54 protein-coding genes and 1 tRNA gene (1 of these 55 only partly in view) are annotated in these 55728 nt (G+C 70.3%); 29 read left to right on the top strand and 26 right to left on the bottom strand.

The genetic code is table 11. The features are described from left to right. On the bottom strand, nucleotides 1-127 hold the 5' portion of the coding sequence (locus tag ACFYXF_RS26885) for a 5-formyltetrahydrofolate cyclo-ligase (protein WP_389353061.1). The gene continues 482 nt to the left of window position 1, outside the view; 127 of the gene's 609 nt are visible here — the first part of the coding sequence; the start codon lies at nucleotides 125-127; its stop codon lies beyond the left edge, outside the window. A gap of 109 nt (nucleotides 128-236) precedes the next feature. Between ACFYXF_RS26885 and galU the strand changes: the two genes are divergently transcribed. The 7 genes from galU to ACFYXF_RS26850 all read left to right on the top strand — a co-directional run bounded on the left by galU (nucleotide 237) and on the right by ACFYXF_RS26850 (nucleotide 5817). Further along, nucleotides 237-1139, top strand: a complete 903-nt coding sequence (gene galU, locus ACFYXF_RS26880; RefSeq protein WP_389353058.1) for a UTP--glucose-1-phosphate uridylyltransferase GalU — start codon at nucleotides 237-239, stop codon at nucleotides 1137-1139. 5 nt (nucleotides 1140-1144) lie between these two features. After that, nucleotides 1145-2488: a gephyrin-like molybdotransferase Glp gene (gene glp, locus ACFYXF_RS26875; RefSeq protein ID WP_389353056.1), complete on the top strand. Its 1344-nt coding sequence runs from the start codon at nucleotides 1145-1147 to the stop codon at nucleotides 2486-2488. 61 nt (nucleotides 2489-2549) lie between these two features. Further along, nucleotides 2550-3032 carry a cyclic pyranopterin monophosphate synthase MoaC gene (moaC, locus tag ACFYXF_RS26870; RefSeq protein WP_235477922.1) on the top strand — a complete coding sequence of 161 codons (483 nt, stop codon included), beginning with the start codon at nucleotides 2550-2552 and terminating at the stop codon, nucleotides 3030-3032. Next, complete coding sequence (locus tag ACFYXF_RS26865; RefSeq protein WP_389353054.1) at nucleotides 3029-3580, top strand: molybdenum cofactor biosynthesis protein B; 552 nt, start codon at nucleotides 3029-3031, stop codon at nucleotides 3578-3580. The genes moaC and ACFYXF_RS26865 overlap by 4 nt, the downstream gene beginning before the upstream one ends. Before the next feature lie 26 nt (nucleotides 3581-3606). Continuing rightward, a complete protein-coding gene (locus ACFYXF_RS26860; protein WP_389353052.1) occupies nucleotides 3607-4212 on the top strand; it encodes a GNAT family N-acetyltransferase in 606 nt (201 codons plus the stop codon). Nucleotides 4213-4378: 166 nt separating this feature from the next. Beyond that, on the top strand, nucleotides 4379-5605 hold the full coding sequence (gene glpR, locus ACFYXF_RS26855) for a gephyrin-like molybdotransferase receptor GlpR (protein WP_389353050.1): 1227 nt from the start codon (nucleotides 4379-4381) through the stop codon (nucleotides 5603-5605). Nucleotides 5606-5743: 138 nt separating this feature from the next. Next, a tRNA-Ala gene (locus ACFYXF_RS26850) sits at nucleotides 5744-5817 on the top strand. Nucleotides 5818-5912: 95 nt separating this feature from the next. On the opposite strand, the gene ACFYXF_RS26845 is transcribed toward ACFYXF_RS26850, so the two are convergent. Both ACFYXF_RS26845 and ACFYXF_RS26840 read right to left on the bottom strand, forming a co-directional pair. After that, nucleotides 5913-6731: an aminoglycoside N(3)-acetyltransferase gene (locus ACFYXF_RS26845; RefSeq protein ID WP_389353048.1), complete on the bottom strand. Its 819-nt coding sequence runs from the start codon at nucleotides 6729-6731 to the stop codon at nucleotides 5913-5915. Then, nucleotides 6728-7909, bottom strand: coding sequence for a hypothetical protein (locus ACFYXF_RS26840; protein WP_389353046.1), 1182 nt, complete (start codon nucleotides 7907-7909; stop codon nucleotides 6728-6730). The genes ACFYXF_RS26845 and ACFYXF_RS26840 overlap by 4 nt, the downstream gene beginning before the upstream one ends. Nucleotides 7910-8043: 134 nt before the next feature. On the opposite strand from ACFYXF_RS26840, the gene ACFYXF_RS26835 reads away from it, so the two are divergent. Continuing rightward, on the top strand, nucleotides 8044-8430 hold the full coding sequence (locus ACFYXF_RS26835) for a hypothetical protein (protein ID WP_389353044.1): 387 nt from the start codon (nucleotides 8044-8046) through the stop codon (nucleotides 8428-8430). Between the two features lie 363 nt (nucleotides 8431-8793). Then, on the top strand, nucleotides 8794-9696 hold the full coding sequence (locus tag ACFYXF_RS26830) for an AAA family ATPase (protein WP_389353042.1): 903 nt from the start codon (nucleotides 8794-8796) through the stop codon (nucleotides 9694-9696). A gap of 54 nt (nucleotides 9697-9750) precedes the next feature. On the opposite strand, the gene fxsT is transcribed toward ACFYXF_RS26830, so the two are convergent. The 5 genes from fxsT to fxsA form a co-directional block, all read right to left on the bottom strand. Then, the gene (gene fxsT / locus ACFYXF_RS26825) at nucleotides 9751-13740 is read right to left on the bottom strand and encodes an FxSxx-COOH system tetratricopeptide repeat protein (protein WP_389353040.1); all 3990 of its coding nucleotides are present in this window, start codon (nucleotides 13738-13740) and stop codon (nucleotides 9751-9753) included. Continuing rightward, entirely contained in the window at nucleotides 13737-14915 is a 1179-nt protein-coding gene (gene fsxC / locus ACFYXF_RS26820) for an FxsC protein (RefSeq protein ID WP_389353038.1), read from the bottom strand. Before fsxC ends, fxsT begins: the two co-directional genes overlap by 4 nt. 404 nt (nucleotides 14916-15319) lie before the next feature. Next, complete coding sequence (locus ACFYXF_RS26815) at nucleotides 15320-16408, bottom strand: aKG-HExxH-type peptide beta-hydroxylase (protein ID WP_389353036.1); 1089 nt, start codon at nucleotides 16406-16408, stop codon at nucleotides 15320-15322. Beyond that, nucleotides 16405-17556, bottom strand: coding sequence for an FxsB family cyclophane-forming radical SAM/SPASM peptide maturase (locus tag ACFYXF_RS26810; RefSeq protein WP_389353034.1), 1152 nt, complete (start codon nucleotides 17554-17556; stop codon nucleotides 16405-16407). The genes ACFYXF_RS26815 and ACFYXF_RS26810 overlap by 4 nt, the downstream gene beginning before the upstream one ends. Nucleotides 17557-17600: 44 nt before the next feature. Continuing rightward, on the bottom strand, nucleotides 17601-17780 hold the full coding sequence (gene fxsA / locus ACFYXF_RS26805) for an FxSxx-COOH cyclophane-containing RiPP peptide (RefSeq protein WP_389353032.1): 180 nt from the start codon (nucleotides 17778-17780) through the stop codon (nucleotides 17601-17603). A 407-nt stretch (nucleotides 17781-18187) separates the two neighbouring features. On the opposite strand from fxsA, the gene ACFYXF_RS26800 reads away from it, so the two are divergent. After that, complete coding sequence (locus ACFYXF_RS26800; RefSeq protein WP_389353030.1) at nucleotides 18188-19498, top strand: sensor histidine kinase; 1311 nt, start codon at nucleotides 18188-18190, stop codon at nucleotides 19496-19498. After that, on the top strand, nucleotides 19459-20130 hold the full coding sequence (locus ACFYXF_RS26795) for a response regulator (RefSeq protein ID WP_389353028.1): 672 nt from the start codon (nucleotides 19459-19461) through the stop codon (nucleotides 20128-20130). The genes ACFYXF_RS26800 and ACFYXF_RS26795 overlap by 40 nt, the downstream gene beginning before the upstream one ends. Nucleotides 20131-20230: 100 nt before the next feature. On the opposite strand, the gene ACFYXF_RS26790 is transcribed toward ACFYXF_RS26795, so the two are convergent. After that, a complete protein-coding gene (locus ACFYXF_RS26790; RefSeq protein WP_389353026.1) occupies nucleotides 20231-20710 on the bottom strand; it encodes a GNAT family N-acetyltransferase in 480 nt (159 codons plus the stop codon). A gap of 22 nt (nucleotides 20711-20732) precedes the next feature. On the opposite strand from ACFYXF_RS26790, the gene ACFYXF_RS26785 reads away from it, so the two are divergent. Further along, complete coding sequence (locus ACFYXF_RS26785) at nucleotides 20733-21584, top strand: exodeoxyribonuclease III (protein WP_389353024.1); 852 nt, start codon at nucleotides 20733-20735, stop codon at nucleotides 21582-21584. Between the two features lie 12 nt (nucleotides 21585-21596). Here ACFYXF_RS26785 and ACFYXF_RS26780 read toward each other — a convergent pair whose 3' ends face one another. Then, nucleotides 21597-22217 (bottom strand): MerR family transcriptional regulator, encoded by a 621-nt coding sequence (locus tag ACFYXF_RS26780; RefSeq protein ID WP_389353340.1) that lies wholly within the window; start codon nucleotides 22215-22217, stop codon nucleotides 21597-21599. Nucleotides 22218-22402: 185 nt separating this feature from the next. On the opposite strand from ACFYXF_RS26780, the gene ACFYXF_RS26775 reads away from it, so the two are divergent. From ACFYXF_RS26775 to ACFYXF_RS26760, 4 genes are all read left to right on the top strand, one after another. Then, a complete protein-coding gene (locus tag ACFYXF_RS26775; protein ID WP_389353022.1) occupies nucleotides 22403-23947 on the top strand; it encodes a flavin-containing monooxygenase in 1545 nt (514 codons plus the stop codon). Next, nucleotides 23944-24903, top strand: a complete 960-nt coding sequence (locus ACFYXF_RS26770; protein ID WP_389353020.1) for an alpha/beta fold hydrolase — start codon at nucleotides 23944-23946, stop codon at nucleotides 24901-24903. Before ACFYXF_RS26775 ends, ACFYXF_RS26770 begins: the two co-directional genes overlap by 4 nt. Continuing rightward, entirely contained in the window at nucleotides 24900-25796 is an 897-nt protein-coding gene (locus ACFYXF_RS26765) for an SDR family oxidoreductase (RefSeq protein WP_389353018.1), read from the top strand. Before ACFYXF_RS26770 ends, ACFYXF_RS26765 begins: the two co-directional genes overlap by 4 nt. Nucleotides 25797-25884: 88 nt before the next feature. Next, a complete protein-coding gene (locus tag ACFYXF_RS26760; protein WP_389353017.1) occupies nucleotides 25885-26151 on the top strand; it encodes a hypothetical protein in 267 nt (88 codons plus the stop codon). A gap of 182 nt (nucleotides 26152-26333) precedes the next feature. Here the strand turns inward: ACFYXF_RS26760 and ACFYXF_RS26755 are convergent, their stop codons facing one another. Then, a complete protein-coding gene (locus ACFYXF_RS26755; RefSeq protein ID WP_389353015.1) occupies nucleotides 26334-29567 on the bottom strand; it encodes a S41 family peptidase in 3234 nt (1077 codons plus the stop codon). A 202-nt stretch (nucleotides 29568-29769) separates the two neighbouring features. Here ACFYXF_RS26755 and ACFYXF_RS26750 point away from each other — a divergent pair, with 202 nt between their 5' ends. The 4 genes from ACFYXF_RS26750 (at nucleotide 29770) to ACFYXF_RS26735 (ending at nucleotide 34260) form a co-directional block, all read left to right on the top strand. After that, nucleotides 29770-30375 (top strand): TetR/AcrR family transcriptional regulator, encoded by a 606-nt coding sequence (locus ACFYXF_RS26750; protein WP_389353013.1) that lies wholly within the window; start codon nucleotides 29770-29772, stop codon nucleotides 30373-30375. 170 nt (nucleotides 30376-30545) lie between these two features. Then, the gene (locus tag ACFYXF_RS26745; protein ID WP_389353011.1) at nucleotides 30546-32774 is read left to right on the top strand and encodes an MMPL family transporter; all 2229 of its coding nucleotides are present in this window, start codon (nucleotides 30546-30548) and stop codon (nucleotides 32772-32774) included. A 155-nt stretch (nucleotides 32775-32929) separates the two neighbouring features. Then, a complete protein-coding gene (locus ACFYXF_RS26740; protein ID WP_389353009.1) occupies nucleotides 32930-33415 on the top strand; it encodes a YbaK/EbsC family protein in 486 nt (161 codons plus the stop codon). Then, a complete protein-coding gene (locus tag ACFYXF_RS26735; RefSeq protein WP_389353007.1) occupies nucleotides 33412-34260 on the top strand; it encodes an EamA family transporter in 849 nt (282 codons plus the stop codon). Before ACFYXF_RS26740 ends, ACFYXF_RS26735 begins: the two co-directional genes overlap by 4 nt. A gap of 10 nt (nucleotides 34261-34270) precedes the next feature. Here the strand turns inward: ACFYXF_RS26735 and ACFYXF_RS26730 are convergent, their stop codons facing one another. The 3 genes from ACFYXF_RS26730 to ACFYXF_RS26720 are packed head-to-tail and all read right to left on the bottom strand — an operon-like array spanning nucleotide 34271 to nucleotide 36652. Then, nucleotides 34271-34759 (bottom strand): ricin-type beta-trefoil lectin domain protein, encoded by a 489-nt coding sequence (locus ACFYXF_RS26730; protein ID WP_389353005.1) that lies wholly within the window; start codon nucleotides 34757-34759, stop codon nucleotides 34271-34273. A 37-nt stretch (nucleotides 34760-34796) separates the two neighbouring features. Then, nucleotides 34797-35174, bottom strand: a complete 378-nt coding sequence (locus ACFYXF_RS26725) for a hypothetical protein (RefSeq protein WP_389353003.1) — start codon at nucleotides 35172-35174, stop codon at nucleotides 34797-34799. Further along, a complete protein-coding gene (locus ACFYXF_RS26720; protein ID WP_389353001.1) occupies nucleotides 35171-36652 on the bottom strand; it encodes a metallophosphoesterase in 1482 nt (493 codons plus the stop codon). Before ACFYXF_RS26720 ends, ACFYXF_RS26725 begins: the two co-directional genes overlap by 4 nt. Nucleotides 36653-36906: 254 nt before the next feature. On the opposite strand from ACFYXF_RS26720, the gene ACFYXF_RS26715 reads away from it, so the two are divergent. Further along, the gene (locus ACFYXF_RS26715; RefSeq protein ID WP_389352999.1) at nucleotides 36907-37185 is read left to right on the top strand and encodes a DUF1876 domain-containing protein; all 279 of its coding nucleotides are present in this window, start codon (nucleotides 36907-36909) and stop codon (nucleotides 37183-37185) included. Nucleotides 37186-37436: 251 nt separating this feature from the next. Here the strand turns inward: ACFYXF_RS26715 and ACFYXF_RS26710 are convergent, their stop codons facing one another. The 6 genes from ACFYXF_RS26710 to ACFYXF_RS26685 form a co-directional block, all read right to left on the bottom strand. Beyond that, complete coding sequence (locus ACFYXF_RS26710; protein ID WP_389353338.1) at nucleotides 37437-38618, bottom strand: serine hydrolase domain-containing protein; 1182 nt, start codon at nucleotides 38616-38618, stop codon at nucleotides 37437-37439. Between the two features lie 41 nt (nucleotides 38619-38659). Further along, nucleotides 38660-39064 (bottom strand): organic hydroperoxide resistance protein, encoded by a 405-nt coding sequence (locus tag ACFYXF_RS26705; RefSeq protein ID WP_389353336.1) that lies wholly within the window; start codon nucleotides 39062-39064, stop codon nucleotides 38660-38662. 178 nt (nucleotides 39065-39242) lie between these two features. Then, entirely contained in the window at nucleotides 39243-39728 is a 486-nt protein-coding gene (locus tag ACFYXF_RS26700; RefSeq protein ID WP_389352997.1) for a MarR family winged helix-turn-helix transcriptional regulator, read from the bottom strand. Between the two features lie 25 nt (nucleotides 39729-39753). Next, nucleotides 39754-40524, bottom strand: coding sequence for an energy-coupling factor ABC transporter ATP-binding protein (locus tag ACFYXF_RS26695; RefSeq protein ID WP_389352995.1), 771 nt, complete (start codon nucleotides 40522-40524; stop codon nucleotides 39754-39756). Next, a complete protein-coding gene (gene cbiQ, locus ACFYXF_RS26690) occupies nucleotides 40512-41273 on the bottom strand; it encodes a cobalt ECF transporter T component CbiQ (protein ID WP_389352993.1) in 762 nt (253 codons plus the stop codon). The genes ACFYXF_RS26695 and cbiQ overlap by 13 nt, the downstream gene beginning before the upstream one ends. Nucleotide 41274: 1 nt before the next feature. Then, the gene (locus ACFYXF_RS26685; RefSeq protein WP_389352991.1) at nucleotides 41275-42339 is read right to left on the bottom strand and encodes an energy-coupling factor ABC transporter permease; all 1065 of its coding nucleotides are present in this window, start codon (nucleotides 42337-42339) and stop codon (nucleotides 41275-41277) included. A gap of 144 nt (nucleotides 42340-42483) precedes the next feature. Between ACFYXF_RS26685 and ACFYXF_RS26680 the strand changes: the two genes are divergently transcribed. Beyond that, nucleotides 42484-42834, top strand: coding sequence for an SsgA family sporulation/cell division regulator (locus ACFYXF_RS26680; RefSeq protein ID WP_389352990.1), 351 nt, complete (start codon nucleotides 42484-42486; stop codon nucleotides 42832-42834). Between the two features lie 236 nt (nucleotides 42835-43070). Here ACFYXF_RS26680 and ACFYXF_RS26675 read toward each other — a convergent pair whose 3' ends face one another. The 3 genes from ACFYXF_RS26675 to ACFYXF_RS26665 form a co-directional block, all read right to left on the bottom strand. Next, on the bottom strand, nucleotides 43071-44690 hold the full coding sequence (locus ACFYXF_RS26675) for a penicillin-binding transpeptidase domain-containing protein (RefSeq protein ID WP_389353334.1): 1620 nt from the start codon (nucleotides 44688-44690) through the stop codon (nucleotides 43071-43073). 175 nt (nucleotides 44691-44865) lie between these two features. Next, nucleotides 44866-46494, bottom strand: coding sequence for a penicillin-binding transpeptidase domain-containing protein (locus ACFYXF_RS26670; protein WP_389352988.1), 1629 nt, complete (start codon nucleotides 46492-46494; stop codon nucleotides 44866-44868). 100 nt (nucleotides 46495-46594) lie between these two features. Next, the gene (locus tag ACFYXF_RS26665) at nucleotides 46595-48337 is read right to left on the bottom strand and encodes a dolichyl-phosphate-mannose--protein mannosyltransferase (protein ID WP_389352986.1); all 1743 of its coding nucleotides are present in this window, start codon (nucleotides 48335-48337) and stop codon (nucleotides 46595-46597) included. 72 nt (nucleotides 48338-48409) lie between these two features. Here ACFYXF_RS26665 and rsmI point away from each other — a divergent pair, with 72 nt between their 5' ends. From rsmI to ACFYXF_RS26645, 4 genes are all read left to right on the top strand, one after another. Next, nucleotides 48410-49264: a 16S rRNA (cytidine(1402)-2'-O)-methyltransferase gene (gene rsmI, locus ACFYXF_RS26660; RefSeq protein WP_389352985.1), complete on the top strand. Its 855-nt coding sequence runs from the start codon at nucleotides 48410-48412 to the stop codon at nucleotides 49262-49264. A gap of 218 nt (nucleotides 49265-49482) precedes the next feature. After that, nucleotides 49483-49899, top strand: a complete 417-nt coding sequence (locus tag ACFYXF_RS26655) for a hypothetical protein (RefSeq protein WP_389352983.1) — start codon at nucleotides 49483-49485, stop codon at nucleotides 49897-49899. Nucleotides 49900-50007: 108 nt separating this feature from the next. Then, complete coding sequence (locus tag ACFYXF_RS26650; RefSeq protein WP_389352981.1) at nucleotides 50008-50877, top strand: TatD family hydrolase; 870 nt, start codon at nucleotides 50008-50010, stop codon at nucleotides 50875-50877. 104 nt (nucleotides 50878-50981) lie between these two features. After that, nucleotides 50982-52355, top strand: coding sequence for a ubiquitin-like domain-containing protein (locus tag ACFYXF_RS26645; RefSeq protein WP_389352979.1), 1374 nt, complete (start codon nucleotides 50982-50984; stop codon nucleotides 52353-52355). Between the two features lie 27 nt (nucleotides 52356-52382). Here ACFYXF_RS26645 and ACFYXF_RS26640 read toward each other — a convergent pair whose 3' ends face one another. After that, nucleotides 52383-52808, bottom strand: coding sequence for an ATP-binding protein (locus tag ACFYXF_RS26640; protein WP_389352977.1), 426 nt, complete (start codon nucleotides 52806-52808; stop codon nucleotides 52383-52385). Between the two features lie 174 nt (nucleotides 52809-52982). On the opposite strand from ACFYXF_RS26640, the gene ACFYXF_RS26635 reads away from it, so the two are divergent. Continuing rightward, on the top strand, nucleotides 52983-53834 hold the full coding sequence (locus ACFYXF_RS26635) for a helix-turn-helix domain-containing protein (RefSeq protein WP_389352976.1): 852 nt from the start codon (nucleotides 52983-52985) through the stop codon (nucleotides 53832-53834). Nucleotides 53835-53838: 4 nt separating this feature from the next. Continuing rightward, the gene (locus ACFYXF_RS26630) at nucleotides 53839-54048 is read left to right on the top strand and encodes a DUF397 domain-containing protein (RefSeq protein ID WP_389352974.1); all 210 of its coding nucleotides are present in this window, start codon (nucleotides 53839-53841) and stop codon (nucleotides 54046-54048) included. Between the two features lie 21 nt (nucleotides 54049-54069). Here the strand turns inward: ACFYXF_RS26630 and ACFYXF_RS26625 are convergent, their stop codons facing one another. Further along, nucleotides 54070-54312 (bottom strand): hypothetical protein, encoded by a 243-nt coding sequence (locus tag ACFYXF_RS26625; RefSeq protein WP_389352972.1) that lies wholly within the window; start codon nucleotides 54310-54312, stop codon nucleotides 54070-54072. A 334-nt stretch (nucleotides 54313-54646) separates the two neighbouring features. On the opposite strand from ACFYXF_RS26625, the gene ACFYXF_RS26620 reads away from it, so the two are divergent. Then, nucleotides 54647-55189 (top strand): hypothetical protein, encoded by a 543-nt coding sequence (locus tag ACFYXF_RS26620; protein ID WP_389352971.1) that lies wholly within the window; start codon nucleotides 54647-54649, stop codon nucleotides 55187-55189. Between the two features lie 68 nt (nucleotides 55190-55257). On the opposite strand, the gene ACFYXF_RS26615 is transcribed toward ACFYXF_RS26620, so the two are convergent. Continuing rightward, on the bottom strand, nucleotides 55258-55689 hold the full coding sequence (locus tag ACFYXF_RS26615) for a hypothetical protein (protein ID WP_389352969.1): 432 nt from the start codon (nucleotides 55687-55689) through the stop codon (nucleotides 55258-55260). Between the last annotated feature and the right edge of the window lie 39 nt (nucleotides 55690-55728).

The following is a 55728-nucleotide window of genomic DNA, read 5'->3' as shown; positions in this document are numbered from 1 at the left end:
GTTCGGGCAGGTCGAGTGCGCGGGCGGCCAGGGCCGTCGCCGCTGCCTGGACATCGTCGGCCGTCAACCTGTTTCTCACCGCCATGAAGTCCCGCCGCAACATTCGCTTGTCAGGCTCTGTCTCCATGGCTCTCCCGCTGTCGTTCCGGGACTCTTATATCGTTCATATATCGATATGAGAGTCAATTAATCGAAGCCTCAGAATCGACCCAAAGGCACCGGATAGGGTTGCGGCCATGACTGAGTCGCACCCCAGGATCAGCAAGGCTGTCATCCCCGCAGCAGGCCTCGGCACCCGGTTCCTGCCGGCCACCAAGGCCACTCCCAAGGAGATGCTGCCGGTCGTCGACAAGCCGGCGATCCAGTACGTGGTCGAGGAGGCCGTCTCCGCGGGCCTCGACGACGTCCTCATGATCACGGGACGCAACAAGCGCCCCCTTGAGGACCACTTCGACCGCAACTACGAGCTGGAGTCCGCCCTTCAGAAGAAGGGCGACGCCGAGCGACTCGCCAAGGTCCAGGAGTCCAGCGACCTCGCGACCATGCACTACGTCCGCCAGGGCGACCCCAAGGGCCTCGGCCACGCCGTCCTGTGCGCCGCCCCGCACGTCGGCCACGAGCCCTTCGCCGTCCTCCTCGGCGACGACCTCATCGACCCCCGCGACCCCCTCCTCCAGCGCATGGTCGAGGTCCAGGAGCAGCACGGCGGCAGCGTGATCGCCCTCATGGAGGTCGCCCCCGAGCAGATCCACCTGTACGGCTGCGCGGCCGTCGAGGCCACCGACGACGGCGACGTCGTCAAGGTCACCGGCCTGGTCGAGAAGCCCGAGCCGGCCGACGCCCCCTCGAACTACGCGATCATCGGCCGCTACGTCCTCGACCCGCACATCTTCGGCATCCTCCGCCGGACCGAGCCCGGCCGCGGCGGCGAGATCCAGCTCACCGACGCTCTCCAGCAGCTCGCCGACGACGAGAAGGTCGGCGGCCCCGTGCACGGCGTCGTCTTCAAGGGCCGCCGCTATGACACCGGGGACCGCGGCGACTACCTGCGTGCCATTGTCAGACTCGCATGCGAACGTGAAGACCTGGGCCCGGACTTCCGGACCTGGCTTCGCAGTTACGTAGCCGAGGAGATGTAGCAACGTTGAGCAGCGCCGCGCCCCGCACCACCGGCCAGGACCACCTGTGGTCGGTGGACGAGCACCTGGAGGACATCCTCGCGACCGTCCGCCCCCTCGAACCCATCGAGCTGCAACTCCTCGACGCCCAGGGCTGTGTCCTGGTCGAGGACGTCACGGTGCAGGTCTCCCTGCCGCCGTTCGACAACAGCTCCATGGACGGGTACGCGGTCCGGGTCGCGGATGTCGCGGGCGCGAGCGAGGAGTACCCGGCCGCCCTGACGGTCATCGGGGACGTCGCGGCCGGCCAGGACGGACTGCTCCACGTGGGCCCCGGCCAGGCCGCCCGCATCATGACCGGCGCCCCGCTGCCGCCCGGCGCCGAGACCGTCGTCCCCGTGGAGTGGACCGACGGCGGCCTCGGCGAGGGTCCCGTCACCGGGATGCGCCCCGGCAGCGCGGACCCCGAGGGCCCCCAGGGCCAGGTCCGCGTGCACCGCCCGGCACCGGCACGCGCGCATGTGCGCGCGCAGGGCAGCGACGTCCAGGCCGGTGACCGCGCCCTCGCCGAGGGCACCGTCCTCGGCCCGCCGCAGATCGCCCTGCTCGCCGCGATCGGCCGCGGCACCGTACGCGTGCGCCCGCGCCCGCGCGTGGTCGTCATGTCCACCGGCAGCGAGCTGATCCAGCCCGACGAGAAGCTCGCCGGCGGCCAGATCTACGACTCCAACAGCTTCGCCCTCACCGCCGCCGCCCGGGACGCCGGAGCGATCGCCTACCGCGTGGGCGCGGTCGCCGACGACGCCGAGACCCTCCGCTCCACCATCGAGGACCAGCTCGTCCGCGCCGACCTCGTCGTCACCACCGGAGGCGTCAGCGTGGGCGCCTACGACGTGGTCAAGGAGGCCCTCTCGCACGTCGCCGACGAGGACGAGCCCGGCGCCGGCGTCGACTTCCGCAAGCTCGCCATGCAGCCCGGCAAGCCCCAGGGCTTCGGCACCGTCGGCCCCGACCACACCCCGCTGCTCGCCCTGCCGGGCAACCCGGTGTCGTCGTACGTCTCCTTCGAACTGTTCGTGCGGCCCGCGATCCGTGCCCTGATGGGCCTGCCCGACGTCCACCGGCCCACGGCGAAGGCGGTCCTGGAGACGGGCAAGGCGCTGACCTCGCCCGCCGGGCGCCGTCAGTTCCTGCGCGGCACCTACACGGACGGGCGGGTGACGCCGGTCGGCGGCGCCGGCTCCCACCTGATCGCGGCCCTCGCCCACGCCGACGCGCTGATCGTCGTACCCGAGGACACGGAGTCCCTGGAGCCCGGCGCCGAGGTCGAGGTCGTACTGCTCGGCCGGCCGGTGGGCTGGGGCGGCTGAGGGGCGCGGGTTGGGAGTACCGTGTCGCGCACAACAGGCCCGACCGGGAGCGCCGCAGCACATGAGCACGCAGGACGACCGACTGACGCACATCGACGAGGCGGGCGCCGCCCGCATGGTCGACGTATCCGGGAAGGACGTGACCGCGCGGACCGCCCGTGCCAGCGGACGTGTCCTCGTCTCGCCCCGCGTGATCGAGCTGCTGCGCGGGGAGGGCGTCCCCAAGGGCGACGCCCTGGCCACCGCGCGGATCGCGGGCATCATGGGCGCCAAGCGCACCCCGGATCTGATCCCGCTCTGCCACCCGTTGTCGGTGTCGGGTGTGAAACTGGATCTGTCGGTCGCGGACGACGCCGTCGAGATCCTGGCCACCGTGAAGACGACGGACCGCACGGGCGTCGAGATGGAGGCCCTCACCGCGGTCTCGGTCGCCGCGCTCACCGTGATCGACATGGTCAAGGCTGTCGACAAGGGAGCGGTCATCACGGACGTCCGGGTGGAGGAGAAGACCGGCGGGAAGTCGGGCGACTGGAGCCGGTCATGACACCGGTGACGCTGCCTGCCGACGCCGGAGGCGCGCTGCTCGCGCCCTACGCCGCCCTGGTCGTGACCGCGTCCAACCGCGCGGCGGCCGGTGTCTACGAGGACAAGAGCGGCCCCCTGATCGTGGCGGGGCTGGAGAAGTTCGGCTTCGCCGTCGACGGACCGTGGGTCGTGCCCGACGGCGACCCGGTGGAGAGCGCCCTGCGGGCCGGCGTCCAGGCCGGGTACGACGTCGTCGTCACCACCGGCGGCACCGGCATCTCGCCCACCGACCGCACCCCGGAGGCGACCCGCGCGGTGCTCGACCGGGAGGTCCCGGGCATCGCCGAGGCCATCCGCGCGTTCGGCCGGGACAAGGTGCCGACCTCGGCGCTGTCGCGCGGGCTCGCAGGAGTCGCGGACGGCACCCTGATCGTCAATCTGCCGGGTTCCAGCGGCGGCGTGAAGGACGGACTGACGGTCCTGGAACCCCTGTTGAAGCACGCCGTCGACCAGATCCGGGGCGGAGACCACCCCAGACCCGGGGCCAGCAGTGGGGGTGCGAGCTGAACAGCCCATCCTGGCCGGTCGAGCTGGTGGACGGCGATGTCGTCCTCCGGCCCGTCAGGCTGCGCGACCAGCGGGCCTGGCGCGAGATCAACCGGCGCAACCGGGACTGGCTGCGCCCCTGGGAGGCGACGATCCCGCCGCCCACGCCCAGCGGCCCGATCGCCCACCGGCCGACCTACCGTCAGATGGTCCGCCATCTGCGCGCGGAGGCGAACGCGGGCCGGATGCTGCCGTTCGCCATCGAGTACCGGGGACAGCTGGTCGGCCAGTTGACGGTCGCCGGCATCACCTGGGGCTCGATGTGCTCGGGCCATGTCGGCTACTGGGTCGACGAGGCGGTGGCGGGCCGGGGTGTCATGCCGACGGCGGTCGCCCTCGCTGTCGACCACTGCTTCCGCACGGTCGGACTGCACCGCATCGAAGTCTGCATTCGCCCCGAGAACGGGCCAAGCCGCCGGGTCGTGGAGAAACTCGGATTCCGCGAGGAGGGACTCAGACCCCGCTATCTCCACATCGACGGGGCCTGGCGCGACCATCTCGTCTTCGCGCTCACAGCGGAAGAGGTGCCCGAGGGGTTGCTGAGCCGCTGGCAGCGGGCACGATCCCAGAACACGCCGCGGAATCCCGCGTAAATTGAATAAGTGTTCGAAAGCGATCGACTTGGGGTGCCAAATGCGCACCCTCGATGACCCGCTGATCGCACCGATCACAAAAAAAGCTCGAAATATCAGCCAGATCGTGCGACACACCGGCTCAATTGGCAGATGGCCTTACGCAAACCCCTCTACCGTGTGAGGCGTGAGCAGCAGCGGCCTCATCTACGCAGTCATTGTCGGGGCCTGGGCCGCCTACTTGGTGCCGATGTGGCTCCGTAGGCAGGACGAGCTGAACGAGGCTCGTCCGACGGAACGCTTCAGCACCGCCATCCGGCTCCTGTCCGGACGGGCGGGCATGGAGCGCCGGTACGCCAAGGACCTGCGGGCGCGCTCCACCGACGAGGGGGAGCACAGCGCCGGAGACCCGGGGGGTGTCACCGACTCGGTGGACGTCCGGGCCTTCGCCATGCCCCCGGCCCGTCCCCAGGCAAAGGCCCAGGTACAGGAACAGGTTCAACAGGAGCAGGCTCCGGCGCAGCAGAGGGCGCCGAAGCGGGAGCAGCAGGCGCCGGCCCCGGCCCCGACGAGGGAACGGGAGCGCGAGCGCGTACCGGCGGCTCGTCGGAGCGCGGGTACCTCGGCGGAAGCCGCCGCGCGCGCCCGGCGCTCGAAGGTGCTCGCGCGCCGTCGGCGTACGACGGTGATGCTGTTCTTCGCCTTCACGCTCGGCGCGATCGTCGCGGCGGTCGGCGGACTCGCGCTCCTCTGGGCCCCCGCCGTCCCGGCGGTCATGCTCAGCGGATACATCGCCTATCTGCGTACGCAGGAACGGCGCCGTTTCGCCTACCAGATGGACCGGCGCCAGGCCGAGCTGGCCGCGCAGCGACTGCGTGAGCGCCAGCCCCGGCGGCGGCCGTCCACCGACCCCGGGGCCGAGGACCAGGACGAGCACCCGGAGCCGGAGACGGACCCCGGCCTGTCGGCACTGTCCGCGCTCGCCGCGGACCGGCGTGCGCTGGTCGAGCAGACCGACCACGCGGAGTGGGTCGACCAGCAGCGCGAACGCCAGCGCCGCCCCGGCCACGGCGACAGCTGGGACCCGGTCCCGGTACCCCTGCCGACGTACGTGACCGCCCCGGTCGCCCCCCGCGCCACGTCCGACGTGGACCTCGGCGCACCGGACGCGTGGAGTTCGGCGCGGTCGAGCACGGTGGGGCGCGAGTCGGAGGAGTCGGCGACGACGGAGGACGCGGCGGAGTCGGAACCGGACCTGTCGTCGGAGCCGGACTCCGAGTCCGGCTCGGAAGACTCGGACGGCCGCACCGACGCCCGCCGCGCGGCATCCGCCCGCCGGGCCCGCGAGCGTGGCCGCACACCCCTGTTCGACCAGTACGAGGACGGCGAGCGGCCCCGGGCCGCCAACGAGTAACGAGCACCACACGCCTCCGCCCGCCCGCACTCGGCCCGAACTTCGGGCAGGTGGGGGAGTGTGCGGGGGCCTCGGCCGAGAGCGCGGAACGGATTTCCGAGCACCGGGATCGGGATGCTAGAGTTTCACTCGTTGCAAGGGCCTGTGGCGCAGTCTGGTAGCGCACCTCGTTCGCATCGAGGGGGTCTGGGGTTCAAATCCCCACAGGTCCACCGCAGCACAAACAGAGATCCCGCCCAACTCATCGAGTTGGGCGGGATCTTCTGGTTTTCAGGCTTGGTCAGGCTTGGTTCGGCAGGGGAACTGCCTAGGGCCTGTTCTCCGGCCGATGTTCGATCAGCCATTTCGACGCGTACGCCACCGTCTGTGGGAGGTCGAACAGCAGGCAGTCGGCGGTGCCCACCCGGCCCCGGGTCACCGGGCGCTCCGGCAGCGACGCGTAGGAGTCGCCCAGGGCCGGGAAGAGCGACGCGTCGAAGTCCACGTCGCGGTAGCGGTGCCAGCGTCGGCCGCCCTTGCCGTCGGCGACCGCGCAGCCGTAGAGGCGGGTGCCCTGGCCCGGTACGCGGTACTCGGCCAGGTGGAAGGCGGTGCAGGCGGAGAAGCCCACGCCCAGCAGCAGGACGCGGGCGTCCAGTTCCTCCAGGCGGGCGAGGGGGGAGTCCTCGCCCAGGTGGCAGTCCAGGGCGTGCCCGGTGGTGATCCGGGCGGCGGCCGGCCCCAGAGCGGCGAACGAACTCTGCGGGTGGCCGCTGCGCAGCGCCCCGGGGCGGGTGCGGACCTCCTCCGGCAGGACGCCGACCCCGAAGCTCGGGGTCCGCTCCGGGTCGAACGCGGGCAGCGTCGCGCGCAGCCGCGGCCACTCCCTCGCCGGTACGGCGTACCCGCGCGTGACGGGCCAGCGGGAGGGGTCGGAGTTGTCGGGAGTCTGTGTGTAGACGACGAGGGTGCCGTCCGCGCCGAGTGCCTCCAGCAGGGCGTCGGCGACGGCCCGCGCACCCCCGTGCACCGGCCCCACGGCGCCCAGGGACGCGTGCACGAGCACGGTGTCCCCGGGGCGGATTCCCAACGCGCGCAACTGGGCCACGAGTTCGTGGGGGCGGGTGGTGCCGTCGCCGTCGGTCATCGCAGGGCTTCCTGGGGGACGCCCACGACTCCGCGACCGACGGCCCGCTGTGTGTCGGTGCGCCGGAGGTCGGGCACCACGCCGGGGTCCCTCCTCGGTGTGCCGACCACGCGGCGCAGTTCCTCCTGCGGCAGCGCGGTCCACAGCAGCCGCAGATCGTGGCGGACGGCGGAGGCCACCGTCCTGCCTGGTGCGTACGTGTCGTCCAGGAACTCGCGCAGGCCGATGTCGCCGCCCCTGGCCATGGTGTACGGCGGAACCGAGTGCCGGGACAGCACGAGCGCCCCCGGACCGGCGGACCCGGCCGGCCCGGCCGCGAACAGGCGTCGTACGTCGTGGAAGTGACGCTCCTGAAGGCTGCCGATGTCGATCACCCTCGCGTTCTCCGGGACGGGGCTGCCCTGGCGCAGGGCGAGCGGGACGGCGGCACGGTCGTGCACCAGGACATGGGCGGCCGCGTACAGCAGGGTCTGTTCGTCGCCGGTGGCGCCGCCCTTGCCGCCGAGCCGGCCGAGGACGTCCGCCCGCCGGGCCGGGGTCAGCATCCGCACCAGATCTCCCAGGGCGGTCACGACCTCGGCGGACGGCAGTGTGCCGTACACCCCGTAATGGCCGGGTGAGAGAAACGACAGGAGCCGGCCCAGACAGCGGGCGAGCAGGTCCGTCTCCGCGGCGACCTGCGGCCCGTACAGGCCGTTGACCCGGCAGCCGAGGGAACCGGCCAGCACGATCTGGAGGTGGGGGGTGCGATGGCCGGCTTCGGTCAGCCGGGCGGCCATGCGTACGGCCGGGAGGACGTAACTGAGCGCCCGGAGCGGAACGGTGGTGCTGGCGCCGTAGACCACCCGCAGTACCAGCGGGGCGCGGGCGGCCTCGCCGGCGGTCCGCAGGAGCGGGACGACTCCGTGGCCGGGCAGCCCCTGGAGGTAACCCGAGCGTCTGGCCTCGGTCCCGATGACCGCGTTCAGTAAGCGGGGACGCAGCCGGTTGACCTCACCGGTCTCCTGCGCGTCGGCACACGGCGGCAGGGTGTCCAGCACCGCGCGGACGTCCGTGTCGGTCAGGAGATGGGGTTCCTTGCCAGGTCCCAGAACGGGCACCCCCCGCAGGACGGCGGTGAGCAGGTTCGCCTGCTTCTTTCCCAGAGGAGGCGGCACCTCGGCGGACACGTCGTGCATTTTACCTGACAATTCATCGATAGTGCCTGAGTAGTTGCGAGTTGACGGCCTGGAATGTGCCACGGGCGGCCACCCGGGCTCGTGCGAAACTGGAAACCAGGCAGGTACGCCAGTCACGGCCCGGACCCGACACCGTGGCCTTCCCCGGCCCCGAGGGCAGGACCTTCCTGGCGGCCCAGCACCTGGCACACGCGCCCGGCGCGGACACCGACGAGCTGCTCGGCCGGCACCCGTCCGCCGAACTCGGCGAACTTCTGGCCCAGTTGCGGGCCGCCGAGGCCAGCACCCCGCGCAGTGTCCTCGCGACAGCGGGCGGACCGCCACGCCGGCTGGGGGCCGGCAGCACTCCGCTCCGTCCCGCCGTGCGGAGGACGGGTGCACGCTCGCCCGCGGAGCTGCGCGCCCTGCTCCGGGCCGGCACCTCGGTGGCCGAACTGTGCTGCGTCGGCCCCGTGGACGGGCTGGCCGAGTCGCTGTCCCGCGGCTGCCCGAACTGCGTTTGCTGCGCTGCCCGAATCTAAGGGATCTGACGGCGCTGGAGCCTTCGACGGTCATGTTCCTCGACATCGACCCGTGGCCCGGCCTCCCGGTGTCGACCGGTCTGCGCCGGGCGCTGGGGTAGAGCATCTGGGCGCTGGGGCGCGGGAGTTGTTGCGGATGCCCGAGGTCCGGATACGGCGTTGGCTTCGCGTCTGACGGCTTCCGGGTTGGCTACTTATTCGACTTTCTATTGGTTTGCGAATCACCTGACCGCTTCGGCTTCTCCACGAGAACCACGCTGTCGGCCATATTCGGCGACCGAGTAGTGGCCGTACGCCCCATAGGGAAGAGTGCAACGGGGTGCAGTGCGCCGGAGCAGTGGGCCGACGATGGGGGACAGTGGCTTGATCAAGCTTTTCGACCCGGCCGAGGAGACCTACCGGCCCGCGAGGAACGGCCGTACGCCGGCGCGCGGCACGGCCCGCCTCGACGACCAGATCTACCTCTTCGACGACCGGACCGTCCTCGCCGTCAACGTCGCGCTGGCGTCCGGCCGTCCCCTGCTCGTGCTCGGCCCGCCCGGCTCGGGGAAGTCGGCGCTCGCGCCGAACGTGGCCCGGCTGATGCGCTTCCGCTACTACACCGAGGTGGTCACCGCCCGCACCGAACCGCACGACCTGCTCTGGCGCGAGGAGGCGTTCCGTCAGCTCAACGACGCCACCCAGGGCACGCTCCAGGACCCCGGTTCGCGTGCCTACTTCTGGCCCGGCCCCCTGTGGAAGGCGCTCGATCCGGCCGTGGACGAGGAGGGCCCGCCCGCGTTGCGCGACCGTCCCGCGGTGGTCCTCATCGACGAGATCGACAAGGCCGACCCCGATGTCCCGGACGCCCTGCTCGATCCGCTCAACAACCTCCGCTTCGTGGGCCCCGACCGCCGCACGGTGACGGCGGCCGAGGGCACGGGCGCACCCCTGGTGGTGATCACAAGCAACGAGGAACGGGAGCTGTCCGCCGCCTTCCTGCGCCGCTGCATCCTGCTGAGGCTGGAGTCCCCGGACCGCGAACACCTCCTGAAGGTCGCCCGGTTGCACATGGGGGACGACTACGACGAGACGCTCACCCCGGAGTTGGCCGACATGTTCGAGAACGAGTCGGTGGTGACCCGGCCGGCGGCGAGCACCGCCGAGTTCCTGGACACCCTGCGGGCCTGTCGTCAAATGGGCCTGACGGCCACGTCGCCCGAGTGGCGGGCGGTCGCGGGCCTGGCCATGACGAAGGGCTCCTCCACTCCGTTCTCGTACCCATGAACCGAAGCCCGGCCCGTCCGGGGATCTGCTGCGGACGGCTTGTGCACCGCCGGCTCAGGTCGGAGGCATCTCCAGGTCGAAGTCGATCCGCTTCCGCTCGCTCATCACCCGGACCGTGGGATGGTCCGGCCCGAACTCCCGCTCGGCGGCAAGCACCGTCCGGTGGATGTCGTGGAGGTCATTGCCGTCATCCATCAGGCTGCGGTCCAGGGCGATGTTGTACTCCGCGCAGAGCACCCTCGGGTGATGGTCGCGGTAGAGGACGCGATAGGCCTCGTGGGCTTCCTGGTCCTGGGCCAGAGCCTCCTCGTACCGGCCCAACGCGGCCAGCACGCCGGCCCGGTTGGCGCGGCAGGCGACGGTGGCGGGATGGGAGCCGCCCAGTCCCGCGACGAGGAGCGGGAGCGTCTCGTCGGCGAGCTCCATCGCGCGCTCGGTCTCGCCTCGGTTCCTGAGGATGGCCACCAGGTTGGTCGCCGCCGCCAGGGTGAAGGGGTGGTCGAGGCCGACACGCTCCCGGTAGCGCTCGAAGTTCTGCCTCCCGAGGTCTACCGCTTCCGAGCCCCGCATCGGGTCCACCAGCGACAGCGCGAGCAGGTCACAGGCCAGATTGGCGGTGCACGACATGGTCTCGGGGTGCCCCTCGCCGTAGCGCTCTCGGTACATGTTCAAGGTTGAGCGTGTCAGGGCCTCCGCCTCGGCGTAGTTGCCCAGGCGGCGCTGGGTCACCGCGAGGGACGCGTCCGTGCGCAGCACGTCGTTGGCCTTCTCGTTCTTCTGGAGGCTGACGAGTCGTTTGCGGATCTCGATGAGCAGATCGAGGGACCCCTGGTAGTCGCCCGTCTCACGGCGGTCCAGTGCGACACTTCCCGCGAAGGCCCAGGTGAGCACGTGTTGCAGTCCGAGCGACTGCCGAGCCCTCCTGTAGGTCTCGGTCGCGCGTTCCAGGGCCTCTGCGGCCCGGCCGGCCAGAATGAGCGAGACGCCGAGGTTGTTCGCGGCCCGGAGGGTGTCCTCGTGGTCGATGCCGAAGTGCGGGCTGTTGACGTAGAGCTCGTAGGTTCGGTGGTCCTCGTCGTGCGCGTCCTGGTAGCGGCCGAGGCCACGCAGATCGCCGCCGTAGTTGCGGGCGGTGACCAGGGTGTAGCCGTCGTCGGGGCCGAGCTGCTCGCGCTGCCGCCGCAGTGTGTCGGCATCCAGTGCGTGGGCGTCCCGGTAACGTCCCAGGGAACGCAGCGGGTTGGCCACCTGGGCGGCCAGTCGCAGCCTGAGGTGATGGTCCGCGCCGAGGGACTCCGTCCAGGCATCGAGTGCCTTCTTCCCCAGCGCGGCGGCTGCCCGGTGGTCGTCGAGCCGCCACTGGTTGCGGACCTGGCGGATGACCCACTCGCACACCCGCGCATCGGTGTTGTACAACGCTTCGGAGGGTTCCAGGTGGGGCAGCAGCTCCGCGAACCGCTGCCGGGCCGTGTCGCTGTCCTCCGCGAAGGCGGCCGAGGGCAGAGCACCCGCCAGCACGAGTTGCGCCTGGTGCCGCGTCCGTTCCTCGCGCTCGGGATCCTCCCTCAGCCATTCGCGCACCGCGGCCTGGACCAGTCGGTGGATCTGGATGGAACCGCTCTGCTGGTCCACCGTGGCCAGCGCGTAGCGGCCGAGGTCGCGGATCAGATACCCCATCACCATGGGGTCGAGCACGGACTCGTCGCCGGTCTCCTCGGCGAGCCGGTTGCGCATGGCGTCGCTGTAGAGCAGAGCGTGCGCGATCGGCTCGGGGGACAGGAAGGCACAGAGTTCGAGGAGCCGGACCGCCGCCGGCCGCTCGTTGCCGAGCCGGTCGACGGTCAGGCGCCAGACCGCCAGGAGGGACTCCTGTTGGCTGGCCCCGGCATTTCCGGAACCGTTGAGAACCATGCTGACCTGGCTGTTGACCCGGTCGAGGTAGGTGTCCAGGGGCATGGCCGTCTGGCGCAGCCAGGCCGCCGCGATCTCCATGGCCATCGGGAAGTCACCGAGGGTGTCGGCAATCCGGTCCGCGTCCTCCACCGAGAGTCCGTCCACCCTGCGGCGCAGCAGGGCGATGCTCTCGGACCTGCTGAAGGCGTCGACCTCCACGGCGTTCTGGCCGTCGTCATGAGGCGAACGCCGGGCGGTGAGGATGACGTGTCCCGGCCCCTCGGCCGGAAGGTACCGCTCCGCAGTGTCTGCCTCGTCCGGGTTCCGGGTCCAGCCGTCCGTGCCCTGGCCTGCGACGACGTTGTCGAAAACCAATAGCCAGCGCCCGTGATCGCCGTTCTTCAGCGCGGTCAGGGTCGCCCAGGCACGTTCTTCGACCGTGTTGCCCGGGACTCCCAGTTCGAGCCCCAGCTCTGCGAGGAGTTGTGGGATTCGGCTCGGCTGTTCCGCGGGGATCCAATGCACGAGGTCGTACTCGGGACCGTAACGGTGGGCGTACTCCTGCGCGATCTGGGTCTTCCCGATGCCGCCCAGGCCGTACAGGAACACCTTGCCCACCGGTGACTCCGGACGCAGCGACTCCACACTGAGGTCGGACCGCAGCTGCTCCAGCTGTACGTCGCGGCCGGTGAAGGCGTTGTTGCGGCGCGGCACGTTGAAGATCCGGGGAACCAGGCCCGGATAGGCGGGGCCTTCGCTGACCGTGGCGGCGGGTGCCTCCAGCTCTAGAAGGCCGAATACCTTGCTCAGGACCTGAGCGGCGGGCGTGTCGACCAGGGTGAATCCCGGCAGCCCACGCAGCGCCGGTTCCGGTTGGTGCTCCCGGGTGCGCAGCCCGATGATCCTGGGCCCTTCGGGGGCCGCGGCCAGAGCGCGTACCTCGTCGGCGACCGGGGTGGTGGCGAAGTCGGGCGAGAGCAGCGCGATGACCACATCGGCCCCGGCCGCGGGAGCGTTGTCCAGCCGCATGGACGGGCTGCTTCCGCGCCGCGCCACGTTGATCCCCACGGCCTGCAGCTGGGCCGCGATCCACTCCGCCCAGGCGCCGTCACGCAGTGCGTAGTCGATCCGTACCCGGGGCACGAGACGGCCGCCGGGCACCGGCATCCGCTGGAAGCGGGCGAGCAGCTGCCTGCGCACCGGCTCCTCGACCGGCCGCAGGGCCGTCACCCGGCCGTCCGTGATCACCGAGGTGAGGCGTTCGTAGGCGCCCAGCAGGGAGGCGGGCTGGCGGGGCGTGTCGGCGACGGTGGCCAGGACCTCCTCGTAGGCGAAGAAGGGCTTGTAGGGGATCTCCACCGCGCCCCAGTAGCCGTCGGGGTCGGTGGCCCGCGGGGTGTCCTTCAGGAACTCCTGGAAGCGCCGGCGGGCATGGCCGCGGCTGATCGCGAGTTTCTCCTGCTCGGCGTCCTCCACCCGCATGGGCACGGGGAGGATCCGGACGTGCGGGACGGCGTGCCGTACGTTCGCCGCAACGCTGGCGCTGCCGTCCACCGACTGGGTGTTCAGGGTGAAGCAGTCGACCAGTACGTCCGGCATGGCCATCGTGGTGATGCCGGACGTGTCGCTCCAGCCCGTCCGGCTGTCGATCAGGGCGTAGTCGTAGTTGCGCCGCATGTCCTCGCGCAGGGCGTGCAGGAAGGCCGCGCCGCCCCGGCGGTCGTAGAACCCCCGCCAGTCGTACGTGTTGATCGTTTCGGAGTACTCGGGGGTCTTGCGCCCCGGGGAGACGAAGTCGATGTAGCCGCCGCTGTCGAAGGTCCAGGTGAGGGTGGAGGCGAAGCGCTCCACCCGGGCGAACCGGCTGTAGTCGCCGTCGGCCGGCTTCGGTGCCAGGTCGAACTCGCGGACCAGTTCGATGACACCGGGCGTGGAGTCGAGTTCCGGGTCGCCGAGGAAGGGAGCGAAGTAGCGGTGCAGGCCAGGCGCTTCCAGGTCCCAGTCCATGGCCAGTACATGTTTTCCGTTGCTGGCCAGGATCCAGGCCACGTTCGCCAGGGCCATGGTGCGACCGGTGCCGCCCTTGAACGAGTAGAACGTGACGATCGTGCCGGACTCGCGGGTGCCGGCGTCACCCGAGTCGAACGTCATGAGGAATACCTTCCGAGCAGGGGAAACGTAGGGAGGCGGCCTTCGGCCGACGTGGCCGGCGACCGAACGACGTCCACGGACTTGAGCGCCTCGTTCTGGAGGCGGATGAGGACCTTGCGCAGGGAGGACGTCAGACTCTCCGCGTCCGGCAGCCCCCAGCGGTCGTACTCGCTGTGCTGCCCGCGCATCAGGGGGAGCGTGTGGTCCAGGAGTTCGTCGAGGGTGATCGCCTGTTCGGCCGACTCGCTGTCGTCACGGGACCGGGGTTCGAGCGCCGTGGTCGCCTCGGGATTCCGCTCGTCCACGGCTGCCAGGAGCCGGTGCTTCTCCCGGTGCATCGCCACCCACGCGTCCACCAGGAGCACGACGAGCTGCTCGGGGTCCTGGTCCTGGCTGATCCGGTCGACGGTGTCCTCGTCCAAGGGCAGTACCGTCGCGGTGAAGTCCAGGGCGGTGGCGGTGTTCTTCACCAGGGAGAGCAGGGCCTCGTGTTCGCCCGGTGCGAAGGGGGACCAGTCCAGGGCCGTCTTTCCGTAGTACTGGCTGGACTGTCGCCCCTCGGGCAGGTCCTCCCTGGCCGAGGCCGCCACGACGAAGCTGACCGTCTGGGCGCCGGCGGGAGCGGGCGCGCCGAGGGGGGAGTGGCTGCCGGCGGCATCGAACCCGTGCACCTCGGGAAGCCGTTCCGCGGCTACGACGATGCGGTCGGCGGTGGCCCTCAGCACCTCCTCGTACTCCGACCGGTAGCGCGCCTTCAGCCGCAGCAGATGCAGCAGCCCGTCACGCCGGTAGGCCTGGGACCGGGCGCCGAGGGGCGGGTACGGGACGACAGTGTCCAGTGTGTGAGTGGGGTCGGGCTCCCACATGACGGGGACGACCGCGTCCGCGCTGTGGCCGGTCCTGGACCGTTGCATGTTGAGCCGCCGCTGGAAGTAGGACAGCTCGGCCCGGCAATACGATTGACTGAAATGGCGTGGCGAATGGAGCACCACCAGGACGGTGGACCGGCCCAGCAGATCCACCGAGACGTCCGGCGAGTGCGGCTTCCCGCGGACGCCGACGGCCTCCGGGGAGCGTCCCGTGCGCTCGGCGACGACCCGGCAGAGGTCGTGGAAGAACGATGCGACCCACTCCTCGTCGACGGTGCGAACGTGACTCAAATAGAAGTGGCTCACGATGGCTTCATTGGCGACATGGTCCCGGGACGAGCCGGATCGGCTGATGGGCCGAGCGGTTGCGGAGCACGCGCCGCGCAACTCGTCACCACCAGCCCTACCACGTCGATGTTTGTTCCGGACATGGTGAAAATCTGCTGTCGCGTCCTGGCTGTACCACGGCGTCGTCATTTGTCAGCCCGCCCTCGGTGTCGTGTCGTCGGCCGTCTTCCCAGCACACCCGGCCGCGGCCACATCCTGCACAGAAGCGGAAACTCCGTGCCTTCGCGCCGGATTCGGCGCTTCCCGCGACGCCACCCGAACGTGTGAGGGACCCTTCTGGCGGGCGCATGCCGGGTGCAAGGAAAAGCCACAGCGCGCCGCCTCGTCCTTCATGCCCGCGACGAAACGGGCCCGCTCACCGCTCAGTTCCCGATGTCGGCGGCGCCAGAACTCCAGGAGCGCCAGGTGGGCATGGGTTCTGGTGAGCACGGACCCGACGGGGCGGGTGTCCTCCCGCCAACCGACTGGTGCAGGGTGCGGTCCTCGGGATCCGAGAGGTCGGTCAGATCCGCGAGCGCTCCGAAAGCGATGTGCGCTGTCTCGTGCACGACCGTCTCGGCCAGCCGTACCGGATCCGGGGTGAAGGAGGCCGCGATCGCCCCGTACGCCTCCCGTGCCGAGGAACTCACGCCCTGCCCGGTCCACGGTGGTCGCAGCGGCACCAGTGCCGTCCACAGGGCGGCGCAGGCGGCTGCCCGTTCCGGGACCAGGCGGGTCAGCGTCTCCCAGGCCGACGCCACCGAGGCCTGCCAGGCGCGCAGTTCCCCGGCGGTCTGCCGGGGCAGCACCGGATGACCGTGCGCGTTCCGGTAGGGGTCGGTGTCCTCCAGGACCACCGACAACGGCGGTGCGTCTCCCGGCGGCCGGGCGGTCATGCGCCGCGGCGCACACCGGGTGGTGCCATGGGCGGCCGGTTCGTCCTGCTCTCCCAGGGCCGGTAACCGCCCGTCCAGGTCCACGACGTCACCACGCAGGCGGGCCTGTTCCGCGCCCTCGGCCAACCGGACAACACCCAGCGTGGGCAGCCAGACCAAGGCCCCGGGTGCCGGAAGGGCGAGGTGTGGGCGGAGTCCGGCACGTAACGCGGCGGCGGCCGCCAGACCGACCAGCCGGGCGCATTCGGCGCTCGCGCGGACGGCGGGGCGCGGGTCGTTCAGGTCCCGCAGGCAGCGGCCCAGCCACACACCGACGTAAGGATGGAGCAGCACGTCCTCGAAGGCCCGGACGTCCGCTTCACGGGCTCGGACGCACAGCTCCCAGGCCGCCGCTCCCCAGGATTCCCAGAACTCCGGCCTGCTGTCCCGGGCCGTGTCGGCCACGTTCATCAGCGTCAGCAGGCGCCGGGAGACCTGGCCGTCCCGCAGGACACGCAGGGCGGTCGGGGACGGGTGACAGACCGCCAGGCTCGTGAAGTCCTCCGCGGTCATCCGCAGGGTCGCCGGGGCCGTCACGACGCGCTCCCCAGCAGTTCGGCGGCGTCGGCCACGACGCGGTCCCGGATCCGGGTGGTGAGTACGCGCAGGTCTGCGCAGTACACGCTGGGGTTCGCGAAGCCGGTGCGCGGGTGGAAGCGGTGGGCGCGCAGTCCGCCGCCGCACAGGCGCACGACCTCACATCCGCGGCAGACGTCGGAGAGCGCCGTCAGGCCCCCGCGGCGGGCATCGGCCACGACCGGGTGCCGCGCGGCGGTGTCGAAGTCGTGGGCGAAGATGTCGAGCCCGGTGGCCGCGCCGCCGTCCCGGGTTGCCTTGAGCGAGTCGGACAGCTCGATCGTCCCGTCGCTCTCGACCACCAGGAAGTCCGTGTCGGCCAGCCCCGTGCTCTCCGATCGCACGGCACCGCCGAGCGCGAGGTCCATGAGGTCCTCGAACAGTCGGACGCGGGTCTCCTGCCGCGGTGCGGTGTACCACCTGTCGAACACGGCCAGGAGCCAGTTCGCGTACGGAGTGCGCATCGGGTCGTGGCCGGGCGGCGGGTGTTCCCAGGTGGCGTGCGGCAGCAGGAAGTTGACGGCGGGCGGCTCGTGCGCGAGCAGGGCCTCGTAGACATCGAGCGGCGGGTTGGCGAGGTCGACCGTGCACAGCAGGCCCGCGAACAGCGCCTTGTTCTCGGGCCTCCGCAAGAGTTCCAGTCCCCTCTGGACGGCGGCATGGCTGCCTCGCCCGTTCCTGGCACGCCTGTGGCGGTCGTTGGCCTCACGACCGCCATCAAGACTGACGCCTACCGACACCCCGTGTCGGCGGAACAGGTCCATCCATGAGGGATTCAGAAGAGTCGCATTGCTCTGAAGGGAGGTATCACATTCCGCTGTGCCGCGCAGCTCCCGCTTCAGAGACTCCAACAGGCGTTCGATTCGAGACGGGCCGGCGAGCAGAGGTTCACCCCCGTGCAGAGTTACCCGGACCCGGGGCAGGGCGTGTTGCCTGGCGTGCTCGGCGATGCGGCGGCTCAGTCGATCCGCGGTCACTGCCGCCATGACGGGGGGTTTGTGCCGCCAGGTGCGATCGCGCAGTTCGTACACATAGCAGTGATCGCAGGCGAGATTGCACGGCTGTGCGACCTTGACGATCCACTCGGTAAAGGGGTTCGCATCACGCACGTGCCACCTCCTGCCACGCGGTCCCCCGCTGTCTTTGCACCCCTTCAGAGCGCCGACTGGAACATGGCCACGTCCATCGCGCGACGCTCCAGAGTGTCGCGCCGAACCCGTCGTAAGGACCTGCCCAGAGCGTTTTCGGACAACTCGTCCAGATCCAGGTTCGCGGAACCGCTGAGATTCACCACGTCGAAGTCGAACTCCATGTGAGCCGCTGACGTCTCCATGAACCCCCCGTGCTCCTCGCCCCGCGGAACCCCGGCCGTTGTCCCGAACCCCGCGGATGTCTACCTGCGTCGGGCCGCAACCGGGCCCGAGGGGCGCTGAGTTGTGGAAGAAATGGCGCTGTTCAGTTCTCGTTTCAGGGAAGCACACCGATCAACCGAGAGCCAGCACGCATCGGCCCGTCGGCTCGGGTGCGGCTCGATCTCGTCGGCACTGGTCTCAAGTCCTCCCGGGCAAGGTGCGGTTGGCGCCGTACGACTCCAAATCACCCTGAGTCTTCCCCTCTTCACGGCAGGATCACCCATCCGGCACCGGGGTCGGCCAAGGAGAGGGGGTATGGCCAGCCATACCCCCACTCACCCCCTGGGCCCATCGCCCGGACCCGGACCCGCCTCCTACGGTGATCGGCATGCATCCGAGGAACGTGTGGCAGGCCATGGCCCGGCCGGGATTTCTGCTGTCGTGGTGGCCCTGGCGGGCGGTCGTCTATCTCGGCAGTGGGGCCGTGGCCGGGGCCTTCGTCTTTGTGCTGGTCGTGCTCATGGTGGTGGCCGGGGGTGCGCTTGCCGTGGTGTTCGTCGGGCTGCCGCTGCTGGTCGCCCTCGCGCTCTCCGGGATTCCCGTCGCCCGGGTCGAGCGGCTCAGGCTGCGGATCGTTGATGCGGAGGCGGTGCCCGATCCGCATCGGGAGCCGGTCGCGCCCGGGCTGCGGCCCTGGCTGGTGGTTCGGTTGAGGGAGCGGGCCACCTGGCGGGAACTCGGGTACGCGTTGCTGTTCGCGGGGCTGTTGTGGCCCGTGGACGCTCTTGTCGTTGCCGTCGGGCTGCTCGTGCCGGTGTCCCTCGTGGCGACTCCGGTGCTGATGGCCACCGTTGGCGACGGGCAGGAGGCCAAGGTGCTCAAGGAGTGGACCGTCACCGGGTGGCCAACTGCCCTTGGGGTCTCGGTTCTTGGGCTGGTGTTGCTTGCCCTGTGTGGTTATGCGCTCGGGGTTGTCGCCGGGGCCCGGGCCGGGCTGACGCGGTTGCTCATCGCCGCCCGTGACGTCGAGTTGGGGGAGCGGGTCGTCGAACTCGCCCGTTCCCGCGTGCGGTTGGTGGACGCCTTTGAAACCGAGCGGCGGCGGATCGAGCGTGATCTGCACGACGGAGCCCAACAGCGGCTGGTCGCCCTGTCGGTGACCCTTGGAGTGGCTCGGCTGGACGCGCCGCCGGGGTCGCCGCTCGCCGCGCAACTGGCCAAGGCTCAGGGGGAGGTGGGGAGCGCGTTGGAGGAACTGCGCGAGCTGATCCACGGGATTCATCCCCAAGTGCTTACGGACTTCGGGCTTCAGGCCGCTGTGGCCGACGCCGCGGATCGTGCCGCCGTGCCCGTCGGCGTCAGCCTCGACCTGCCCGGACGTCTGCCCCGGGCCGTGGAGTCGGCCGCGTACTTCGTGGTCTGCGAGGCGCTCGCCAACGTCGACCGGCACAGTGGGGCGAGTCGGGCCGAGGTCGGGGGCGGGCATCGTGACGGGCGGCTGTTCGTCGAGGTGCGGGACGACGGGTGCGGTGGGGCCGATCCCGGGGGTGGCAGTGGGCTCGTCGGGCTCTCGGACCGGGTGTCAGTGCTCGATGGCAGACTTTCCCTGTCCAGCCCGCCGGGTGGACCGACGTCGCTGCGGGTGGAGATTCCTTGCGAGTGGAGCCAGTTGACGGATCGCGGCCGGCGCTCCGCGTAGTCCTCGCCGAGGACAGCGTGCTGCTCAGGGAAGGGCTGATCGGGCTGCTCGACCGCGTCGGCCACGAGGTCGTGGCCGCCGTCGGGGACGCGGAGGCGCTGCTCGCGGCGGTCGCCGAGCATGAGCCCGACATCGTGGTGACGGACGTACGCATGCCGCCCGGGTTCCAGGATGAGGGGCTGCGGGCGGCTGTGAAGCTGCGTGAGGTGCGGGCCGCGCTGCCCGTGCTCGTCCTCAGCCAGTACGTCCAGCGGGCCTACGCCGCCGAGCTGCTCGACTCCGGGGACGGCACCGGCGTCGGGTATCTGCTCAAGGACCGGGTCGGGCAGGTCGAGGAGTTCGTCGACGCGCTGGGGCGGGTCGCGGACGGGGGTACGGTCGTCGACCCCGAGGTCGTACGGCAGTTGCTGCGCCGGCGTCGTGACCCGCTGGAGCGGTTGACCCCGCGTGAGCGCGAGGTGCTGGCGCTGATGGCGGAGGGCCGGTCCAACGGCTCGATAGCGCGGGAACTGGTCGTCTCCGAGGCTGCCGTCGGCAAGCACATCGGTGGCATTCTCGCGAAGCTGGAGCTGCCTCCCGCCGACGAGACGCATCGGCGGGTGCTGGCGGTGCTCGCCTATTTGCGGGCGTAAGCAACTCGTCTGCGGGCGAAAGTAACCCGTCTGCGGCCGTGAGGAAGCCGTCTGCGGGTGTGAGTCGACCGGCCCGCGTATCGGCTCTCGGCTCTCGGCCCTACAGGCTCTTCGCGAAGCAGCGGCTCGACTCGAAGTGGCGGTAGTAGCCGAACTTCTCGCAGGGGGCGTAGCCGCTGGAGGTGTAGAGGGCGATGGCCTCCGGCTGTCGGTCGCCCGTCTCCAGGACCATGCGGGTGCGGCCGGCGGTGCGGGCGTCGTCCTCCAGGGCGGCGAGTATGCGGCGGGCCAGGCCGAGGCCACGGGCCTCCTCGACGACGTACATCCGCTTCAGCTCGGCGTCGCCGGGCAGATAGCCTTCCTCGGTCTCCTCGTCGTGGCCGCGCCAGCCGCCGGTGGCCAGCGGGCGGTCCTGCTCGTCGTACGCGATCAGGTACAGGCCGGACGGCGGGTCGAACATCGCCGGGTCGAGGTATGTCTGGTCGCCGTCGTCGTTGTAGCGGGCTGCGTACTCGGCCTGGACCTGGTCGTTCAGCTTGACGGCGTCGGGGTGGTCGAAGGAGACCCGGCGGATATTCATGCCGACCACCGTACATCTATGCATGCTTCTGTCGCCAGGGAGTTTTCGGTCGGGCGGGTATCGTGCCCGCGTGCTGACTGTGACCTCTGTGAATGTGAACGGACTGCGGGCCGCCGCGAAGAAGGGCTTCGTGGAGTGGCTCGCCCAGACCTCCGCCGATGTGCTGTGCCTCCAGGAGGTGCGCGCCGAGGCCCAGCAGCTGCCGGAGGAGGTCCGCGCGCCCGAGGGCTGGTACGTCACGCACGCGCCCGCCGCCGCCAAGGGCCGCGCCGGCGTCTCCCTCTACAGCCGCCGTGAGCCCGACCGCGTCCAGGTCGGCTTCGGCTCCGCCGAGTTCGACGGCAGCGGACGGTACATCGAGGCCGACCTGCCCGGTGTCACCGTCGCCAGTCTGTATCTGCCGTCCGGTGAGGTCGGCACGGATCGGCAGGACGAGAAGATCCGCTTCATGGACGAGTTCCTCGCCTATCTGAAGGACCTGCGCGAGCGGGCCGCCGCCGACGGGCGCGAGGTCGTCGTCTGCGGTGACTGGAACATCGCCCACCAGCCGGCCGACCTCAAGAACTGGCGCGCCAACCAGAAGAACTCCGGGTTCCTGCCGGAGGAGCGGGAGTGGCTCGGGCGGGTCCTCGATGCGGGGGACGGCGGGTACGTGGATGTGGTGCGGGCGCTGCATCCGGAGGTCGAGGGGCCGTACTCGTGGTGGTCGTATCGGGGGCGGGCCTTCGACAATGATTCAGGATGGCGGATCGATTATCAGATTTCTACGGCCGGGCTCGCCGCCAAGGCCGTCAAGGGGTACGTCGAGCGGGCGGCCACCCATGCCGAGCGCTGGTCCGACCATGCGCCCGTCACCGTCGTCTACGACCTCTGAGCCGCCTGACTCTCATGGGTTCTGGCGCAGTCTGCGGTCCAGCGCCAGTGACAGTTCCGCCTCCACCACCCGGCGGGCCAGTGGGCGCAGGCGGGCCGGGTCGCCCTCCGGGGCGTGGGTGAGGATCACGTCCGTGAAGATCTCGGCCAGGGCGTCCGCGTGGTCGCGTACCCGTTTGCCCGCCGCCAGGACCGCCGACAGCGGGATGCCCTCCTGGACCAGTGCCGCCGATGCCTCCAGGAGGCTGCGGCTGATGTGGACGATCTGGTCGCCGTCGATGCCCAGATAGCCGAGGTCCATCGAGGCCGCGAGGTTCTCGGGGGTGGCGTCCGGGCCGAAGCGGTCGGCGAGGTCCTCGGGGGTGAGGCGGACCGGGGTCTCCTCGGTGGGGGCGCCGAGGCCGAGCAGGTCGGCGACGTCCCGGCCGTGGTCGAAGGCCTCGGCCAGTTCCGCGATGCCGTTGAGGGTGTGGCCGCGTTCAAGGAGTGCCGAGATCGTGCGCAGCCGGGCCAGGTGGTGGTCGTCGTACCAGGCGATGCGGCCCTCGCGGCGGGGCGGTGGGATCAGTTTGCGTTCGCGGTAGAAGCGCAGGGTGCGGACGGTGATGCCGGCCAGTCCGGCCAGCTCCTCCATCCGGTACTCCGTCCGGTCCTCGTGCCCTTCGGTGTTCTCTGCCTCTGCGTCTGCCACGTCGGAACCTTAAGGCGTACCGGCGGTAACTTTCCCTCTCCCGGCCCCTACCCATCAGTACAGGGCTCCTCTACTCTCCCCATTGCGCCAGTGTTCACTGGCGCGGTCGCGCAGGGAAGGGCATCGGCATGGCCGAAGAGGAAGCCGAACGCGAAGCCGGACACGAGCATGTGCGGGTGGCGGTGATCGGGTCCGGGTTCGGGGGGCTCGGGGCCGCCGTGCGGCTGCGCCGCGAAGGGATCACCGACTTCGTCGTGCTGGAGCGCGCCGGCAGCGTCGGCGGGACCTGGCGGGACAACAGCTATCCGGGGTGCGCCTGCGACGTGCCCTCCCACCTCTACTCCTTCTCCTTCGCGCCCAACCCCGACTGGCCGCGCGCCTTCTCCGGGCAGGAGCACATCCGCGCCTACCTGGAGCACGTCACCGACGTCTTCGGGCTGCGGCCCCATCTCCGCCTCAACTCCGAGGTGAAGAACATGACTTGGGACGGGAGGCGGTTGGTGTGGGTCGTCGAGACCAGCAGCGGGACTCTCCTCGCCGATCTCGTCGTCTCCGCCACCGGGCCCCTCTCCGATCCCAAGGTGCCGGACATCCCGGGGCTCGACACCTTCCCCGGCAAGGTCTTCCACTCCGCCCGCTGGGACCACGACTACGACCTGCGCGGCAAGCGGGTCGCGATGGTCGGGACCGGGGCCTCCGCCATCCAGATCGTGCCCGCCATCCAGCCCGACGTCTCCCGTCTCACCCTCTTCCAGCGCACCCCGCCCTGGGTGATGCCCCGCGTCGACCGGGCCATCGGCGGCGCCGAGCGCGCCGTGCACCGCGCGCTGCCGTTCACGACCCGGCTGCGGCGCGGACTCCTGTGGGGCATGCGGGAGTTGCAGGTCCAGGCGTTCACCAAGCATCCGGGCGAGCTGGGTGCGGTGGAGGCGCTGGCCAAGCGGAACATGAGCCGCTCGATCAAGGACCCGGCCCTGCGCGCCAAGCTCACCCCCGACTACCGCATCGGCTGCAAGCGCATCCTGCTGTCGAGCGAGTACTACCCGGCCCTCACCCGCCCCAATGTGGACGTCGTCGCCAGTGGGTTGAGCGAGGTCCGCGGGTCCACCGTCGTCGCGGCCGACGGGAGCACCGCCGAGGTCGACGCCATCGTCTTCGGTACGGGGTTCCACGTCACCGACATGCCCATCGCCGACCGGGTCGTCGGCGCCGACGGACGTACCCTCGCCGAGGCCTGGGCGAGCAGCGGGATGCGGGCGCTGCGCGGTGCCTCCGCCGCCGGGTTCCCCAACTGGATGACGATCATCGGGCCCAACACCGGCCTCGGGAACTCCTCCATGATCCTGATGATCGAGTCCCAGCTGAACTACATGGCCGACTACGTACGGCAGTTGGACGTTCTCGGGGGGCGCGTGGCCCTGGATGCCCGGCCTGCCGCCGTCGACGCCTGGAACGGGCGGGTGCAGGAGCGGATGCTGCGTACGGTGTGGAACACGGGTGGGTGCAGCAGTTGGTACCTCGACGCCGAGGGGCGCAACACCACCGTCTGGCCCGGTACGACGTCCGAGTTCCGGCGGGCCACCCGGCGCGTGGATCTTTCCGAGTACGAGGTTCTGCGGGCGGCGGCCGTCGGCACCGGCGAGACCAACTCGGCCGTGGGGGTGGGCGCGTGAGCCGGCTCATGTCCGTGACAGGCGGTCCGTACGCCCCTCCCGTCCCCGTCCGTGAACTCACCGCCGTCTCCGCCGACGGGGCCCGGCTGCATGTCGAGGTGCACGGCGTGAACGACGGACCCGTGGTCGTCCTCTCCCACGGCTGGACCTGCTCCACCGCCTTCTGGGCCGCCCAGATACGCGAACTCGCCCCCGATCACCGGGTCGTGGCCTACGACCAGCGCGGCCACGGACGCAGCCCGGCAAGCTCCGCCTACAGCACCGACGTACTCGCCGACGACCTGGAAGCCGTACTCGCGGCCACCCTCGCGCCCGGCGAGAAGGCCGTGGTCGTCGGGCACTCCATGGGCGGGATGACGATACTGGCCGCGTCCGCGCGGGCGGGGTTCCGGGAGCACGCGGCGGCCGTACTGCTGTGCAGCACCGGCAGTTCGCGGCTGGTGGCCGAGGCGCTGGTCGTGCCGATGCGGGCCGGGCGGCTGCGGACCTGGCTGACGAGGCTGGGTCTCAGTTCGCGTGCTCCGCTCGGGCCGGTCACGCCCGTCTCCCGGCGCATCCTCAAGTACGCGACCATGGGCGCCGGTTCGTCGGCCGTCATGGTCGAGGCGTGCGCCCGGATCGTGCACGCGTGCCCGCGCAAGGTGCGGTACGCGTGGGCGCGGGTCCTGGACGGGGTCCAACTCGACGCCAGCATAGGAGAGTTGACCGTACCGGCCGCTGTCGTCGTCGGTACGGCCGATCGGCTCACGCCGCCCGTGCACGCGCGCGCCCTGGCCGCCGCGCTGCCCGACTGTCACGGTGTGACCGAGCTGGCCGGGCTCGGGCACATGACTCCCGTCGAGGCGCCCGGGGCCGTGACCGGCGTGATACGTGAACTCGTGGTGGCATACGGGCAGTTGGGCGAGCACGCGCACGGTACTGAGGTCATCGACGTACGGATCGAGGAGGGCGCATGAGCAAGGTCAGTCTGGACGGGCAGGTCGCTGTCGTGACCGGGGCCGCTCGCGGGGTCGGTGAGCTGCTCGCACGCAAGCTCTCCGCGCGCGGGGCCAAGGTCGCGCTGGTCGGTCTTGAGGCCGACGCGCTCAAGCAGGTCTCCGAGCGGCTGCACACCGAGAGTCAGGCCTGGTACGCCGACGTCACCGACCACGAGGCGATGTCCCGGGTGGCGGCTGAGGTGAAGGAGCGGTTCGGGAAGGTCGACATCGTCGTCGCCAACGCGGGTGTCGCGAGCGGCGGGCCCTTCGTCGACTCCGATCCGGAGTCGTGGCGGCGGGTCATCGAGGTCAATCTGATCGGGTCGGCGGTCACCGCGCGGGCGTTTCTGCCGGTGTTGATGGAGAGCAGGGGGTACCTGCTCCAGATCGCCTCTCTCGCTGCCATCACCCCGGCGCCGATGATGTCCGCGTACTGCGCGTCCAAGTCCGGTGTCGAGGCGTACGCGCACTGTCTGCGGGCCGAGGTCGGGTACAAGGGCGTCCGGGTGGGGGTCGGGTATCTGTCCTGGACCGACACCGACATGGTGCGCGGGGCCGACCAGGACGACGTCATGCGGGAGTTGAGGCAGCGGTTGCCGTGGCCGGCGAGCAAGACGTATCCGCTGGGGCCGGCCGTCGACCGGCTCGTGGCCGGGATCGAGCGGCGGTCCAGCCATGTGTACGGGCAGTGGTGGCTGCGCGGGATGCAGGGGGTGCGGGGGTATCTGCCGGGGCTGATCGGGGCGGTGGGGCAGCGCGAGGTCGGGCGGTTCTCGGGGCGGTTGCAGGGGATCGGGACGGGGCTTGTGGGGGCGGGCGGGGCCGCCGACGAGGAGGCTCGGGGCGTGGGGTCGGGCACTGGCAGTGACTGAACGTTACTGATCGAAATGCGTGCTTTGTGCTGGCGTGTGAGTCTGGTCGAGCCCCGATCCCCTCACCCACCTACGGGAGTGAACTCACATGGGCATGAAGGACGAGATGCAGGAGAAGGCCCGCCAGGCCAAGGAGAAGATGGAGCGGTCCCGGGAGGGTCAGCGCCAGCAGGGCCAGCAGGGCGAGCGTCAGCAGGGCGAGCGCCAGCAGGGTCAGCAGGGCGAGCGCCGGCAGGGCCAAGAGCGTAAGCAGGGGCGGGAGGAGAGTCCTGAGCGGGGGCGGCCGCGGGACGAGGAGACGGAGCGGGCGATGCGGGAGGAAGAGGATCGGTTGAACCAGGACTACGACATCTAGTCCTGGCTTGAGCCGATGATGTGGGGTGCCCTTGGTTTTGAGGGCACCCCACATCTTGCTTTGCGGGGTGCGTTGTTGGGTGCGTTGTTGGGTGCGGGTCCGGTGGGGGCTTGTCGCGCAGTTCCCCGCGCCCCTAGGCATGTGACCTTGGCGCCCGTCAAGAATGCGCCCCGAGTTTGGACCTAACGCGGCGGGAGTTTTGGACGTGCTCTGTTCGGGACTCCGTCGTACGTCGGTGGAGTCGCCGCTGGATGTGTGTCCAGGAGGGTCAGGGCCAGGCGGATTGCGTCGTCCATTTCCACGTGGCGGCCCTCTGCCCAGTCCAGGGGAGTGCGCAGGACCTCCAGGTCCGGGGGCACGCCCTGGTTTTCCACTGTCCAGCCGTATGTGTCGAACCAGGCCGCGTTCATCGGGACCGTGATCACCGTGCCGTCGCCCAGGCGGTGGCGGCCGGTCATGCCGACCACTCCGCCCCAGGTTCGTTGGCCCACCACCGGGCCCAACTCCAGCAGCTTGAAAGCCGCCGTGATCATGTCGCCGTCGGAGGACGTCGCCTCGTCCGCCAGGGCAACCACCGGGCCCCTCGGCGCATTTGAGGCGTACGACACCGGCTGGGCGTTGCGGGTCAGGTCCCAGCCCAGGATCGTGCGCGTCAGCTTCTCCACCACCAACTCGCTGATGTGACCGCCCGCGTTGCCGCGTACGTCGACGATGAGCGCGGGCCTCGACACCTCCATGCGCAGGTCGCGGTTGAACTGGGCCCAGCCCGAGCCGCCCATGTCGGGGATGTGTAGATAGCCGCACCGGCCTCCGCTCAACTCCCGTACCACTTCGCGGCGTTTGGCCACCCAGTCCTGGTAGCGCAACGGGCGCTCGTCGATCAGGGGGACCACCGCCACCCGCCTCGCCCGGCCCTCACCCTTGCCCCGAGAGTCCTCCGCCGGTGTGAACGTCAGCTCCACCGTCGTACCCCCCGCCCCCGCCAGCAACGGGAACGGGCCCGTCACCGGATCCACCGGGCGCCCGTCCACATGCGTGAGCAGCGCGCCCTCCCGGATTCCCGAACCGGCCAGCGGGGAACGGGCCTTGGAGTCCGAGGAGTCGCCGGGGAGGATGCGGTCCAGCATCCAACCGCCCTCCCGGCGGACGAAGTTGGCGCCAAGCAGGCCCTGCCTGCGCTGGTAGTGCGGTGGGCCCTCGTTGCGGCGGGCTGCCGTGACGTACGCGTGGGAGGTGCCCAGCTCGCCCAGGACCTCGCGGAGCAGATCCGCGAACTCGTCGGGGGACGCGACCCGTTCGACCAGTGGGCGGTACTGCTCCAGCACCGCGTCCCAGTCGATGCCGCACATCCCGGGTTCCCAGAAGTAGGCGCGGATCAGGCGGCCCGCCTCCTCGTACGACTGGCGCCATTCCGCCGGGGGATCGACCTCGTGCAGGACGCGGCGCAGGTCGATCCAGACGGTCGTGTCGCCGTCGCCCGGGTCGGTGGACGGCACGGCCCGTAGCTCGTCGTCGTCCACGACCACCAGCCGTGAGGCGTCGCCGCTGACCGCGAACCAGTCGAGGTGGTCGACGAGTTCGGATTTCTTGGCCTTGCTGATGTTGAAGTATTCGAGCGTCGGGCGGCCGCTCGTGTCCGCCGGGTTCGCGAAGGTCTCGCCCAGCGCGCCCGAGATCGGCCAGCGCAGCCAGACCAGTCCGCCGCCCGCGACCGGATACAGCGCCGAGTACTTGGAGGCGGTTACCGGGAAGGGGGTCACCCGGCTCTCCAGCCCTTCGACCTCGACGGTCACCGTCCCGTCCCCGCCCTCCTCTTCCGGGTCCAGGCCTCCCGCGGCCGGGCGGCCGTCCGGGGAGAGCGCGAAGGGGGAGGGGGTCGCGGAGGAGAGGGGGACCAGGTAGGGGCGGCAGCCGAGCGGGAAGGAGAGGTCGCCCGTGTGGACGTCGTACACCGGGTCGAAGCCGCGCCAGGACAGGAAGGCCAGGTAGCGGCCGTCCCTGGTGAAGACCGGGTTCTCGTCCTCGAAGCGGCCGTTCGTCACGTCGACGATCAGGCGGTCCTTTATACGGGCCATCTTGATCTGGCGGAGAGAGCGGCCGATGCCCGGGTGCGACCAGGTCAGCCAGGCGCCGTCCGGGGAGAAGGCCAGGTCGGTGACCGGTCCGTTGAGGGAGCAGATCAGCTCCGTCGCATCCCCGTTCGAGTCCTCCGTCGCGTCGATGAGCAGGAGACGGCCGTCGTGGGCCGCGATGGCCAGGCGCTCGCCCGCCGGGTCGGACACCAGTTCCAGTACCCGGCCCAGCTCGCCCGACGCCAGCCGCCTCGGCGCCCGCTCTCCGCTGGCCCTCGGGAGGTAGGCGATCTCGATCGCGTCCTCGCCCTCAGCGTCCGTGACGTACGCGACCTGCCCGCCCGAGCCGAGCATCTCGGGGAGCCGGACCCGTACGCCGGGGGTGTCCGTGATGGTCCGGGCGGGGCCGTCCCGGTGTGTCAGCCAGTAGAGACTCCCGCGTACGACGACGGCGCTCGCGCGGCCCGTCTCGTCGACCGAGATGCCGTCGACGTGCTGCGCGGCGGGCACCTGGTACGTACGCCTGCCCGCGCGGGGACCGCCGAGCCGTACGTCCAGTCGGCGGGGGAGGGAGTCGGCGGCCAGGTCGTCCACGATCCACAGGTCGCCCGCGCACTGGTAGACGACCCGGGTGCCGTCGCTGGAGGCGTGCCGGGCGTAGAAGGCGTCGTGGTCGGTGTGGCGGCGCAGGTCGGAGCCGTCGTACGCGCACGAGTACAGGTTGCCGATGCCCTCGTGGTCGGAGAGGAAGGCGATGCGGTCGCCGACGAACATGGGGGAGTGGAGGTGGCCGTCGAGGTCGGGGAGGAGGCGCTCGCCGTGCAGCCAGAGGCGGCCGGTCGCGCCACCCCGGTAGCGCTTCCAGGCGGCCGGTTCGTGCGGCGGGGTGCCCGTGAGGAGGAGGGTCTTGCGCTCGCCGCCGATGTCCGCGACCTGGATGTCGGAGACCGGGCCCCAGGGGAGCCGGCCGCCGGGGCCGCCGCCCGCCGGGACGCTGTAGGCCCAGGTGAAGTAGGAGAAGGGCTGGCCGTGGGAGGCGACGGCGAGGATGTCCCCGTCCGGGGACCAGCCGCAGACCTGGGTGTCGGCGCTGCCCCAGTAGGTGAGCCGCTGGGCGGGGCCGCCGTCGACCGGCGCGTGGTGGATCTCCGGCACGAGACTGCGCCAGCTCGTGTACGCGATGTGCCGGCCGTCCGGCGAGAAACGCGGGTGCCCGACCTTCGTACGGTCGACGGTGAGCCGCCAGGCTCGGCCGGGCCCGTCGAGGGAGGCGAGCCAGAGGTCGTCCTCGGCTACGAAGCACAGCAGGTCGCCGCTGAGGTGGGGCAGGCGCAGATAGCTCACCTCCCCATGCTTTTCCGGGAACGGGGCCCCAGCAACTTCTGAAATCACCCGCAGGACATGAATCACCCGCAGGACATGTGAACATGTGCAGGACACGTACGAAACAGTTTCGTTTCTGTCGTTCTCAGGCTATGCTCATTGACGTACGGCGGAGCTGTACGAAACGGTGTCGTCCGATACTGGAACCGGAAGGGTGAGTGGCATGACCGAGGTCGCAACGGCGCGTCGTAGTCGGATCACGCCCGAGCGGGAGGCCGAGCTGTACGGCGCCACGCTCGACCTGCTCCGGGAAGTCGGCTACGAGGCGCTCACCATGGACGCCGTCGCCGCCCGTACGAAGTCCAGCAAGGCCACGCTCTACCGCCAGTGGGGCGGCAAGGCCGAACTGGTCGTCAGGGCGATGCGGCACAGCAAGCCTGGTGCCGCCGCCATCGCCGACATCGACACCGGGTCCCTGCGTGGCGACTTCCACGCCCTGCTGGTCCGCGAGGACGACTGCGCCATGGAACAGAACTCCGCGCTGATGCGGGCTCTGGGCATGGCGGTCCACGGTAACCCCGATCTCCTCCTGGCGTTCCGGGAACTGCTCGTCGAACCGGAGATGCTGGAATTCCGCAAGGTGATCCAGCGTGCCATCGACCGCGGCGAGGTCAGTCCGGACAACCCGGCGGCCGACTATGTGCTGCACATGATGATCGGCGGCTTCGCAGCGCGCTCGCTCATCGACGAACTGCCCCCGACGCAGGCCTACTTGCGCGACTACATCGACGCCGTGGTGCTCCCCGCCCTCGGTGTGCCGGTTCCGTAGTTCCCGCAAACGGCCCTCGTCGTACAGCGCCCCGACCAACACCCCTGTGAACGACCCCACTTGCACCTGACGCGACCGCTCACGTCGTCGGGCTGATCACCCCTGCCCCCCAACAGGCCGATCAACCCTGCCCATTTGCACCTCAACGACCTGACCGGGAGTACGCCCTAGTGGCCACGTTCCTCTACAAACTCGGCCGGCTCGCCTTCAGGCGACGGCATTTCGTCGCCCTGATCTGGGTGGCGCTGCTGACGCTCGCGGGAGTCGGCGCGGCCAGCGCGCCCGCCGCCGGCACCACCTCCTTCTCCATTCCGGGTACGGAGGCCCAGAAGGCCTTCGACCTGCTGGAACAGCGTTTCCCCGGCGCCAGCGCCGACGGAGCGACCGGGCGCATAGTCTTCAAGGCGCCCGAGGGCCAGAAGATGACGGACGCCGACAACAAGGCGACCGTCGCGAAGACCGTCAAGCAACTGCGCGACGGCTCCGAAGTCGTCTCCGTCACCGACCCGTTCACGACGAACGCCGTGAGCAAGGACGGGTCGGTCGCCTACACCTCGGTGAAGTACGACCTTCCCGGTATGGAGTTGGCGGACTCGACCAAGGACGCCCTGGAGAAGGCCGGCGACGAGGCCCGGGCCACCGGGCTCACCGTCGATGTCGGTGGTGACGCGCTCCAGGCCGCGGCCGACCCGGGAGCGGTCGGCGAGATCATCGGTCTCGCGATCGCCGCGGTCGTCCTTGTCATCACCCTCGGCTCCATGGTCGCCGCGGGGCTGCCGCTGCTGACGGCGATCATCGGCGTCGGGATCGGTGTCTCGACGATCACCGCCCTCGCCAAGGCGCTCGACCTCGGCGACACCACCTCCACGCTCGCCCTGATGATCGGTCTCGCGGTCGGTATCGACTACGCGCTGTTCATCGTCTCCCGCTACCGCAGCGAGCTGGCCGAGGGCCGCGACCGCGAGGAAGCGGCGGGCCGGGCCACCGGCACCGCCGGTTCGGCGGTGGTCTTCGCGGGCCTCACGGTCGTGATCGCCCTGGCGGGCCTCGCGGTCGTCAACGTCCCGATGCTGACCAAGATGGGCCTCGCGGCGGCGGGCACGGTCGTGGTCGCCGTACTCATCGCACTGACGATGGTCCCGGCGCTGCTCGGATACGCGGGCCGGAAGGTGCAGCCGGCGGGCGAGAAGAAGAGCAAGAAGAAGAGCGAGAAGAAGGGTGACGCGTCGGAGGGACCGGCGAGGCCCAACATGGGTGCGCGCTGGGCGGGTTTCGTGATCCGTCGGCCGCTCGCGGTCCTGCTGTTCGGTGTGGTCGGCCTGGGCGCCATCGCGGTCCCGGCCACCCAGCTGGAGCTGGGCCTGCCCGACGACGGCTCGCAGCCGACGTCCACGACACAGCGCCGCGCCTACGACCTCCTCTCGGAGGGCTTCGGCCCCGGCTTCAACGGCCCGCTGATGGTCGTGTACGACGCGGCCGGCAGCGCCGACCCCAAGGCCGACGCCACCGCGCTGACCGACCGGATCAAGGGCATCGACGACGTCGTGTCGGTCAGCCCGGCCCAGTTCAACAAGGCCGGCGACACCGCGACGATCACCGTGATCCCGGACTCCAAGCCGTCCTCGACGCAGACCGAGGACCTGGTGCACGCGATCCGCGCCGAGGGCGCCGATGTCAAGGCCGACACGGGCGCGAACGTCCTGGTCACCGGCACGACCGCGATGAACATCGACTTCTCGCAGAAGCTCAACGACGCCCTGATCCCGTATCTGGGCCTGGTGGTGGGCCTGGCCTTCCTCCTCCTGATCGTGGTCTTCCGCTCGATCCTGGTCCCGCTGAAGGCGGCGCTCGGCTTCCTGCTCAGTGTGCTCGCCGCGCTCGGCGCAGTGGTGGCGGTCTTCCAGTGGGGCTGGCTGAGCGGCCTGATCGGCGTCGAGGAGACGGGCCCGATCATGTCGATGATGCCGATCTTCATGGTCGGCGTGGTCTTCGGACTCGCGATGGACTACGAGGTGTTCCTCGTGACCCGGATGCGCGAGGCGTACGTCCACGGCGAGTCGCCGACCGAGGCCGTGGTGACCGGCTTCAAGCACAGCGCCCGGGTCGTGGCCGCCGCCGCGGTCATCATGATGGCCGTCTTCGGCGGCTTCATCAGCTCCTCCGAGTCGATGATCAAGATGATCGGCTTCGGCCTGGCGATCGCGGTCTTCTTCGACGCGTTCGTGGTCCGCATGGCGATCGTCCCGGCGGTACTGGCCCTGCTGGGCAAGAAGGCCTGGTGGCTCCCGAAGTGGCTCGACCGCGCCCTGCCGAACGTCGACGTCGAGGGCGAGGGCCTGCGCACCCTGGACGAGGACAACCGCCCGAAGGACGAGGACAGGGAGCTGGTACGAGCCTGACGCACCGCGTCTCCTGACGTACCGAGCCCGAGAAAAGCCGGCCGGTGAGGGCCCCGTGGGGACGGGGAGCCCTCACCGGCTTCTTTCATGACCTGGGCGTACGGCTGACCGGAATTCGTTCGTGATGCATCTGTCCGCCCGCTAACGTGCCGGGCATGACCACGTCCCCCCGTTTCGCCGAGGCCCTCGAACAGCTGGGGCTCGGTGAACTCACCTCCCGTATCCGGCGGTTCCCCGACGAGACGCGTACCGCTGCCGAGGCCGCTGCCGCGATCGGGTGCCAGTTGAGCCAGATCTGCAAGTCGCTGATCTTCTCCGCCGACGGGGTCCCGGTGCTCGTCCTCATGGACGGGGCCTCCCGCGTCGACGTCGAGCTCGTACGGCGTGAACTCGGCGCCGCGAAGGTCACCCGCGCCAAGGTGGACGTCGTACGGGAGACCACCGGGTACGCCATCGGGGGCGTACCGCCCTTCGGGCACCGGACCAGGACGCCTGTGCTCGCCGACCGGTCGCTGCTGGAGCACGATCTCGTCTGGGCCGCCGCCGGGACCCCGTACACGGTGTTCCCCATGGAGCCGAAGGCGCTGATCGCCCACGCCGGAGCCACCCTCGTCGATGTGCGGGAGCCGACGGCTTCGTGACCCCGACCGTCACCGCCGCCGTCCTGCTCGCCGCCGTCACCCACGCCTCCTGGAACGCCCTCGCGCACCGCATCACCGACAAGCTGGTCGGGTTCACGCTCATCGCCGGTGGCGGAATGGTGATCGGGCTGGTCGCCGTGCCGTTCGTGCCCTTTCCCGCCGCCGACGCGTGGCCGTATCTCGTCGTCTCCGCCGTCATCCATCTCGTCTACTTCGTGCTGCTCATGCGGTCGTTCCGGCTCGGTGACTTCGGGCAGGCGTATCCGATCGCGCGCGGCACCGCCCCCCTCGTCGTCACCCTGCTCGCCGCCGTCTTCGCGCACGAGGTCCCCGACGGCTGGGCGGCGGCCGGAACCGCCTTGTCCTGTGCGGGACTTACCGGGGTCGCGCTGTGGGGCCTGCGCGGCCGACGGCCCAACTGGGCGGCGATCGTGGCCGCGTTGGCGACCGGGCTGTCCATCGCCGCGTACACCGTCGTCGACGGGTTGGGGGTACGGGCGTCGGGGTCCGCGCTCGGCTACATCGCCTGGCTGATGGCCCTGCACGGCATCGCCGTCCCCGGCTATGCCCTTTACCGCTGGCGGGGCCAATTCCTCACGAAGGTACGGCCGTTCGCAGCCGTCGGACTGTTCGGCGCCGCGCTCTCCGTGGCGGCGTACGGGCTTGTGCTGTGGGCCCAGACCAAAGCCGAACTGGCGCCGATCGCCGCCCTCAGGGAATCCTCGATCATCGTGGGGGCGGCCATCGGAGCCGTGTTCTTCAAGGAGCGGTTCGGGGCGCCGCGTATCGCCGCCGCCGGGCTGCTGGTCATCGGGATCGGGCTGATGCTGCACGCCGGTCAGTGAGTGGCGGGCGTCAGAAGCGGTAGTCGCTCCAGACGAACTGGTCCGGGATGATGTTGCCCGAGACGAGTTGGCTGTAGAGGGAACCGTCGTCGTCGGCGGCGAGGTAGTTGTGGTTCTGGTTCTGGACGAAGCTGCCGTCCGCCGTCCAGAACTGCCCCGAACGGCCGCCCCCGCACGGGGCCATCCAGACGCTGTTGTAGTCGTACGCGTCGTCCGTGGTGAGGCAGTCACCGGTCTGGTTGTTCACCAGGCGGCGCATCGTGTGCCCGTCCCAGGTGTTCGACTCCGAGCCCCAGTGCCATGAGTGCGACGAGCCGGAACAGTCGCCCACATAGGGGGAGAAGCCCGTGGGCGCCTTGAGGCAGCTGCCGGTGTTGTAGCTGACGAAATACCAGTTGGTCGCCGCGGCTGCCGGGGTCAGCGCGCCCGCGACGGTGAGCATGAAGGCGGCGAGCCCCAGGGGCACCGTCAGTCTCAGTCTCGCTCTCCAGGATGTCATGATCGCGAGACTCGCATCACCGTGTTGTGGTGTTCAACTACGCGCAGCCCACAGTTTGTTGAACCGTTGGTGCCGCATAACAACGGACTGTTACCTTCCGCGCCGGCCCCCACTCCTGCTCCACGTCCGCCGCCAACAGCGTCCAGCCCAGGCGCTCGTACAGGGCCGCCGCCGCGTCGCCCTCCTCGCTGCGGGACAGGACGATGTGGCCGACCACCTCCTCTCCCTCCTCCGCCACCCACACCGCGAGCAGTGAGCGCGGCGTCAGCCAAGTGGCCGGGTCCTGCGGCCAGTTGAGGGGATACCCGTTCCGCTCGTGGACCGTCGCCAGTACGCGTACGCACGCTTCCAGGTCGGCCTCCGTGCGGCGGCGGATACGGAACTGGGCTGATTTCGCTGGGCTGTTGGCTGTCACACGGGCATGTAAGCACGTACGCCGGACAGGTCGTGGAGGCGCATGCTGTTGCGGTCGGTCACCGCGCGGCCGAAGGCGTGGTGGGGCCACAGACCGCCCGCCGTGCGGCGGCTGCGTTCGACCCAGGCGCGGGCCGGGACGCTGCTGTTCTTGTAGTAGTTGAGGGCGTAGCCGCCGGTGTGGACGCGGAGCAGACAGAAGCCGCCCGGGTAGTCCTTCACCGCGCTGACCTCCTGCTGGGTCACGTGCGGCGCGCTGGTCAGGGCCGTGCGCTTGTTGCGGTGGGTGTGGCCCGCGTGGTGCAGGAAGACGCCCGGTGAGGCGGCGTACGACTCGACGATCGAGCGTGCCTGGGCGCGGTCCAGGCGCTGGCCGCGGCCCATCGGGAACACCGAGTCCCTTGTGGTGAGGGGGTGGTGGCCGAAGACGAGCGTCGGCTGGTCGGTGTCCGACCTCAACTGTGCTCTGAACCACGCCAGTTGCTCCGCGCTCAGCCCGCCCGCGTCGCCGCCGTTGCCGCTCTTCTCGTACGTGTCCAGGCCGATCAGGCGCAGGCCGCCCAGGTCGCGCGCGAAGTAGCCGAGGCCGTCGGCGTTGCCCAGGAAGCCGTCGCGGAAGGACTCGCGGAACGAGTCGTCGGGGTGCCTCGGGCGGTCGTGGTTGCCCCGTACGACGAAGTAGTCCCGTCCGTGGGTGCCGAAGCCGTCCAGGATGCGGCGGGCCTCGGCCAGGTCCCGGGGTGCGCCGGCCGCCGAGATGTCACCGGCGGCCAGGAGGACGTCCGCTCCGCGCCGGTGGGCCTCCTCGACCATCGCCCGGCTCATGATCTCCGGGTACGGGTCCAGGCCGGGCTGCTGCGAGACCCCGCGCAGCATCGGCACGCCGGCCACCAGGCCCGCCGTCGTCTCGCCGAGGTGCAGGTCGTTGCAGAGCGCGATGGAGAGGAGGTGGCGGCCGGGGGGCGGCTGGGGGGTCGTGAAGGAGTACGGGCCGCCGTGCGAGCCCAGGCCGTGGAGCGAGGTGCCGACCGCGTTGCCCCGGACCAGGTGGAGCGGGGTCGGTGTGGCCGCCCTGCCCCGCGAACGGGCCCGGTAGTAGTACGTCTGGCCCGGCTCCAGATCCGTCAGCTCGACGTAGTGGTGGGCCGTCGGGTGGTCCTCCGCCGCCGTACGGTCGAGGTGCGCGGGGTGGGTGCCGTACACCACCTCGCCCTCGGTGACCGCCGGGACCAGGTGGCCGAAGCCGTCGTCGGTGCCGGGCACGGCCGTGTACCAGGTGATGACGGCGCGGTCCTCGGTGAGCGTGACCAGCTCCAGGTTGAGGGCCGTCACGGTGTCGGGGTGGGCGAGCCGCTCCCGGCGCGCGGCGAGCGCGGAGCGGAGCACGGCGGGCGTGAGGAGCGCACCCGAGCGGGCCAGATCGCGGGGGGAGGGGAACGCCGCCAGGGCGGCCAGGGGAGCGGAGAGACAGCAGCGCATGGGTAGGTACGTGCCCGTGGCCCGTTAACGGCTGCCGTGGGGACGGGGGCGGCACGAGGTATGGGGCACGACAACTCCTTCGCGTCGGTGCGGGAGGTTCTCGGTTCGCGGGTTCTCGGGAAGCTTTCAGGAGAGCACGGCGGGAGGCCTGAGGACACAGTAAGTAGGGTCATCGCGACGAACGTCACACAACGGGCGTGCGTGCCGGGGCCGACAGGAGCACCCTGGAAGCAGCGGTACCGGAGGTGATCGTCATGACGCACACCGCAGTGGGATGGCATGTCGAGCTGGAGTTCGAGGAGGACGAGCAGCGCACACGCGCCGCGGCGCTCGTACGGCTCGCGGACGGGAGCGAGGTACGGGCCCACGGCTACGCCAGCCGTCACCGGTCCGACGAGAACCAGCCGCGCGTCGGTGAGGAGATCGCCGGGGCGCGTGCCCTCAACGAACTGGCGATGAGGCTGCTGACGAAGGCGCACGACGAGATCGACGAGGCGTCGGGGCGGACGTCGCGTTCGCTGACGGTTCGGTAGGTGGCCGGGGGCGGACTGGGGTGCCGGTTGGGTTTTCTCGCCCCCGCCGCCCCTACCCGTTCCCATCCCTGGGGGCTGCGCCCCCAGACCCCCTTTGTCCTCAAACGCCGGACGGGCTGAAAGATCAAGCCCCGGCCGGCACCATCCAGCCCCTCCGGCGTTTGAGGAGCGGGGGTTCGGGGGCGGAGCCCCCGAGGATGGGAACGGGTAGGGGCGGCGGGGGCGAGGAAGAGGGGCGGAGGCGTTCGGCCTCAAGTGCCGGGCAGGCTGGTACGCACCGCCCGGACCAACGCCTGCGCCCGCCCGTCCGCCGTCACGCTCTTGCGGAGGCCGTTCGTGACGTAGCCGAAGGCGATGCCCGACTCCGGGTCGGCGAAGCCGAGGGCGCCGCCGCGGCCGGGGTGGCCGAAGGAGCCGGGGGACAGCAGGGGCGAGGCGGTGCCGTGGAGCATGTAGCCGAGGCCGAAGCGGGTGCCGATCACCAGGACGCGGTCCGGCCCGGCGGATTCCTCGCGTCGGGCCAGTTCGACCGTCTCCGGGGCGAACAGGCGTGTCCCGCCGTCGACTTGGCCGATCAGGGAGGCGTAGAAGCGGGCGAGCCCGTCGGACGTGGCTATGCCGTTGGAGGCGGGCAGTGCCGCGGCCCGGTACGCGGGGTCGTTCTCGTCCGGGAGCGGGGTGATCGCGGCGAAGGCGCGGCTGGTGAGGGACTCCGGGTCGGCGTAGGCGGCGGCGACGGATCGCTTGGGGCGTGTCTTGAGGCCGCCCGACCCCGAGGCATCGACGGGCGTGGGGACCCGGCCGACCCTGCCCACGCGCCCCGCCTCGGCCTCCGACTCCGGCAGTCCGATCCAGAGGTCGAGCCCGGCCGGCCCCGCGATCTCCGACGCCACCCACTCGCCGATCGGGCGCCCGCTGACCCGCCGTACCAACTCCGTCGTCAGCCAGCTGTACGTCTGCGCGTGGTACCCGTGGTCGGTCCCCGGCGCCCAGACCGGTGCCTGGGCGGCCACCGCCGCCGCGCCGAGGGCGGGGTCCATGGCTTGCGCGGGCGTGAGCGGCCGGTCGAGCACGGGGACGCCGGCGCGGTGCGAGAGCAGATGCCGTACGAGGGTCCGCTCCTTGCCCGCCGACTTGAACTCCGGCCAGTACTCGCCGACGGGAGCGTCCAGGTCCAGCTCGCCGCGCTGGGCCAGCATCAGCAGTACGGCGGCGGCGACACCCTTCGTCGCCGAGCGGACGATCTGCGCGGTGCCGTGCTCCCAGGGCGCGTCGCCGTCCACGTCGCGGGTACCGGCCCACAGGTCGACGACCCGGTGCCCGTCCCGGTACACGGTGACGGCCGCGCCGCGTTCGCCGCCGGTCGCGAAGTTCCGTACGAACGCGTCCTGGACGGGTTCGAAGCCCGGCGCCACTGTGCCGTTCACGTTCAGTTCCACGCCGCTGTAACGCGCACCGGCCCGCCGGCGATTCCTCAGCCCAGGATGATCGTCACATCGATGTTGTCGCGGGTGGCGTTCGAGTACGGGCAGACCATGTGCGCCGCGTCCACCAGCTTGGCCGCGATGTCCTGGTCCAGGACCGGCAGTGAGACGCTCAGGGCGACCGCGAGGCCGTAGCCGCGCTGCTTGTTGGGGCCGATGCCGACCTTCGCGGCGACCGTGGAGCCGGTCAGGTCGTAGCCTTCGCGGCGGCCGACCAGGACCAGCGCGTTGTGGAAGCAGGAGCTGTAGCCGGCCGCGAACAGCTGCTCGGGGTTGGTGCCGTTGCCGTCGCCGCCCAGCTGCGGCGGCATGGCGACCTTCAGCGCGATCTGGCCGTCCTGGCTCGTGATCTCACCGTCCCGGCCGCCGTGGGCGGTGGCCTCGGCGACGTACATGATCTTCGTCGGACGGGTGTCGACGGCGGCACCTTCGTCGGTCACTGCGAAACCTCCCCCAAAAACAACTACGTCAATTACATCGTGCACAAGGTACCGGCCGGTAGGGATGCGCTCGCTACCCGGGGGTAGAAACCGCGGGTAACCTCAGGTCAGGGTCAGGTCAAGTCAGGTCAGGTCAGCGGCGGGCCCGGTCCGCCGCCCCCTGCGCCCGTTCCGCGAGGTCCCACAGCTCGCCCCGCAGCCGCGCGACCTCGCCCCCGCTCAGCTCCGTCGCCGCGAGCAGCGCGCCCGGTACGAGCGCCGCGCGCTCCCGGAGTTCCGCGCCGCGCCCGGTGACCCGGACCGACACCGACCGCTCGTCCAGCGCCGACCGCTCCCGGCGGACAAGACCGGCCGCCTCCAGCCGTTTGAGCAGCGGCGAGACCGTGCCGTAGTCGAGGCAGAGGGCGGTGCCCAGCTCCTTCACGGTCACCTCGCCGCGCTCCCACAGGACCAGCAGCACGAGGTACTGGGGGTAGGTGAGGCCCAGCTCGTCCAGGAGCGGACGGTAGGCGGCGGTCACCGCGCGCTGGGCCGCGTACAGCGCGAAGCACAACTGGTCGTCGAGGCGCGGCGACCCGGCGTCGTACACATCGTCGTGCGCGTCCTCTTGTTCGATCACGCGCCCATTGTCCACGCGCCCGTCGTCATGAGCTGCGGGTGGCGGAGACGGAGCGCGGGTCGAAACCGAACGGCAACTCCAGGCGGTGCGCGCTCATCAGGGCGTCGTCGGCGAGGAGTTCGCCGGTGGGGCCGTCGGCGGCGATGACGCCCTCGCTGAGGATCAGCGCGCGCGGGCACAGCTCCAGGGCGTACGGCAGATCGTGCGTGACCATGAGCACCGTGACGTCCAACGACCGCAGGATGTCGGCCAGTTCACGGCGCGAGGCGGGGTCGAGGTTGGAGGACGGCTCGTCGAGGACGAGGATCTCGGGCTCCATCGCGAGCACGGTCGCCACCGCCACCCGGCGCCGCTGCCCGAAGGAGAGATGGTGCGGCGGCCGGTCGGCGAAGTCGGCCATCCCGACGAGTTCGAGGGCCGTACGGACGCGCCCCTCCAGCTCCTCGCCCTTCATGCCTGCCGCAGCGGGCCCGAAGGCGACGTCCTCCCGGACCGTCGGCATGAAGAGCTGGTCGTCGGGGTCCTGGAAGACGATCCCGACCTTGCGCCGGATCTCGGCCATGTGCCGCTTGCCGACGGGCAGCCCGGCCACGGTGACCGACCCGGCGCCCGCGGTGAGGATGCCGTTGAGATGCAGTACGAGGGTCGTCTTGCCGGCCCCGTTCGGCCCGAGCAGCGCAACCCGCTCACCGCGCCCGACGGAGAAGTCGACGCCGAAGAGGGCCTGGTGGCCGTCGGGGTAGGCGTAGGCCAGTCCGGCCACGTCAAGGGAGAGGGGGGCTGTCACAGGGACCATCCCAACACACAGACGACGAGCGCGGCGACCGGCAGGGCGAAGGCGTACGACCACTGCGCCCGGGACGCGGTCACCTCGTCGATGACGGGCATGGACCCGGCGTACCCCCGGCTGACCATGGCCAGATACACGCGCTCACCGCGCTCGTAGGACCGGATGAACAGAGCCCCCGCGGACTTCGCGAGCACGCCCCAATGCCGCACCCCACTCGCCTCGAACCCCCTGGACTCCCGCGCGATCCGCATCCGCCGCATCTCGTCGGCGATGACATCGCCGTACCGGATCATGAAGGAGGCGATCTGCACCAGTAGCGGAGGCAGCTTGAGCCGCTGAAGCCCGAGGAGGAGTGCGCGCAGTTCGGTGGTGGAGGCGAGGAGTACGGAGGTGGCGACGCCGAGGGTGCCCTTGGCGAGGACGTTCCAGGCGCCCCACAGCCCGCTGACGCTGAGCGACATCCCCAGCACCTCGACCCGCTCGCCCTCCGCCACGAACGGCATGAGCACGGCGAAGGCGACGAAGGGCACCTCGATCAGCAGCCGCTTGAGCAGAAACCCGGCCGGTACGCGGGCGAGGCGGGCCACGACCGCCAGCAGCACGGCGTAGACGCCGAAGGCCCACACCGCCTCCCGGGGCGTGGACACGACCACGATCACGAAGGCGAAGGCGGCGGCGAGCTTGGTGTGCGGCGGCAGCGCGTGCACGGGGGAATGCGCGTGCCGGTAGAGCCGGTGGGCGTGCCCGGCGCCCATGTCAGACGCTCGCGGTGGGGGTGGCGGCGGCCGAGGGGTCCTCATCCGTACGGCGCCTGCGCACCGCCCAGAAGACACCGGTCCCGGCGACGACCGTGACGCCGACGCCGATCACCCCGGCGAGGCCACCGGACAGCCGCCCGTCGCTGATGCCCTCGACGCCGTAGTCGGCGAACGGGGAGTCGGCGGCGGCATGCTCCTCGACCTTGGCGTCGATGCCCTTGTCGGCGGCGACCTTCTCCAGGCCGTCGGGGCTGGCGGAGGCGTAGAAGCTGACGACACCGGCGAGGACGAGGGAGGCGGCGAGGCCGGTGAGCCAGACGTTGCGGGTGCGGTGGGAGGAGGCGGGTTCCGGCTGGGGGGCCGCTGCCGGGGCCACGTCGACGAGTTCGCCGCCGACCCGCAGCTGGAGCTTCCGGGTCAGGCCCTGGGCGCCGTGGACGAGATCCGGCCGTACGGCGATGACGGCGCCGACCGTGAACGCGGTGATCGCGGCCTCGCCGAGCCCGATGAGCACATGCACACCGACCATGGCGGTGAGGACCCGCCCGATGGGTACGTCCGTCGTGCCGCCGATCGCGTAGACGAGCGTGAAGGCGAGAGCGGCGGCCGGTACGGAGATCGCGGCGGCGACGAACGCGGAGACGGTGACCGAACGGCGCTTCTTGGGCAGCACCTTCACCAGTCCGCGGAAGGTGGCGTAGGCGACGACGCTCGTCACCACGGCCATGACCGTGATGTTCACGCCGAGCGCCGTCAGACCGCCGTCCGCGAAGAGGATGCCCTGCATGAGGAGTACGACGGACACGCACAGGACCCCGGTGTAGGGGCCCACGAGTATCGCGGCCAGCGCACCGCCGAGCAGGTGTCCGCTGGTCCCGGCCGCGACCGGGAAGTTCAGCATCTGCACGGCGAAGATGAACGCGGCCACCAGACCGGCGAGCGGCGCGGTCCGTTCGTCCAGCTCGCGCCGGGCGCCGCGCAGGCTCACGGCGACGGCACCGGCGGCGACGACTCCGGCCGCCACGGAGACGGGGGCGTTGATGAATCCATCAGGCACATGCACCGTTCGATAATAGTGGCTTGTTGCGAACTCCTTGCAAGAGCGAGGGGAGAGCAATCTGAGGCGCAATCGGGAAAATGTGCGACATTGGAGAGGAAGTGGATTCACAGCTTCTGCACAGGTCACGCAGCGTAAAGGGGCCGTCCGATGTCCGCAGTCGAGCAGTACGCGCGAGCCCATATCGTCACGGACACCCAGGACGACGATCGCGACGCGGTTCCCGTGGTCCTGCGCTACGACCCGGATACGGATCCGCGGGCGGTGCGGATCGGACTGCCCGGGCCGCACGAGTGGACGTTCTCGCGAGCCCTCTTGGAGGAGGGCCTGCGGGCGCCTACCGGCACTGGCGAGGTCCGGGTGTGGCCGTGCGGCCGGGTCCAGGCGGTGGTGGAGTTCCACTCGGCGGGGGGTGTCTCGGTGGTGCAGTTCGAGACGAAGACGCTGATGAGGTTTCTGCGGCGGACGTATGTGGCGGGGGGAGCGAGGGTAGCGGGCTGACTTTCTTCGCCCCCGCCGCCCCTACCCGTCCCATCCTCGGGGGCTCCGCCCCCGAACCCCCGTATCGCGCTACGCGCTCGTCCTCAAACGCCGGACGGGCTGAAGGATCAAGCCCCGGCCGGCACCACATCCAGCCCGTCCGGCGTTTGAGGACGAGGCCGTTCAGGCCGATAGCGGGGGTCTGGGGGCGGAGCCCCCAGGGATGGGACGGTTAGGGGCGGCGGGGGCGAGGAAAACTACCCCCCAGCCTTCAGCAGTGCCGCCACGATCGGCCCCGCCGTGCTCCCCCCGTGTCCGCCCTGCACCACCACACCCGCGCCCGCCAGATCCCCCCGGTACGCCGTGAACCACCCGTTCGGCTTCTCCTGGCCGTCGACCTCCGCGGACCCCGTCTTCGCCCCGTAGTCCGGGCCAAGCCCAGCCATCGCCTCAGCCGCCGTCCCGTACGCCGCCGTGTACTGCATCAGCTCCCGGAGCTGAGAGAGCGTCGACGCCGACATCGTCCGGGACGCGCTCGCCAAAGTACGGCCGTCCACGTCCGCCGACACCAGGTACGGCTGCCGGAACACCCCGGACTCCACCGTCGCCGCCACCGACGCCATGTTCAGCGGGTTCATCCGCACCCCGCCCTGCCCGATCAACGACGCCGCCATCTGCGCCTGCGACTGCACCGGCACCGACCCGTCGAAGGTCGAGACCCCGACCGCCCAGTTGTCCATGCCGAGCCCGAACACCTGCTGCGCCTGCTTGGTCAGGCTGTCGTTGTCGAGTTCCTTGGCCTGGCTGATGAAGGCCGTGTTGCAGGACCGCGCGAAACTCGCCTTGAACGTGCCGCCCTTGATCTCGAACTTGTCGTCGTTCTGGAACTTCCAGCCGCCGTACGTCGAGTACTTCGGGCAAGGGTGCACCTTGTCCGCCGACGCCAGCTCCTTCTCGATCAGCAGCGACGACGTGATCACCTTCATCGTCGAACCGGGCGCGAGCGAACCCTGGAACGCCGTGTTGAAGCCGTGGGACTGGTTCGCCACCGCCAGGATCTCGCCCGTCGAGGGGCGGATGAGGACCACGGACGACTTCGCCTTCTTCGCGACCTGCTCCTCCGCCGCCGCCTGAAGCCCCGGGCTCAGCGTCGTCTTCACCACACCGGGCGTGCCCTTGCTCAGCTCCAGCAGCGTCTTGTCGGCCGACTTCGCCGCCTTGGACGCCGTACCGCGCACGACCCGCAGCTCGATGCCCGCCTTGCCGCCGGCCTTCTTGCCGTACTTCTCCCGGAGGCTGTCCAGGACCGTGCCCAGGGACGGGTACTTGGCGAGCGTCAGTTCGCCGCCGTCCCGGTCGACCGCCTTGATCGGCGGGGTGCCCGCCTCCCCGGTGAGCAGCTTGTCGCCGTCGGCCAGGTCGGGGTGGATCACCGACGCGTGCCAGTCGACCAGCGGCTTTCCGTCGGACGTACGGCGGACCACGGTCAGGGCGCCGGTGTACGCCAGCGGCTTGCTCGTACCGCCGAACGTCACCGTGCCCTTGACCGAGAAGGGCACCTTGGCGCCCGTCGCCACGCCCGGAGTGATCGTCACGCCGGTGATGTGGGCGTCCTTGGTGTAGCCGGTGAGGAGCGTTGTGGCCGCGGTGGTCGTGTCGTTCGTTGCCGCCGCCGCCTGGGCGACCTTGCCCGTCTGCCATGCCGTCAGGAACTGCGTGGCGACCGCCTTGACCTGCGTCGCCGACACCGGGCCCGTCGGCACCTTCGGCTTCTGGTCGGCCGTGGTGGCCGTCGAGGAGCCGTCCTCGGCCGCCGCTCCGCCGCCGTACAGCGCGTAGACGCCGAGACCGGCGCCGCCGACGACCACGGCGATCATCCCGCCGATCACGGCGGGCCTGGTCTTCCGTGCGCTCTGTCGCTCGGCGACGGCCTTCTTCTTGCCCCTCTTGCCCACAGCTCCCGATCCTCCGCGGTAATCCCCAGGGTCCCCGTTGCCCTCATTCACCTCAACGACAACGACCACCCTAGAGTCCCGTCCTGTGCGGGTGAGTTCAGCCGCCGGTCCGTAGCACGGCTGCGACAATCGGACCGGCCGCGTCGCCGCCGTGTCCGCCCTCCTGGGTCATGGCCGCCGCCGCGATGTCACCCCGGAATCCGGTGAACCAGCTGTTGGACTTCGCCTGCCCGTCGACCTCGGCGGACCCGGTCTTCGCGCCGATGTCACCCTTCAGCCCGGCCATGGCCTCCTGGGCGGTGCCCTGGGTCGCCGTCATCCGCATCATCTCCTTGAGCTGCGCGGACGTACTCGCCGGGAGCCCCTTCGCCGTCGCCAGCTCACGGTCGTCCAGGTCGGGCGATACGAGATACGGCTGCCGGAACTCGCCCGTGATCGCCGTCGCCGTCACCGACGCCATGTTCAGCGGGCTCATCTGGACCTGGCCCTGCCCGATCGCGTTGGCCGCGCGGTCCGGGCCGGGGGAGGCCGGGACGCTGCCGTCGAAGGAGGTGATCCCGGTCTTCCAGTTGTCCTGCCCGAGCCCGAACCGCTCCTGGGCCTCGGTCGTCAGCGACTCGTCGGTGAGCGGGTTCGCCTCGGTGCCGTCGATCAGCTTGATGAAACCGGTGTTGCAGGAGCGCAGGAAGTCATTGGCGAGGGTGGCGCCCTCGTTCGGCTCCATGCCCTTGAGGTTGCTGAAGGTCTGGCTCTGCCAGACCGCGGTCGGTGTGCAGGGCGCCGGACTGTTCATCGTCGCGACACCGTTGTCGATCAGCATCGCCGAGGTGAGGATCTTCATCGTGGAGCCGGGCGCCAACGTGCCCTCGAAGGCCGCGTTGAACTGGTCCGTACGGTGGTTGGCGACCGCCAGCACCTCACCCGTGCTCGGCTGTACGGCGACCACGGACGACTCCGAGAACTTGAGCACCGCCTTCTCGGCGGCGGCCTGGGCGCTCGCGCTCAGGGTCGTCGGGAGCTTGCCCGGGGTGCCCTCGGAGAGGGTCAGCAGCGAGGTGTCGGCCGTCTCGGTGTCCGCGTGCCTGACCATCAGCTCGATGCCCGGCGTACCGCCCGCCTTGTCGCCGTAGCGCGCCCGCAGGGTGTCCAGGATCGGCCCCAGCGACGGGTACTTCTCCTTGGTCAGCACCTTGCCGTCCCGGTCCACGGCCTCGATCGGCGGGTTCGCGGCCTCCCCGGTGACCAGCTTGTCCCCGGAGACGGCGAGGTCGGGATGGACGACCGACGGTTTCCAGTCGACCAGCGCCTTCCCGGTCGTCGTACCCCGCACGATGGTCAGCTTGCTGCTGTACGCGAGGGGCTTCGTCTTCCCCTCGTACGACACCGTGGCCTTCACCGAGAAGGGCACGGTCGCGCCGGTGGCCGTCCCGGGGGTGATCTTCACCCCGGTGATGTGCGCGTCCGCGCTGTACCCGGTGAGCAGGTTCTTCGCGGGTATCGCGTTGTTGGTGAGATCGGCGGCGGCCTGCGCCTGCCCCTTCTCCCAGGCTGTGAAGAAGTCCTTGCTGGCCTCGGCGATCTCGTCCTCCGACGGCGGCCCGGTCTTCACGCCCGTACCGCCGTCCTCGCTGAGCGCGGACACGATGTTGAACGCGCCGTACCCGGCCCCACCGACCATCACCGTGAAGACGGTCCCGATGACGGCGGCCTTCGCTCCCTTGCGCATGTGTACTTCCCTCCCCGTTGGCCACAGCACTGTAAGTGGCCTGAGGGGCTGCTGTGAGGGGAGTTGCCGTCATCTTGCCTGCATCTTGTCTGAAGAGTGACTAGACCCAGGTGTCCAACCACATCCGCGAACGCCATGAATCGAGCGGAATCGCCGTCCCCGTGTACAGCGGCCAAAAGTAGATGAAGTTCCACGCGATCAGCAGCACCAGCACTCCCGCGCCCGCCGCCCCCGCGACCCGGCGGCGTTCGCTCGACCCCGGTGGGCCGACGATCGCGCCGATCATCATCGCCACGGCCAGGCAGAGGAAGGGCAGGAAGACGATCGCGTAGAAGAAGAAGATCGTGCGCTCCTGGTACATGAACCAGGGGAGGTAGCCCGCCGCGATGGCGCCGGCGATCGCGCCCGCCCGCCAGTCGCGCCGGAACAGCCAGCGCCACAGGACGTACAGGACCGCGAAGCAGGACGCCCACCACAGCAGGGGGGTTCCGAGCGCCAGGACCTCGCGGGCGCACTGCTCGCCGGCGTCGGTCGGGCAGCCGTCCTTGCCGGGTGCGGGGGACTCGTAGAAGAACGAGACCGGGCGGCCCAGGACCAGCCAACTCCACGGGTTGGACTGGTAGTTGTGCGGGGAGTGCAGGTTCACGTGGAACTCGTACACCGCGTGCTCGTAGTGCCAGAGGCTGCGCAACCAGTCCGGGAACAGCCAGGTCCAGCTGCCGCCCTTGCCCTCGGTGGCCGCCCAGTTGCGGTAGTAGCCGCCGGTGCCGTCGGACGGGGAGAGGATCCAGGCCGTCCAGGACAGGATGTACGTGAAGATCGCCACCGGGACCGTCGCCAGGAACGCCCAGCCCAGGTCCCGCTTGATGACCGCCTCGTACGGGTGGCGGGCGCCAGCGACCTTGCGCGTGCCGACGTCCCACAGCACCGCCATCACACAGAACGCGACCAGGATGTACAGGCCGTTCCACTTCGTGCCGATGGCCAGGCCCAGCATCAGGCCCGCCGCCCAGCGCCACGGGCGGAAGCCGAAGCGGGTCGTCTCGGCGACGTGCGCGTCCGGGCGTACGACACCGTCGGCGTCCGGCGGTAGCGCCGCCGCAAGCCGTTCGCGGGCCTTGTCGCGGTCGATGATCAGACAGCCGAAGGCGGCGAGGACGAAGAACTGCAGGACGCCGTCGAGCAGCGAGGTGCGGCTCATCACGAAGGCGAGGCCGTCCACGGCCATCAGCGTCCCCGCCAGGCAGCCCAGGAAGGTCGAGCGGAACAGACGGCGGCCGATCCGGCAGAGGATCAGGACGGACAGCGTGCCCAGCAGCGCCGTCATGAAGCGCCAGCCGAACGGATTGAACCCGAACATCCATTCGCCGAGGCCGATCATGTACTTGCCGACGGGCGGATGCACGACATAGGCCGGGTCGGACGGGATCGGGACGTTCCCGTCGGACTTCAGGATCAGGTCGTTGACGTTCTTGTCCCAGTTGACCTCGAAGCCGCGGTGGATGAGACCCCAAGCGTCCTTCGCGTAGTACGTCTCGTCGAACATCACCCGCTTCGGATTGCCCAGGTCCCAGAAGCGCAGCAGGCCCGCGAGGAGCGTCACCAGCAGCGGGCCGCCCCAGCCCGACCAGCGGTTGATCCGGTCGGAGAGGGCCGGCGGCACCCCGAGGGTCGCCCACAGCCGGGGGCTCGGCTCGGTGTACGGCGGCACCAGCCGGTCCCGGACGTCGCTTCTCGGCTTCGCCGTGTATCCGTAGCGGCGCAGCCGCTGTTGCCACGACGGCCGCTGCTCTGGCGAGGATGCGCTATGCCGGGTGTCCGTGGAGGGCGCGGTACTGGTCACCGCGCCATCGTAGGGAACAGCGCTGTGTGCGTCCCGTGTAAGGGGTCCTTGGGGCCCTGGGAGAATGGAAACGTGACAGGAACACTGGTTTTGGCGGGCACCCCCATCGGCGACATCACGGACGCACCGCCCCGGCTCGCGGCGGAGCTGTCCGGCGCCGACGTCATCGCGGCCGAGGACACCCGACGGCTGCGCCGGCTCACGCAGGCGCTCGGGGTGCAGCCCAAGGGGCGCGTGGTGTCGTACTTCGAGGGCAACGAGGCTGCGCGTACTCCTGAGCTGGTGGAGGCGTTGGTCGGCGGCTCGCGGGTGCTGCTGGTGACCGACGCGGGCATGCCGTCCGTCTCCGACCCCGGGTACCGGCTGGTGGCCGCCGCCGTGGAGAAGGACATCAAGGTGACGGCCGTACCCGGCCCGTCCGCCGTTCTCACCGCGCTCGCGCTCTCCGGGCTGCCCGTCGACCGCTTCTGCTTCGAGGGCTTCCTGCCGAGGAAGGCGGGCGAACGGCTGTCGAGGCTGCGGGAAGTGGCGGAGGAGCGGCGCACGCTCGTCTACTTCGAGGCCCCGCACCGCCTCGACGACACCCTCGCCGCCATGGCGGAGGTGTTCGGGTCCGACCGCCGGGCCGCCGTCTGCCGCGAGCTGACGAAGACGTACGAGGAGGTCAAGCGCGGCCCGCTGGCCGAGCTGGCGGAGTGGGCGGCCGAGGGCGTACGGGGTGAGATCACCGTCGTCGTCGAGGGCGCCCCCGAGAAGGGCGCGGGGGATCTCGGCGCCGAGGAACTGGTACGGCGGGTGCGGGTGCGCGAGGAGGCGGGGGAGCGGCGCAAGGAGGCCATCGCGGCGGTCGCGGCCGAGGTGGGGGTGCCCAAGCGGGAGGTGTTCGACGCGGTGGTGGCGGACAAGAACGCCGTTCGTGGGGGATAAGAACGCCGTGAAGAGCGATACGCATCCGCGGGTGCCATAACCGGGCAAAAGAGTAAGGCGAAAGGCAAAGCCCAGGCCTCGGACCAGGGCTGTTCCCACAAGGAATACCCAAAACGCCTTCAACAGTCGACAGGGGCTGATGCCTTCACGCCGGTGGAGGCGTCCACTGGTTCACAGGGACGCACCCGTCCCGTGTCCAGCGGACAAGAGGAGCTGGCATGAGCGAGATCACCGGCCACCGCAGCACGGCCACCGCCGTCGTTCACGAGTCGTATTCCTTCGCCTGCATGCGCTGCGGGCACGGCTGGGAACAGTCGTACGAGATCGAGCACCACACCGACGGCAATGGTGCCGACATGGTGATGTACGTGGCGGACGGCCGGGTCGTGCCGTCGCCGCTGACCCGGCCCACCTGCCAGAACTGCGACAACCACGTGGTGCGCATCATGCGTGCGGGGCAGGTGTCGGCGGTGCAGAAGTCTGTGCGGCGGGTGCCGAAGCCGGCGGGGCCGGTGGGGGGCGCTGCTGCGGAGGCCGGTGAGGCCGGTGAGGCCGGTGAAGCCGGTGTGCCGCAGGAGCCGCATCACTGGCACTTCTCGGATCTTCTTCACCCGTTCCATCGCAAGGCCAGTTAGTCCCGGCGGCTGGGTGGTTTGTCGGCCGCGGCCCCGGTGGGGGCTGGTCGCGCAGTTCCCCGCGCCCCTGAGGGGCGCGGGGTGTGCGCCCGTTCGTAGGATCGGGGCATGTCTGCCAAGTCCGAAGCGCCGCCTCTGCCCGAGCCCCTCCGTGTGGCGGTGGCCGATTCTCACACTCATCTCGACATGCAGTCCGGGAGCGTCGCGGAAGGGCTTGCCAAGGCCGCGTCGGTCGGGGTGACGACGGTCGTCCAGGTCGGCTGTGACATCAAGGGCTCCCGGTGGGCGGCCGAGACGGCGGCCACGTACGAGAACGTCCACGCGACCGTCGCCCTGCACCCGAACGAGGCCCCCCGGATCGTCCACGGCGATCCGGACGGCTGGTCCCGGCAGGGCGCGCGGGTCCCCGGCGGGGACGCGGCCCTGGACGAGGCGCTGGCGGAGATCGACCGGCTGGCCGGGCTCCCGCAGGTAAGGGGCGTGGGCGAGACGGGGCTCGACTACTTCCGTACCGGCCCGGAGGGGAAGTCGGCCCAGGAACGGTCCTTCCGCGCCCACATCGAGATCGCCAAGCGGCACGGCAAGGCGCTGGTCATCCACGACCGGGACGCCCACGCGGACGTCCTGCGGGTGCTGAAGGAGGAGGGCGCCCCCGAGCGGACCGTCTTCCACTGCTACTCCGGCGACGCGGAGATGGCCGAGGTGTGCGCGGCGAACGGCTACTTCATGTCCTTCGCCGGCAACATGACCTTCAAGAACGCCCAGCCACTGCGCGACGCGCTGGCCGTGGCCCCCCTGGAGCTGGTCCTGGTGGAGACCGACGCCCCCTTCCTGACCCCGGCGCCGTACCGGGGCCGCCCCAACGCTCCCTACCTCATCCCGATCACCCTGCGGGCGATGGCCGACGTACGCGGCATCGACGAGGACACCCTGGCGACGGCGATCGCGACGAACACCGCACGCGCCTTCGATTACTGACACGCACTCACGTACATTGACGCTCCGTAGTCGCGTCGCTTTGGAGAGTGACGGCCGCTCCGCTAGGTTCTGGTGCCCGTCGCCGGAACCTGGAGCGTGTCGTCGTGAGCAGTTCGCCGCCGTACGAGACGTACAGCACCGTCAGCGGAACACAGCAGCCGCAGCAGCCGCAGCAGCCGCAGCCCTATGAGCCGTACGACCCGCACAGCGCCGAGACGGTGGCGTACGGGATGTCGGTGCCGGGGCCGGTGACGGTGCCGCTGCCGCTGCCGTACGAGGACACGTATCGGCCCGCCTACGAGCCGCCGCCGACACTCCCTCAGCAGGCGGCCGGAGGGAGGGCCCGGGACCGCCGGGCGGCCAGGCGCCGCAAGGGTTCCGAACGGCCGGACGCCATCCGCAGGCTGCTCCCGCAGGCGCTCGTCGTGGCCTTCCTGGCGGGCGGTACGACGGCCTTCGTCGCCGAGGACAAGGCGATCGAACTGAGCGTCGACGGCAAGCCGCGCACCCTGCACACCTTCGCCGACGACGTGACCGAACTGCTGGCCGACGAGGGGGTCGCGGTCGGCGCCCACGACGTCGTCGCCCCCGCGCCGGGCACCGCGCTGGCCAGCGGCGACGAGGTCCGCGTCCGCTACGGGCGACCCGTACGGATCACTCTGGACGGTGAACGGCGCGAGGTGTGGACGACAGCACGGACGGTGGACGAGGCACTCAGACAGCTCGGGGTGCGCGCGGAGGGCGCGTACTTGTCGCTCGCGCGCTCCCAGAGGATCGGTCGGCAAGGGCTCACCATCGACGTCCGCACCGAGCGCACGGTGACGATCATGGCGGACGGGCGGGCCCGCACGATCCGGACGAACGTGGCGACGGTCGGCGAGGCGGTGGAGGAGGCCGGGATCACGCTCCGCGGCGAGGACACGATCTCGGTGGCCGCCGCGAGCTTCCCGCGCGACGGCCAGACGGTGACGGTGCTGCGGGTGACGGGCACGAAGGAGGTACGCGAGGAGCCGATCCCCTACGACGTGCGTCGCACCCAGGACATGTCCTTGTTCAAGGGCACGGAGGTGGTCGACCAGGCGGGCCGCCCGGGCCTGCGCCGGGTGACCTTCGCGGTGCGCACGGTCAACGGCGTGAAGGGGAAACCGCGCCGGGTACGGACGGAGGTGGTCCGTGAACCGAGGGCGCAGCTGGTGAGGGTGGGCGCGAAACCGCTGCCGACGTCGGTGCGGGGGGCGGATGGTCTGGACTGGGGGTCGCTGGCAGCGTGCGAGTCCGGGGGGCGCCCCGGTGCCGTGGACCCCTCGGGGACGTACGGGGGGCTGTACCAGTTCGACACGCAGACCTGGCAGAGCCTGGGGGGTGCGGGGCGGCCACAGGACGCGACGGCGAGTGAACAGACGTTCCGCGCGAAGAAGCTGTATGTGAAGCGGGGGGCGGGGCCTTGGCCGCATTGCGGGGTGCGATTGCATGGCTGAGCGGGTCTTCTCGGACTGTGGTTGCGGTTAGGCGCAGGCGAGTTCGCACCAGACGTACTTGCCCCGATGCCCGAACCGGGAGAGCGGCTGCCATCCCCAGAGGTCGGAACAGGCCTGGATCATGCCCATACCCCGTCCGTCCTCTGAGCTGACGAGCTGGCTCAACTCCTGGGGCGGCTGCGGTGGTTGGGGATCGGCGTCCCAGGCCCCGATGCGGAGCACGCCGGCCCGCCAGCGGACGCGGAGGGCGGCGGGGCCCTCGGTGTGCCGTACGGCGTTGGCCACCAGCTCGGCGGCGAGGAGTTCGGCGGTGTCGACGAGGCTGATGAGTCCGTGCATGGTCAGGATGAGGCGGAGGGTGCGGCGACTGATGGTGACGGCTCGGGGGTCGTTGGGGATGTAGAGGGAGTACTCCCAGGGGGCGGGCTGGGGGGCCTTGTCGGTTTCGGGCATGCGTCAACTCCCGTTCGGTGGTGGAGGGTTGCGGTGCGCTTCCGGGGTCCCGGGGTTCCGCAGAGTGTGCGTCGCATCACTGAGAGTAGACTTAACTTTTTAAGTTTTGCAAGCGGATCGCGTAGCCTGACCCCGAACGAGTCGCACCCGCAGGCGTGTTGAGAGGAACGGTCGATGGTGTTGAGGCGCGAGCCAACAGCACGTCAGATGCGTCTGGCAGTCGAACTGCGCAAGCTTCGAGACGCCGCGGGACTGGCCGCCCGCGATGCGGCAGAACTGCTCGGAGTGAGCTCCGCTCAGATCAGCCAGATCGAATCCGGCCTCACCGGCGTGAGCGAGAAGCGGCTGCGCCACCTCGCCGCCAATTACGCCTGTACGGATGGCGAGTTGATCGACGCCCTGGTGGCGATGGCGAGAGACCGCACGCGCGGCTGGTGGGAGGAGGACCGAGGCCAACTGCCCACGCCGTTCCTGGAGTTGGCCGAGTTGGAGCACCATGCCCGTTGCCGGTGGGACATGGATTTCCTGCACGTCCCCGGCCTGCTCCAGACCGAGGACTATGCCCGGGCGCTCTTCTCGTACGTCAACCCGGAGTTCCCGGAGAGCGAAGTGGCGCGCTGGGTGGAACACCGTATGAAGCGGAAGGTCATCATCGAGCGCCCGGACCCGATCCCGTACGAGACTGTGATCCACGAAGCGGCGCTGCGCATCAGGGTCGGCGACCGGTCCACGACACGGGCTCAGCTCACCCGCGTCCTGGAACTCTCCGGGGCCGACCACATCACCGTGCGCGTCATCCCCTTCGACCTGGACGACTTCGGCGGGGCCGGGAGCACGATGGTGTACGCGGGCGGCGTCGTCCCCAGACTGGACACTGTCGTACGCGACGGGCCCAATGGCCCCGTGTTCATCGACGCCGAGGCCCAACTTGGCCGCTATCGAACGCTCTTCCGTAGGGTGGAGGCAGTGTCACTCGACCCCGAGCGTTCGCGTGACTTCATCCACCGGCTGGCGAAGGAGCTGTAGGGACATGACCACCCCCGACACGTGGCAGAAGTCGTCCTTCTCCGGGGGCGGCCAGGGCGACGCCTGCGTCGAGATCGCCTACCGTCGTGCCCGGATAGCCGTCCGCGACTCCAAGACCCCGGCCCGAGCGACCCTCACCTTCGCCGCCGGCGCCTTCGCCCCCTTCATCGAGTCCGTCAAGTCGCCCATCCGAAACGCCCGTTCGGCACCCTGAACTGGTGTGGTGACGTGGGGGTCAGGCCGAGGTAGGAGCGCCTCCGGGCCATGCGTCTCCCACGCTCACCTGAAGAGAGTGGGGAGGCCGCTGCTCGGTCTCGGACGAGTCGTCGGTCAGCACCCAGATCGCGACCATGGCGATGAAGCCAATGACGAGAAGTGCCGGCAGACCCAGGATGAGGGCGACCACCCACCACCTGGTCCGTCCCGAGGGGACCTGGATGTCCTCGTGCCCCACCGGCTGGCCCTGTGTCGTTTCCATGAGACCCATCCTTCGTCTGCCTGGACTTGTTCGCCAACCCATCCAACCAGGAGCTTCGCCTCGTCCCGCGCCCAGCCCCCGCCAACTCAGCCTGTTCTCAACCAGGTTGGCAACGCGACGAAGGTTCGGCCGCAGACAGACCCCGTTGCTGCTGCACCTCCGGGGTCTCTGGCTCGTCAGGAGGGCGACCCAAACCCTTGAGGAGAACCGTGCAAGACCTCCTCAACCACCGTCGGGGCCAGCGGCCCGAGGGACACCGTCGATGCCAGGCGTGCGCTGAACCCCCGTTGAGGCCGGCACCCTGAAACTCGGGCCCCCGCCTACACTTTCGCCCATGATTTCTCTGGACGACCCGCGCTGGCCCGCCCTCGACCACCGAGGCTGGTCCGAGGGCAAAGGTGCGGAGGACGCGCCCTTCGTGCCCGACGAGTTGCGGTATCTCGTGGACCACCCCGAGTCCGGTGGGCGGTTCAACGACCTGTGGCCGTACCTGTGTTCAGAGGGCACCGCCTGGCCGGCGGCGTACGCCTCGGTGCCCCACCTCGTCACCATCGCGCGCGCCCTGCCCGCCGCCGACCGCGACGACTACCTCTACGTCATCGGCCTCGTGGCCATGTGCTCCGGTGACCTCGGCGAGGTCCCGGACGACCTGCCCGACGACATCGCGGACGCCTACCGTCGTGCGCTCCCCGAGGCGTTGACCCTGCTGGCGGAGACGCTGGTCACGGGGGAGCACGACCAGATCGCGACCCGCTATCTGCTAGCCGCCACGGCGGCGCTCAAGGGGCACCCCGAGTACGCCGAGATACTCAACGACCTCGACGTCTACGCCGAGTGCCAGTCCTGCGGTGAACCCATGCTCGAACTCCCGGAGTAGAACCATAGGATTCACGACGACTGCCCCACCCCGGCTCCAACGGGGTGGGGCAGTCGCCGTCACCGATCTCAACCTATGGTGACGGCAACCGACTTGGAGACGGTGGCGCCGTCCTTGACGCGCAGGACCTCACGGCCCTTCTCCTGGAACTTGTTGGCCAGCTTGTAGTTGCCGTCCTTGTTGAGCTTGGCGGTCACCGGCAGCGACACCCACTTGGCGCCGTCCTTCAGCTGGAGGGTGACCTTGCTGCCGGACGCGATGCCGGTGGCGTGGCCGGTGAAGGTGACCGGGTCGCCGAGCTTGATCTTGACGGCGCTCGCCTTGACGGTGATCGCGGGCTTCGCGGGGGCCGCGGCGGGGGCGGCGACGGCCGCCGTGGCACCGCCGGCGACCAGAACGGCAGAGAGCGAAGAGCGCGGTGAGGAAAGCCCGCCAGCCGCATTCCTGAGCCATTCGCTCCCCCTTTCGGTGGGTCCGACTCTACAGACAGCACCAGGCATGACGCGGTTCCGAGCATCCCTGAAAAAGCCGATTCAAAA

The organism is Streptomyces sp. NPDC002680 (assembly GCF_042889145.1).
Taxonomy (GTDB): domain Bacteria; phylum Actinomycetota; class Actinomycetes; order Streptomycetales; family Streptomycetaceae; genus Streptomyces; species Streptomyces adonidis.
This window is presented reverse-complemented; position numbering and strand designations above follow the sequence as displayed.

Bases quoted from the DNA above. Each gene is read 5' to 3' on its own strand.
- galU (WP_389353058.1), top strand. From the start codon at position 237: ATGACTGAGTCGCACCCCAGGATCAGCAAGGCTGTCATCCCCGCAGCA.
- moaC (WP_235477922.1), top strand. From the start codon at position 2,550: ATGAGCACGCAGGACGACCGACTGACGCACATCGACGAGGCGGGCGCC.
- ACFYXF_RS26865 (WP_389353054.1), top strand. From the start codon at position 3,029: ATGACACCGGTGACGCTGCCTGCCGACGCCGGAGGCGCGCTGCTCGCG.
- ACFYXF_RS26845 (WP_389353048.1), bottom strand. From the start codon at position 6,731: ATGACCGACGGCGACGGCACCACCCGCCCCCACGAACTCGTGGCCCAG.
- ACFYXF_RS26840 (WP_389353046.1), bottom strand. From the start codon at position 7,909: ATGCACGACGTGTCCGCCGAGGTGCCGCCTCCTCTGGGAAAGAAGCAG.
- fxsT (WP_389353040.1), bottom strand. From the start codon at position 13,740: ATGACGTTCGACTCGGGTGACGCCGGCACCCGCGAGTCCGGCACGATC.
- fxsA (WP_389353032.1), bottom strand. From the start codon at position 17,780: ATGGAGACGTCAGCGGCTCACATGGAGTTCGACTTCGACGTGGTGAAT.
- ACFYXF_RS26800 (WP_389353030.1), top strand. From the start codon at position 18,188: ATGCATCCGAGGAACGTGTGGCAGGCCATGGCCCGGCCGGGATTTCTG.
- ACFYXF_RS26790 (WP_389353026.1), bottom strand. From the start codon at position 20,710: ATGAATATCCGCCGGGTCTCCTTCGACCACCCCGACGCCGTCAAGCTG.
- ACFYXF_RS26785 (WP_389353024.1), top strand. From the start codon at position 20,733: ATGCTTCTGTCGCCAGGGAGTTTTCGGTCGGGCGGGTATCGTGCCCGC.
- ACFYXF_RS26780 (WP_389353340.1), bottom strand. From the start codon at position 22,217: ATGGAGGAGCTGGCCGGACTGGCCGGCATCACCGTCCGCACCCTGCGC.
- ACFYXF_RS26775 (WP_389353022.1), top strand. From the start codon at position 22,403: ATGGCCGAAGAGGAAGCCGAACGCGAAGCCGGACACGAGCATGTGCGG.
- ACFYXF_RS26765 (WP_389353018.1), top strand. From the start codon at position 24,900: ATGAGCAAGGTCAGTCTGGACGGGCAGGTCGCTGTCGTGACCGGGGCC.
- ACFYXF_RS26760 (WP_389353017.1), top strand. From the start codon at position 25,885: ATGGGCATGAAGGACGAGATGCAGGAGAAGGCCCGCCAGGCCAAGGAG.
- ACFYXF_RS26750 (WP_389353013.1), top strand. From the start codon at position 29,770: ATGACCGAGGTCGCAACGGCGCGTCGTAGTCGGATCACGCCCGAGCGG.
- ACFYXF_RS26740 (WP_389353009.1), top strand. From the start codon at position 32,930: ATGACCACGTCCCCCCGTTTCGCCGAGGCCCTCGAACAGCTGGGGCTC.
- ACFYXF_RS26730 (WP_389353005.1), bottom strand. From the start codon at position 34,759: ATGACATCCTGGAGAGCGAGACTGAGACTGACGGTGCCCCTGGGGCTC.
- ACFYXF_RS26720 (WP_389353001.1), bottom strand. From the start codon at position 36,652: ATGCGCTGCTGTCTCTCCGCTCCCCTGGCCGCCCTGGCGGCGTTCCCC.
- ACFYXF_RS26715 (WP_389352999.1), top strand. From the start codon at position 36,907: ATGACGCACACCGCAGTGGGATGGCATGTCGAGCTGGAGTTCGAGGAG.
- ACFYXF_RS26705 (WP_389353336.1), bottom strand. From the start codon at position 39,064: ATGTACGTCGCCGAGGCCACCGCCCACGGCGGCCGGGACGGTGAGATC.
- ACFYXF_RS26695 (WP_389352995.1), bottom strand. From the start codon at position 40,524: ATGGTCCCTGTGACAGCCCCCCTCTCCCTTGACGTGGCCGGACTGGCC.
- cbiQ (WP_389352993.1), bottom strand. From the start codon at position 41,273: ATGGGCGCCGGGCACGCCCACCGGCTCTACCGGCACGCGCATTCCCCC.
- ACFYXF_RS26680 (WP_389352990.1), top strand. From the start codon at position 42,484: ATGTCCGCAGTCGAGCAGTACGCGCGAGCCCATATCGTCACGGACACC.
- ACFYXF_RS26675 (WP_389353334.1), bottom strand. From the start codon at position 44,690: ATGATCGCCGTGGTCGTCGGCGGCGCCGGTCTCGGCGTCTACGCGCTG.
- ACFYXF_RS26670 (WP_389352988.1), bottom strand. From the start codon at position 46,494: ATGCGCAAGGGAGCGAAGGCCGCCGTCATCGGGACCGTCTTCACGGTG.
- ACFYXF_RS26655 (WP_389352983.1), top strand. From the start codon at position 49,483: ATGAGCGAGATCACCGGCCACCGCAGCACGGCCACCGCCGTCGTTCAC.
- ACFYXF_RS26650 (WP_389352981.1), top strand. From the start codon at position 50,008: ATGTCTGCCAAGTCCGAAGCGCCGCCTCTGCCCGAGCCCCTCCGTGTG.
- ACFYXF_RS26640 (WP_389352977.1), bottom strand. From the start codon at position 52,808: ATGCCCGAAACCGACAAGGCCCCCCAGCCCGCCCCCTGGGAGTACTCC.
- ACFYXF_RS26635 (WP_389352976.1), top strand. From the start codon at position 52,983: ATGGTGTTGAGGCGCGAGCCAACAGCACGTCAGATGCGTCTGGCAGTC.
- ACFYXF_RS26630 (WP_389352974.1), top strand. From the start codon at position 53,839: ATGACCACCCCCGACACGTGGCAGAAGTCGTCCTTCTCCGGGGGCGGC.
- ACFYXF_RS26625 (WP_389352972.1), bottom strand. From the start codon at position 54,312: ATGGAAACGACACAGGGCCAGCCGGTGGGGCACGAGGACATCCAGGTC.
- ACFYXF_RS26620 (WP_389352971.1), top strand. From the start codon at position 54,647: ATGATTTCTCTGGACGACCCGCGCTGGCCCGCCCTCGACCACCGAGGC.
- ACFYXF_RS26615 (WP_389352969.1), bottom strand. From the start codon at position 55,689: ATGCCTGGTGCTGTCTGTAGAGTCGGACCCACCGAAAGGGGGAGCGAA.